The organism is Phenylobacterium sp. (genome assembly GCF_044371015.1).
GTDB lineage: Bacteria > Pseudomonadota > Alphaproteobacteria > Caulobacterales > Caulobacteraceae > Phenylobacterium.
The window spans coordinates 1-51,459 of sequence record NZ_JBILUK010000001.1 but is presented as its reverse complement, the minus strand read 5'-3'; the positions used below and the strand labels follow the sequence as shown (position 1 = coordinate 51,459).

Below are 51,459 nucleotides of genomic sequence, written 5' to 3'. Positions count from 1 at the left end.
CAGCCTTGCGCCGGGCGCTGGCGCGCAGCTTCTCACTCTCACTCTTCAGCTGGCCGCAGGCGGCGAGAATATCGCGACCGCGGGGCGTGCGGATCGGCGAGGCGTAGCCACCCCGGTTCAGGATCGCGGCGAACGCCTCGATGGTCGACCAGGAAGAGCACTCGTACTCCGTTCCGGGCCACGGATTGAACGGGATCAGGTTGATCTTGGCGGGGATGCCCTTGAGCAGCTGGACCAGCGCCTTGGCCTCGGCCGGACTGTCGTTGACGCCCTTCAGCATCACGTACTCGAAGGTCACGCGCTTGGCGTTGGACAAACCCGGATAGGCGCGGATTCCGGCCATCAGCTCGGCCAGCGGGTACTTCCTGTTCAGCGGGACCAGCTTTTCGCGGAGCTCGTCATTGGTCGCGTGCAGCGAGATCGCCAGCATGGCCTGGGTCTTCTCGCCCAGCGCCTGTAGCTGAGGAACGACGCCCGAGGTCGAGACCGTGATCCGCCGTCGCGAGATCGCGATGCCTTCGTTGTCCGCGATGATGTCGATGGCCTGGGCGACGTGATCCAGATTGTAGAGCGGCTCGCCCATGCCCATGAACACGATGTTCGAGAGCCGGCGGTCCTCCTTGGGGCTCGGCCACTCCTCCAGGTCGTCGCGGGCGACCTGCACCTGGGCCACGATCTCGGCGGCGGTCAGGTTGCGCACCAGGGCCTGGGTGCCGGTGTGACAGAAGGTGCAGTTAAGCGTGCAGCCGACCTGGCTTGAGACGCAGAGCGCGCCGGCCCGGCCCACATCGGGAATGTAGACGGTCTCCACCTCGATCCCGGGACCCATGCGGATCAGCCATTTGCGCGTGCCGTCGCGACTGACCTGGCGCTCCACCACTTCCGGACGCGCCAGCGAGAAGGCCGCGGCCAGGACGGCGCGGGTCTCCTTGGCGATATCGGTCATCCGCTCGAAGTCGGTGACCCCGTAGTGGTGGATCCAGCGCCAGACCTGGGACGCGCGCATCTTCGCCTTGGCGGGCGGGCACACCTCGGCCGCCACCAGCGCATCGGCCAGCGCCGGGCGGGAGAGCCCGGTCAGGTTGACCGGCGCCGGCGGGCGCACGGAACGGCGGGAAAGGTCGAGCGTCACGCTCACGAGATCATCGGGTCCCTAACGAGAGCGGCGAGATATAGGCCGGGCCGCGCGCATCTCAAAACGAGGCCGCTTCAAACATCCGTTCGACATCGCTAGGGTCACTCGCAACATCAGACACGGATACGGGAGCGAACCAGAGATGAAGGCGCTGTTGAGCAAGGCGGTCGGCGGGCCGGAGACCCTGGTGCTGGAAGAGGTGCCCTCGCCCGAGGCCCGGCCCGGCTGGGCCGTGGTTGAGGTCAAGGCCATCGGCGTCAACTTCCCCGACGTGCTGATCATCGAGGACAAGTACCAGTTCAAGCCGGCGCGGCCGTTCTCGCCGGGCGGCGAGATTTCCGGCGTGGTCAAGGCGGTCGGCGAGGGCGTCACCCACATCAAGCCCGGCGACCGGGTGCTGGGCAACACCGGCTGGGGCGGCATGGCCGAGGAGCTGGCCCTTGAGGCGCACCGGCTGGTCAAGATCCCGGACTCGATGCCCTTCGACGACGCCGCCGCCTTCATCATGACCTACGGCACCTCGTGGCACGCGTTGAAGGACCGCGCGAACCTCCAGCCCGGTCAGTCGATGCTGGTGCTGGGCGCCGCCGGCGGCGTCGGCCTCGCGGCGGTCGAGCTCGGCAAGGCCATGGGCGCCACGGTGATCGCAGCCGCGTCCAGCCAGGAGAAGGTCGATCTCTGCATCAGCCGTGGCGCGGCGACGGGCGTGGTCTATCCCAAGGGTCCGTTCGACCGGGAAAGCCAGAAGGCCATGGCGGGCCTCTTCAAGGAAGCCTGCGGCCCCAACGGCGCCGACGTGATCTACGACGCCATCGGCGACGCCTATGCCGAGCCCGCGCTGCGGTCCATCGCCTGGGAAGGCAAGTACCTCGTGGTCGGCTTCGCGGCCGGTGAGATCCCTAAGATCCCGCTCAATCTGGCGCTGCTGAAGGGTTGCGAGATCGTCGGCGTGTTCTGGGGCGCCTGGGTAGGCAAGAACCCCGAACGGCACCAGGAGAGCGTCGCCGAGCTCCTGGCCATGTATACGGCGGGCAAGATCAAACCCTACGTATCGGAACGCTTCAGCCTGGCCGACGCGCCCAAGGCGATCAGCCATCTGGCCAGCCGCAAGGCCATGGGCAAGGTGGTGATCATGGTCTGACGGGGCCATCCCCGTGACCGAGCCCCCGTCGCCGGCGCCCTCCCGCAACCTCGAGGGCGCGCTCTGGATGCTGGCGTCGGCCGTGACCTTCTCGGTCATGACCTCGCTGATCAAGTTCCTGGGCGACGATTATCCCGCCGCGCTGCAGACCTTCTACCGACAAGCGGCGGGACTGGTCGTGCTTCTGCCGCTGATCGCGCGGTATCGCAGCGCAGCGTTCCGGGTCACGCGACCCGGCATTGTGCTGTTCCGGTCCAGCGCCGGGACGGTGGCGATGATCCTGTCGTTCTACGCCTTCCAGACCCTGCCCCTGGCCGACGCCAATGCGCTCTCGTTCACCCGCATCCTTTGGATGGTGCCGCTCGCCGCCTTCATCATGAAGGAACAGGTCGGCTGGGTGCGGGGCGCCGCGGCGGTCGTCGGGTTCGCGGGCGTGCTGATCATGGTGCGCCCAGGCGCGGCCGGGTTCGAGGTGGGCCTTCCGGCGCTGGCGATGCTGACCTCGGCCCTGCTGTTCGCCTTCACGGTCACGGGGCTCAAGGTGATGAGCCGCGACAATGCGCCGATGGTGATCCTGGTGTGGTCGACGGTCCTCGGCGTGGTCTTCGCCATCCCCGGGGCGATCCTCACCTGGCGCGTGCCGCCCTGGCCGGATCTGGCCCTGCTGTGCGCCATGGGGGCCATCGCCACGGTCAATCAGGCCTGCTTCATCAAGGGCATGTCGCTGGGCGACGCCTCGGCCATGGCGCCCATCGATTACACGCGGCTGATCTTCGCGGCCGTGATCGGCTATGCCGTGTTCAACGAGATCCCCACGGTCTGGACCTGGGCGGGCGCCGGCGTGGTGGTGGCCTCGACCCTGTTCATCACCCTGCGCGAACAGCGGCTGGCGCGCTCAGCGAAGCTGACGGCGGAACCCGATCCTCACTGATCCAGCAGCCGCTCCAGGTCCCTCTTTGCGGCCTCGCGATGGCGGGGCTTCAGGTTGCGGCCGATCACCGCCATCAGGGCGGCGAAGACGGCGGCGTCGTCGGTGAAGCCCAGGCCCGCGACGATGTCGGGAATCGCATCCACCGGCATCACGAAATAAGCCAGGGCCGCCAGCATGATCCCCTTGGCCGCCGTCGGCGTCTCCGCGTCGCGCGCGCAGTGCCAGACCGAAAGGGCCTCCCGCGCGAAGGGGATGCGCGCCGCCACCCGGCCGATCTTGGGCCAGAAACCCCCGGCGACCCTCTGTTCGTTCAGCCGAACGATGGCGGGAACCAGCGCGCGCTCGGGCGCGATGACCTGCTCGGGATTTCCGCTGACGTGAGGTGAGACTTTCTCGCGCCCGGTCATCGGTCTAAAGCCTCCGCCCAAGTCTCGAACACTTCAACTGGGAGCAATCCGGTCATGGAACTCAATTCTTCCGTCGCGGCGGTGGTCACGGGCGGCGCCTCGGGCCTTGGCGAAGCGACGGTGCGCGCGCTGGCGGCCAAGGGCGTCAAGGTGGCGATCTTCGATATGAACGAAACCAAGGGCGAGGCGGTCGCTGCTGATGTGGGCGGCGTCTTCTGCAAGTGCAACGTCACCAGCGAGGAAGAGGTCGACGCGGCCTTCGCCAAGGCCCGCGCGGCCCACGGCCAGGAGCGGATCCTGGTCAACTGCGCCGGCACCGGCAACGCCATCAAGACCGCCGGCCGCGACAAGCAGACCGGCGAGACCAAGCACTTCCCGCTCGACGCCTTCAACTGGATCATCCAGATCAACCTCGTCGGCACCTTCCGCTGCATCGCCAAGTCGGCGAAGGGCATGCTGGATCTGGAGCCCGTCGACGGCGAGCGCGGCGCCATCGTCAACACCGCCTCGGTCGCGGCGGAGGACGGCCAGATGGGTCAGGCGGCCTATTCGGCGTCCAAGGGCGGCGTGGTCGGCATGACTTTGCCCATCGCCCGCGACCTGGCCGGCGACGGCATCCGGGTGAACACCATCCTGCCCGGCATCTTCAACACCCCGCTGATGAACGCCGCCCCGCCGCAGGTGAAGGAGGCGCTGGCCGCCTCGGTGCCGTTCCCCAAGCGCCTGGGCAACGCCGAGGACTACGCCTCCCTGGCGCTGCAGATGATCACGAACCCCTACTTCAACGGCGAAGACGTCCGCCTCGACGGCGCGATCCGGATGGCGCCGCGCTAAGGTTCAGCGCCACGGAACGCACGGAGTCAGGGGCGAGGCTCAGCGCCCAACCGTGAGTTCCGTGGTTGAATCCGCCTACCGCCGCCGTCTCGGGCGGCTGCCGCCCATGAGGCCGCCCAATACGCCGCGGATCAGTTCGCGGCCGACCTGGCTGCCGATGGTGCGCAGCATGGACTTGGCGAAAGCCTCGCCCATGCCCTGGCGGTTCGAGGCGCGCGGCGTCGGTGTGCGGGCCTCGGCCTTGGCGCTGGCGGCTTCCGCCTCGACTTCGGCGGCTTCCGCGGCGGCCGCCTTGGCGCGGGCCTGCAGCATCTCGTAGGCGCTCTCGCGGTCCTTGGCCTCGTCATAGAGCCCACGCACCGGGCTTGACCCGATCAGCGCCGTCCGCTCGGGCGGCGTGATCGGCCCCAGGCGGGAGACGGGCGGCCGGATCAGGGTCTTCTGAACCACGGTCGGGGCGCCCTTTTCATCCAGCACAGAGACCAGGGCCTCGCCCACGCCCAAACCCTGGATCGCCTCGGCGGTGTCGAAGGCCGGGTTGGGCCGGAAGCTCTCGGACGCCGCCTTCAGGCCCCGCTGGTCGGCCGGCGTATAGGCGCGCAGCGCATGCTGGATGCGGTTGCCGAGCTGGCCCAGCACAGTGTCGGGGATGTCGGCCGGGTTCTGGGTGACGAAATAGACGCCGATGCCCTTGGAGCGGATCAGGCGCACCACCTGCTCGACCTTTTCCAGCAGCGAGCTGGGCGCGTCGCGGAACAGCAGGTGCGCCTCGTCGAAGAAGAACACCAGGCGCGGCTTGTCCGGATCGCCCACCTCGGGCAGCTCCTCGAAAAGCTCGCTCATCAGCCACAGCAGGAACGTGGCGTAGAGCCTGGGGCTGGCGATCAGCTTGTTGGCGGCCAGCACGCTGACATAGCCGCGCCCGGATCCGTCAACGCGCATCAGGTCGGAGAGCGAAAGCGCCGGCTCGCCGAAGATGTTAGCGCCGCCCTGGTCCTCCAGCACCAGCAGCTTGCGCTGGATGGTGGCGATGGTGGCGGGCGAGATGTTGCCGTACTGGGCCGATAAGGCCTTTGCGTTTTCCGAGGCATAGGCCAGGGCGGCGCGCAGGTCCTTGAGGTCGAGCAGCAGCAGGCCCTCCTCGTCGGCGGCGCGGAACACCACCGAGAGCACGCCCTCCTGGACATCGTTCAGCTCGAGAATCCGCGACAGCAGGAGCGGCCCCATCTCCGAGACCGTGGCGCGGATCGGATGGCCCTGCTCGCCGAACAGGTCCCAGAACACGGTGGGCGCGGCCATCGGGTTCAGCGTCAGCCCCATGGCCTGGGCGCGGGCCTGCATCTTTTCGTTGGGCGCGCCGGGCGCGCCGATGCCGGAAAGGTCGCCCTTCACGTCGGCGGCGAAGACCGGGACGCCCGCATCCGAGAGGCCCTGAGCCAGAATCTGCAGCGTCACCGTCTTGCCGGTGCCCGTGGCCCCGGCCACCAGGCCGTGGCGGTTGGCCCGGTTCAACAGCAGCACTTCCGGGTGATCGGACTGTCCGATCAGGACCGTGCTCATCTTGGCTCTCCCGCATTGGCGTCGTGTGGTGAGGGTCTTGAAACCACAAACCCGGCGGCTTGGACAGGCGGGCCGCGCGCGGCGGCCTTTTCGATCCCCATGGCCGGCGAACGGCGCTAGAAATCGACGCCGTGACCCAGTCTAAACCTCCGCGCCCGCAGCGCTCGGCCGTCGCGCCGGCCCCTCTCCTGGGGGATCCGGTCGCGCGCAACGCCCTGGTCGTGCTGGCGACCATCGCTTCCGGCGTGGTGCTCCATGTGCTGGCCGACATCCTGACGCCGCTGGCGCTGGCGATCTTCCTGGCGGTGATGATCGACGCCTTCTCGAGGGTTCTCTTTCGACGCCTGCCCGGAGTCTCGCGACGGGCCGCCATGCCGCTGGCCATCGTGCTCTCCGTGGCCATCTTCGGCGGCGCGGCGGTGTTCGTGGCGGAGAACGCGGCCGGTTTCGCAAGCCAGTTGGTCACCTACACACCGAGGCTGAATGACCTGATCGGACAGATGGCTGCGATGATCGGCGTCGAAGCGCCGCCCTCGCTGACTCAGATGGCCCGTCAGCTGAACCCCGCAAGCTATCTGGGCCAGGTGGCCGGCGGCCTGCAGAGCTTCCTGGCGTCGGCGGCTTTCGTGCTGGTCTATCTGGGCTTCATCCTGGCCTCGCGCCGAGGCTGGGAGCGCAAGGCGGTCAACCTCTTCGGCACGCGCGAGGAGCGACACGAGGCGGTGGCCGCGCTGATCCGCATCCGCGACGGGATCGAGCAGTACCTCTGGGTGCAGACGGTCACCGGCCTGATGATCGCTGTCGCCTCCTGGGCGACCATGGCGGCGGTGGGGCTCGACAACGCCGTGTTCTGGGCCATCCTGATCTTCATCGCCTCCTACATCCCGGTGGTCGGCGGGCTCGTGGCGGTGGCCCTGCCGCCGGTCTTCGCCGTGGTGCAGTTCGGGACCCTGTGGCCGCCGCTGATCCTGTTCGGCGTGTTGCAGACCATCACCCTGGTGGTCGGCAACATCATCCAGCCGCGCATGCAGGGCCGGAGTCTGAACATGGACCCCATCGTGCTGCTCCTGGCGCTGGCCTTCTGGAGCGTGGTCTGGGGTCTGCCCGGCGCATTCCTTTCGACCCCTCTGACCACGGTCATGATGGTGGTGCTGGCCCAGTTCCCCGGCGCGCGCTGGATCGCGGTGCTGCTGTCGGCCGACGGCGATCCGGGTCCGACGCGCGGCGACTCCGCGCGCGGGGCCGCCCCTTAAATCTGCGCAGCGGAACCCCCATCTGAAGCGCGGCGGACGGCGCGTCCGGTCGCCCTACGCGTCCGTTTCTCACCCCTTCGGATGCGGCGAGCCCCAAGCGTTCCGCCGTCCCCCCGCGGCGGAGCCCCGCGCCGCCGGGCGCTCTCCCCCGGCGGCGGTCTCGCGTCCGCCCCGATTCCCCCATCGGGCGTGCGGACGCGAGCAGGGGCGGGCGCGGAGGCCTCCAAGAGCGATCAGGCGCGGCGCTCAAACAGAACGAGCTGGATTGGATTGCGCTTCAGCGCGCCAGTTCCGACACCGTCTCCCGCACCAGCTCGGGCCGCTCCATCGGCAGGAAGTGGCTTGTGCCCGGGACCATCTCCCAACGGATCATCGGATTGGCGGTGATGATATCCAGGCCCTCATCGATGCGGGCTGTGGAGCCGATCTCGGCGCGCAGCATCCGCGTCGGGGCCTGGACCGCGCGGAACGCCGACCAGGGATCGTAGCGGTGGATACGGAAGTTGGCGGCCTCCCAGGCCGGTGCGCAGGCCAGGCCGACCTGGCCGTCCGGCAGGTCCCGGAAGCCGCCCGCGACATAGTCCTCAAGCTGGCCCGGCCCCCAGGTGCGGAACGCGCCGCGACCGGTATAGGCCGCGACCACGGCGGCACGGTCGGGAAAGACGGCGCGGCGGCGGTCCGCGCCCTGGGCCAGGGGATTGTCGGGCCTCTCATCCTGGGCGGCGCGGGCGGCGTCGAAGATCACCGGGTCGAACAGGGCCAGGGCGCGGACGAGGTCGGGGCGCGCCTCGGAGGTGAGCAAACAGGTCGTGCCGCCCATGGAGTGTCCCGCCAGCACCACCGGTCCGACCGCCACCGTGTCGATCAGGGCGATCAGGTCGTCACGGAAGCCGTACCACCCCGCATGCGCCTCGGGCTCGGCCGGCAGAGTCGAGGCGCCGTGACCCCGCATGTCCACCGCAAGCACCCGCAGCTCCGACGCCAGCGGCGCCAGGATCGAGCGGTAGGTGCGGGCGTTGAAGCCGTTGGCGTGGCAGAAGACCACCTCCGGCGGCCCCTCGGCGCCGAACGCAAGGCCCGCCATCTCGCCGCCGCGCGCAGGCAGGGCGACGCGGACGGCGCGGGGCTCCAGATCAAACGTCAGGCTCACCGGAACGGCCGGATCAGCCGAGCATGTCCTTGACGGTGTCGCGCTCGCCGATCAGCTCGTCGTTGGTGATCTTGATCTTCGACTTGGCGAAGTCGTCCATCTCGTAGGCGGTGATCACCTCATAGGCGCCGGGCGCAGTGGTCTTCACCGGCATGCCGGCCCAGACGCCATCGGCGAAGCCGTAGCGGCCCTGGCTGGCCACCGCGACCGAGTGGATCGCGCCGGGCGTTGAAAGATCACGTACGTGGTCGATCAGGGCGCCGGCGGCCGAGGCCGCCGAGCTCGCGCCCCGCGCCTCGATGATCGCGGCGCCGCGCTTGCCGACCGCAGGCAGGTACTCGTTGTCGAGCCAGGCGCGGTCGGTGATCACGTCGGTCACGGCCTTGCCGCCGATCTTGGCGTGGGTGAAATCGGCGAACATGGTCGGGCTGTGGTTGCCGTAGATGAACAGGTCGGAGACCTCGGTCACCGGCACGCCCGCCTTCTTGGCCAGCTGGTTGCGGCCGCGGTTTTCGTCCAGCCGCACCATCGCGGTGAAGCGGTCAGGCGTCAGGCGCTTGGCCTGGCTCGCGGCGATCATGCAGTTGGTGTTGCAGGGGTTGCCCACCACCGCGATGCGGGCGTCGTCAGCCGCCACGCGGTCGATGGACTGGCCCTGGGCGATGAAGATCTTGCCGTTGTCCTTCAGCAGGTCGGCGCGCTCCATGCCCGGGCCGCGCGGCTTGGAGCCGACCAGCAGGCACCAGTTCGCGTCCTTGAAGGCCACGTCCGGCTCGCCGGTCAGCACCATGTCGGCCAGCAACGGAAACGCGCAGTCCTCCAGCTCCATGGCGACGCCCTTCAGCGCCTTCTGCGGGCCTTCGACCGGGATCTCCAGCAACTGCAGAATGACCGGCTGGTCCTTGCCGAGCATCTCGCCGGACGCGATCCGGAAGAGCAGCGCGTAACCGATGTTTCCGGCCGCGCCGGTGACCGCCACACGGATGGGCTTCTTCATGGCAATCGCTCCTCTGTTCGGGAATGTCGGCGGGTCGTTAGCCGGTTGACCGCGCCGCCGCAATGCCGCAGGCGCGGGGGATGGCCTTCAAGCGCGATCCCGCCTTCGACGCCGGCTCGACCTGGCTCGCCGACCTCGACCTCTGCGAGGCGCGCTGGCAGCTGGACGCCCGCTTCCCCTGGGTTGTCTTGATCCCCCGACGCGCCAACGCGGTCGAGATCGAGGACCTGTTGGCGGCGGACCGGGCGCGCCTTCTCGAAGAGATTCTGGTCGCCGGTCGCGCCGTCCGCGCGGCGGGCGCGGCGCTCGGCCGACCCGTCGAAAAACTCAACATCGGCCAGCTCGGCAACATCACCCGCCAGCTGCACGTGCATGTGGTGGGGCGAAGGGCGGATGATGCCGCCTGGCCAGGGCCGGTATGGGGCGCGGGGACGGCGCTGGCGTGGGACGATGAGACCTTGGCGGTCGCGCTGGCGGGGGCGAGGGGAGTTTTCGCCTAACCCCCAAACTCTCCCGTCGTTGCTTAGCCGGTGGGCCACGATTCAATCTCGGAGTACGTCGTGATGCAGTGTTTCTCCGCGTCGCGCTTCGATCCCCCGAATAGACAAGAGCCTGCGGGCCGACTATAAGGCCTCCAACACATCGCTGAACGCGCTGGATGGCGCATTCAAGCGGCGGGCCAAAAGCCCGGCCGCTTTTTTCTTTGCCGGAGGCCGGGAAATCCCATGCGTGGGAAGACCGCGGAAGACCTGAAACTGATCGAGCTGCTCGATCCCGTCGCCGAGGCCGGCGGCTATGAAATCGTGCGCCTGCGCCTGATGGGCGGCGCCGAGCGGCGCAGGCTTCAGGTGATGGCCGAACGCGCCGTCGACGGCGACATGAACGTGGAGGACTGCGCGCGGCTTTCGCGCCTGTTGTCCGAGGTTCTGGATCCCGCCGATCCGATCAGCGGCGAGTACGTGCTGGAGGTCTCCTCCCCCGGCGTCGACCGGCCGCTGACCCGGCCGAAGGACTTCGAGACCTTCGAGGGCCACGAGATCCGCATCGAACTGGATCGCCTGGCCGAGGGCCGCAAGCGGTTCAAGGGCATCCTCTCCGGACTTGAGGGCGATCAGATCGGCATCGATCTGGAGGGCGAGGTCGAGACCGCGATGGTCCCGCTGGCCTGGATCGTCGAGGCCAAGCTGGTGCTTTCCGACGCCCTCATGAAGCGCGGCGCCGAGATCCGCGCCGCCCGCCTCGCTGCAGAACCTGAATCCAACGACATCCCCTAGACACGACGAAGTTGAGGACCCCGCCATGAGCACCGGCATTTCCGCCAACCGCCTGGAACTTCTCCAGATCGCCGAAGCGGTCGCCCGCGAGAAGTCGATCGACAAGGAGATCGTCATCGAGGCGATCGAGGAAGCGATCCAGAAAGGCGCCCGCTCGCGCTATGGCGCCGAGCACGACATCCGCGTGCATATCGACCCAAAGACCGGCGAGACCAACATCAAGCGCGTGATCACCGTGGTGGCCGACGACGCGGTGTTCGGCGGCGGCGTCGACGAGGAGACGGGCGAGGATCTGCCCTTCGAAGAGCCGCCGGGCATTCTGAGGCTGGCCGACGCCCTGCGCCGCGACAAGGAAGCGGTGATCGGCAAGACCTACGAGGAGGAGCTCCCGCCCTTCGAGTTCGGCCGCGTGCAGACCCAGATGGCCCGCCAGGTGGTGATGGGGAAGGTCCGCGACGCGGAGCGTGAGCGCCAGTACGAGGAGTACAAGGATCGCGTGGGCGAGATCGTCAACGGCACGGTCAAGCGCGTGGAATACGGCAACGTGGTCGCCGATCTGGGCCGGGGCGAGGGCATCATGCGCCGCGACCAGTCGATCCCGCGCGAGAACTTCAATATCGGCGACCGCATCCGCTGCTACATCTACGACGTGCGGCGCGAGACCAAGGGCCCGCAGATCCTGCTGAGCCGCGCCCACGGCGGCTTCATGGCCAAGCTGTTCGCCCAGGAAGTGCCGGAAGTGTACGACGGCGTGATCGAGATCCGCGCCGTGGCGCGGGATCCCGGCAGCCGGGCCAAGATGGCGGTGATCTCCAACGAGAGCTCGATCGACCCGGTCGGCGCCTGCGTGGGCATGCGCGGCAGCCGCGTGCAGGCGGTGGTGGCCGAACTGCAGGGCGAGAAGATCGACATCATCCAGTGGAGCCACGACGAGGCGACCTTCATCGTCAACGCCCTGGCGCCGGCGGAAGTCTCCAAGGTGGTGATGGACGAGGAGGACGAGCGGGTCGAGGTGGTGGTGCCGGACGAGCAGCTCAGCCTCGCCATCGGCCGTCGCGGCCAGAACGTGCGCCTCGCCAGCCAGCTGACCGGCTGGCAGATCGACATCATGACCGAGAGCCAGGAGAGCGAGCGGCGCCAGCGCGACTTCGCCGAACGCACCGCGCTGTTCCAGGAGGCGCTCGACGTCGACGAGGTGATCGCCCAGCTGCTGGTGACCGAAGGCTTCGCGACTGTCGAGGACGTGGCCTATGTGGACGTCTCGGAGATCGCCTCCATCGAGGGCTTCGACGAGGACACCGGCGAGGAGATCCAGACCCGGGCCCGCGAATACCTCGACCGCGAGGCCGCCGAGCTCGACGCCAAGCGTCGCGAACTGGGCGTGGAAGACGGTGTTCTGGAAATCGAAGGCGTCACCCTGGCCATGGCGGTGGCGCTGGGCGCCGGCGACGTCAAGACGGTGGAAGACCTGGCCGGTCTGGTGCCCGACGATCTGCGCGGCTGGTTCGAGTCCAAGAACGGCGAGCGCGTGCGTGAGCCCGGCATTCTGGAGACCTTCGGCCTCGAGCCGCAGGACGCCGAGCTGCTGATCATGCGCGCCCGCGTGGCCATGGGCTGGATCGAGGCCCCGGAAGAGCCCGAGGTCGAAGAGGAAGCCTACGCCGAAGCCGAGGCCGAGGCCGAGGCGGTCGAAGAAACGCAGGAAGCCTAAGGGATCACGGAACGCACGGAAGAGGCTTCATCTTTTCTCCCGACCGTTCCGGTGCAAGCCGGAATCCAGGGCGACAGCACCTTGGTCGGGGGTGTTCGCCTCGCAGCCAATTCCGTGAGTTCCGTGGTTGATGATTGAGGTCACGCCGATGAAGGCCGCCAAGACCCACGCGGAAGCTTCGCGGGAGCGCAAGGATGTGGTCTCCGGCGCGGTCATGCCGGAAGCGGCGCTGGTCCGGTTCGTGTCGGGGCCGGACGGCGAGGTGGTCCCGGATCTGGCGCGCAAGCTGCCGGGGCGGGGCGTCTGGGTGGCGGCGGACCGTGCGTCGGTGGCGGCGGCCGCCAAGAAGAACCTCTTCGCCCGCTCGGCCAAGGCGCCCCTCAAGGCCGCGCCAGACCTCGCCGACGAAGTGGAACGGTTACTGCGCGCCCGGGTGCTTTCAGGCCTGGGGCTGGCCCGCCGGGCGGGTGAATTGGTGATGGGGTTCGAGAAGGTCGCCAAGACGGTCGGCGCCGGCCGCGCGGCCTGGTTGATCGAAGCGATCGATGGCGCGGGCGACGGGCGCGGCAAGCTTCTGCGGCTGGCCCGCCACGCCACGCCGCCGCCGGGCGTGCTCGGCCTGTTCAATGCGCAGGAATTGGGTTTGGCCTTGGGCGGGGAGAATGTGATACACACCGCCTTCCTTGCGGGGCGAGCCGCCGGGCGCTGGGCCGAAGATGTCCGACGCCTGGAGGGATTCAGTCCGCTCCTTCCTGAGGATTGGCGCGAGGAGCCTGTCGGGGCCAAGCGGGAGCCATGAGGCTTTCCGCCCATGGTCGTTTGAGGGGCGATACGAATTGAGATCTTGAGCCGGGGTCCGCCCGGCGGTGAGTAAAGCGAGCGCATGAGCGACGACGACAACAACGGCCGTAAGCCCCTGACCCTGAAGCCGCGCGCCGGCGGCTCGGTCAGCTCGGGAACGGTGAAGCAGAGCTTCAGCCACGGCCGCACCAAGACCGTGGTCGTGGAGACCAAGCGTGTGCGCACGCATGCGCCGGTCGGCGGCAATCTGGCCGCGCCGTCCGCCGCTGAGCGCCGCGTTTTCGAACCGCCGCGCCCCGCCGCGCCGCCGCCGGGCGCCCGGCCGGCCGCCCCGAACGATGGATTGTCCGCGGAGGAGCGCGCCGCGCGCCAGCGGGTGATCGAAGCCGCTCGCGCCCGCCAGACCCAGGAAGAGGCTGAACGCCGCGCCCGCGAGGAACGCGCCCGCGCCGAGGCCGAAGCCGCCCGCGCCGCCCAGGCCGCTGCGCAGGCCCAGGCTGCGGCCCGGGCCGCCCCGCCGCCGGTCGTCGCCGCTCCCGCTCCCGTTCCAGAAGCGCCGATCGCTCCGCCAGCACCCGCCCCCGCGCCGGTCGCCGTCCAGGCGCCCGCGCCGCCGATGCCGGCAGCGCGCCCGGCCCCGGCCCCGGCGGGTCAGACCCGCACCTACCAGCCCTCGGCCGATCGCCGCGACGATCGCCCGACCACCACCACATATCGCCCGGATCGCAGCGAGCGCCCCGGCGGCGGCCGGTTTGAGACCGCCAGTTTCGGCCAGCGCGCGCCCCGCACAGATGGTCCCCGGCCGCCGCGCGATGATCGCGGCCCGCCGCGCCGCGACGAAGGCGACCGTGGGCCGAGGCCGCCCGAAGGCGGCACGGTCCGCTATTCGGCGCTCGCTCCGCGCCCGGCCCCAGGCGCCGGCCCGCGCGGCCCGGGCGCGGGTCCGCGCGGCCCGCGCATCGGCCCCGCAGCTCCGCCGGCGGCCCCCGAGATCCAGCGCGCGACGCGCCAGGCCCCCCGCCCCGGCGGTGCGGTCATGGACCGCCGCCCCGATGACGACGACCGGCGCCGCGACGCTGGCCCCGGCAAGGCGATCAGCCGCGTCAAGGGCGCGCCGACCCGCCGCGAGGGCCGCCTGACCATCCAGACCGTGGCCGGCGACGCCGAGGGCGCGGAGCGGATGCGCAGCCTGGCCTCGGTCCGCCGGGCCCGCGAGCGTGAACGCGAAAAGCGCAAGGGCGGGAGCCAGGAACAGGTCCGCGCCGCGCGCGAAGTGGTCATCCCCGACGTCATCACGGTCAGCGAACTGGCCAACCGGATGGCGATCCGGGGCGTCGAGATCATCAAGTTCCTGATGCGTCAGGGCGTGATGCTGAAGATCAACGACGTGATCGACAACGACACCGCTGAACTGGTGGCCACCGAGTTCGGACATACCGTCCGCCGCGTCTCAGAAGCCGACGTCGAAGAAGGCTTCATCGGTGGCGAGGACGAGGACGACAACCTCGAGGGCCGGCCGCCGGTGGTCACCGTCATGGGCCACGTCGACCACGGCAAGACCTCTCTGCTGGATGCGCTTCGCTCCACCGACGTGGTGTCGGGCGAGCACGGCGGCATCACCCAGCATATCGGCGCCTATCAGGTGCGGCTGGAAAGCGGCGAGAAGGTCACCTTCCTCGACACGCCCGGCCACGCGGCCTTCTCGGCCATGCGGATGCGCGGCGCCAATGTCACCGATATCGTGATCCTTGTGGTCGCGGCTGACGACGGCGTGATGCCCCAGACGATTGAGGCCATCCAGCACGCCAAGGCGGCCGGCGCCCCGATCATCGTGGCCATCAACAAGATCGACAAACCCGACGCCGATCCGACCCGGGTGATCAACGAGCTGTTGCAGCACGAGATCGTCGTCGAGAGCCTGGGCGGCGACACTCAGGTGGTCGAGGTCTCCGCCACCCAGAAGATGGGCCTGGACGACCTGATTGAGAACATCCTGCTGCAGGCCGAGGTGCTCGACCTTAAGGCCAACCCGGACCGCACCGCCGATGGCATGGTGATCGAGGCCAAGCTCGACCGGGGCCGCGGCGCGGTCTCCACCGTGCTGGTCAAGCGCGGCACGCTGAAGCGCGGCGACATCGTTGTGGCCGGAGCGAACTTCGGCCGGGTCCGCGCGCTGCTGAATGAACGGGGCGAACAGCTGGACGCCGCCGGACCTTCGGTGCCCGTGGAAATCCTCGGTCTCGACGGCACGCCCGATCCGGGCGAACCCTTCGCCGTGGTGGAGAACGAAGCCCGCGCCCGCGAGCTGACCGCTTACCGCATCCGGGTGAAGCGCGAGAAGGCCGGCGCACCGGTCCAGGGCGCGTCCCTGGCCGAGATGATGGCCAAGATCACCGACAAGAAGGTCTCGGAACTGCCGCTGGTCATCAAGGCCGACGTGCAGGGCTCGACCGAAGCCATCGTCGGCTCGCTGGACAAGATCAGCACCGACGAGGTGCGCGCGCGGATCATCCTGTCCGGAGCCGGCGCGATCAGCGAGAGCGATGTGATGCTGGCCAAGGGCGCCGGCGCCGCGATCCTCGGCTTCAACGTCCGCGCCTCGAAGCAGGCCCAGGCCCTGGCCGAGCGCGAAGGCGTCGAGATCCGCTACTACGCGATCATTTACGACCTGCTGGACGACATCAAAGGCGTGCTCTCGGGCATGCTGGCGCCGATCCAGCGCGAGACGTTCCTCGGCAATGCCGAGGTCCTGCAGGCCTTCGACATCTCGAAGGTCGGTCGGATCGCAGGCTGCCGGGTCACCGACGGCGTGGTCCGCAAGGGGGCGCGGGTCCGGATCATCCGCCAGGACGTGGTGGTGCTCGAACTGGGCGTGTTGCAGACGCTCAAGCGCTTCAAGGACGAGGTCAACGAGGTGCCGTCAGGCCAGGAATGCGGCATGGCCTTCCAGGGCTTCCAGGACATCAAGGCCGGCGACGTCATCGAGTGCTTCAACCTCGAAGAGGTCAAGCGCAGCCTGTAGCCCTCGCCAGCATGTCATCCCGGCCGGAAGCCCGCGCTCAGCGGGCTCGAGAGCCGGGACCCGGCATCCCAGGTCTTGCGGCTGGGTCCCGGATCGGCCTGAGGCCGTCCGGGATGACGGCCTATGTCGTTCATCTCCCATGCAGCCGACCTGTGCGACCTCGCGGCCTCTGACACCGGGAGACCGCCCATGCGCCGCCTGATCGCCGCCACCCTCGCAACCCTCGCGCTCTCGAGCGCCCTGGCCGGCTGCGCCACCGTGGCGCCCCGACTGGATGCGGCGGCGGATGTGCATGCGCTGCTGATCGCCATCCGCGACAACGACCGGGCGATGTTCGACCGCCTGGTCGACCGCCCGGCGCTGAAGGCCGAGATTCAGTCCCGCCTGATGGACGAGACCCGAAGGGACGGCCGCGTGCCGGCGGTGCTGGCCGCGATCCTGGCGCCGGCCGTCGCCGACGTGGCCGGCGAGGCCCTGATCCGGCCCGAGGTGTTCCGCGGTCTGGCCGAGGCCTACGGCTATCGCCGCGACACGCCGATCCCCGGGCCGCTGATCATCTCCACCCTGGTGCGCCCGCGCGGCGATGGCCTGGTCTGCGCCGCCACATCGAGGGGCGGGCCCTGCGACCTGGTCTTCGCCCACGGCGCCGATGGCCGGTGGCGGCTGGCGGGCTATGACGGCGATCTTTCCCGGCTGCGCATCGGGCGCTGAGCATCCTATGCTCTCCCCTTCGGACAAGAGGGGACGAGATGGACCACGAGGCGGCGCTTAAGGACTACACGCGTTTCGACTTCACCCACGACGGCAAGACCTTCCCGGTCTACCGCCGCGGGACCGGCCCCGCCGTCGTCATCATGCACGAGATGCCGGGCCTGCACCCCCTGGTGATCCGCTTCGCCGACCGGGTGGCCGAGGCGGGCATGACCGTCTTCTGCCCCAGCCTGTTCGGGAAACCGGGCAAGCCGGTGGGGCGCAGATACGCCCTGGCGACGGCGCTCGGGGTCATCTGCATGCGCCGCGAGTTCCACGTTTGGCGGGGCGACCGCTCGAGCCCGGTGGTGAACTGGCTCCGCGCCCTCTCACGTCAGGCCCATGCCGAATGCGGGGGCAAGGGTGTCGGCGCGGTCGGCATGTGCTTCACCGGCGGCTTCGCGCTGGCCATGATGACCGACCCCAGCGTGGTGGCGCCGGTGCTCTCGCAGCCCTCGTTGCCGATGGGCCGCAAGGGCGGCGGCCAGATCGGCCTCTCGACCGAAGAGATCGCCTGCGCCCGTGATCGCATGTCGGCCGAGAACCTTTCGGTGATCGGCCTGCGATTCCCCAGTGACAAGCTGGTCCCCGACGCACGCTTCGAGACCTACCGGCGCGAGTTCGGCGACCGCTTCGAAGCGATTGAGATCGACGACAAGGACGCAGCGCCCAGCTTCATGGCGCCCCACTCCGTCCTGACCCTTCACCTCAAGGAGGACGGCCCCACGAAGGCCGCCGAACAGCGGGTCATCGCGTTCTTCAAGGAACGAACGGGGGCATGAATCCCCTCTCCCCCAAGATCAGAGGCTCAGGCCCTCGTCGCATCATCCCGGCCGGAAGCCCGCGCTCAACGGGCTGGAGCGCCGAGACCCAGTGGCAAGGCCGGGGTGCAGGGACTCCCCCTAATCCTCCACGATGCTGACCCGCGTGTAGTCCGGATCGAACCCCGCCACCCGCCGGACAAGGCCCCTGAGCCGAGGGTCCACGACATAGACCGAGCCGGCCTCGTAGGTCGGCACGATCGGCGCGTCCTCGATCACGATCTCCTGGATCCGGCCGAAGGCGTCCATCCGCTCGCGCGCGTCGCTTGAGGTCTGGGCGATGACCACCATCCGGTCCAGTTCCGGATTGCGGTAGCGGCCGTTGTTGTTCGGGTTCCACGAGGTCAGGAGGTCGGCGAGCGTCATGGGGTCCGGATAGACCGGGTTCCAGCCGGCGGTGACGATATCGAAGTCGCCGCTGTCCATCTTGGCCAGCCGCTGCTTGAAGATCTGCTGGTCGATGCGGATCTCCAGGCCGAGCTCACGCCGGAAAAGCTCCTGGAAGTATTCCGACTGCTTGTCGCCCAACGCCCCGTCGTCGGTCAGCAGGGTCAGCGGCGGCAACCTCTCCACCCCCAGCTCCCGTTTGGCCAGCGCCAGCAGACGGCGGGCTTCGACCGGGTCCCGGGCGACCCGGCGGACCGGATACTCCACCCGGAACTTGCCCTCGACCCCGTCCAGCCAGACCGGAAACAGCGAGCGGCCCGGCAGGTTTCCCGGCGTCCGGATCACGCGATAGACCAGCTCATCCGGGTCGATGACCAGCTGGATCGCCCGGCGCAGATTTCGGTTGGCCGTGGGGCGACCCTCGCGCTGGTTGAACTGCAAATAGAACAGCGCGCCCTGCTGGAACGGATTGATCCGCCAGCGCTGCACCATCGCGTCGTCCAGGTTTTCCTGGTTGAGGCCGGCCACCGCGATCTTGCCGTCCTTGTAGAGGTTGACCAGCGTGTTCGGGTCGCGGGTGAAATAGGCGAAGTTGAGAACCTTCACCTTCACCCGATCTTTCGCCCAGTAGTGAGGGTTCTTCTCCATCCGCAGCTCGGCGCCGTGCACCCAGCGGGTGATCATGAACGGGCCGTTGTAGAGCAGCGTGTCGGCCTCGGCGCCGTACCGGCCGCCCATGGCGTTGTAGAAGTCCTCCCGGATCGGCCGGAACGACCAGATCATCATCAGCTTGTCGAAATAGGCGACGGGCCGCACGAGCTCGACCCGCAGGACCCGATCCCCCTCGGCCCGCACGCCCAGGCTGGAAACCGGCGCCAGGCCCCGGTTGATCGCCTCGGCGTTCCGAATGGCGAAGAACATCGCCACGTTGTCGCTGGCCGTCTTCGGATCGACCGTCTTGCGCCAGGCGAACACGAAGTCATGCGCCGTGACCGCCTTGCCGTCGCTCCAGCGCGCATCCGGGCGCAGCCAGAAGGTGGCGCCGGTCTCGGTGATCTCCCACCGCTCCGCCACACCGGGCGCCGGCTTCCCATCCTCGCCGTTGCGCAGCAGGCCCTCGGTGACGTGGCCCAGCACCATGCTGCTGATGGTGTCGTTGCTGCGCGTGCTGTCGAGCTGCGGCGGCTCATCCGCCAGCGCAAGGGTCACCGTGTCCGTCGCGGCGTCGATTCCCTTGGAGACGCCCCCGCCGCCGGTCAGGTTCGACGCCCACGACAGGCCCAGCATCAGGAGCGCCAGCCCGACGACCGCGCCGGCCGCGAGGATCAGCAGCTGACGCCCAGCCGAGCGTGTGAACCGGTCCTTGCCGTCGCGGTTCGGCGGTGGATGCATGAATCTGAAAATCCGAACCAAAGCCCTGCCCATCGGCAGCCATCAGGCCCGCTGGGTCAAGGGAGGGGGCCGGTACAAGCGCTTCTCCTCCCCCAACCTCGCCGACCTTCGCTCAGGGCGCGAGAAGGCCGACACTTATGTTCACTAAATGTTCTTGACCTGGACCTTCGCCCGCGCTACCCTTCGTTCGCCGTGAATTGCGCTGTCGACGGGCAGAAACTCCGGCCCTGACGTCCTGCCCAGACGGGCCGCGCGCGTGTTCACCCCTTCGCCCGGGATCGCCCACCCATGCCTGCTGCTCGCACCGCTCGCGCGCACGCGCTCCCGCGCGCGCAGGAAGGCCCAATCGGTTCTATTCGAGGCATTGGCCCGGCGCCGTCCCGGCCCCCGGGCCTAGAAGCTGACCGCCCCGAGGTCCTTCAGGCGCGGCAGCACCTGGTCCTTGCCGGAGAGGATCGGCTCGCCCGCCAGCGGCCAGGGAATGGCCAGGTCGGGGTCGTTCCACATCACGCCGCCCTCGCTCTGCGGCGCGTAGGGACCGTCGACCTTGTAGAAGATCTCGCAGTCGTCGGTGATGGTGCAGTAGCCGTGAGCGAAGCCGCGCGGGACCCAGAGCTGCTCGCCCCCCTCGGCCGTCAGCTCGGCCGAGACCCATTTCCCGAAAGTCGGCGAGCCGGCGCGGATATCCACGGCCACGTCGAAGATCGCCCCCTTGAGCGCCCGGATCAGCTTGCCCTGAGCGTTTGGCGCGAGCTGAAAGTGGAGGCCGCGCAGCGTGCCCTTGGCCGCGCTGAAGGCCTGATTGTCCTGCACGAACGCCGTGTCGGCTACGGTGCCGGCCAGCGCCTTGACGCTCCACGTCTCGGCGAACCAGCCGCGCGCATCGCCATGGCGCTTGGGCGTGATAAGCAGCACATCGGGAATGGCCAGCGGCGTGATCGTGGTCATGGGAATCCGTTTGGACGTGGGTGTGGCCGTCGCATGGCGCAGCGGGCGAGCGATGACAAGAGCCCGGGGGGCGGAGAGCCGCCGCCGGCCCTCAGCGTCTGTGTGATCGCCTACAATTCCGGCCCGACGCTGGCCGAATGCCTGGACGGACTGGCCGCCCAGACCTTCCGCGACTTCGAGACCCTCATCATCGACAACGCCTCGCCCGATCCGGGTGACGCGGAGATCGCCGCGGCCCGGCCCTGGACGCGGCTTGTCCGCAACACCGAGAACCTGGGCTTCGCCGGCGCGGGCAATCAGGCGGCGCGGCTGGCGCGCGGGCGCTGGCTGGTGCTGCTGAACCCCGATGCGCGGCCCGAGCCCGACTGGCTGGCGGCGCTCGTCGCGGCGGCCGACCGCCACCCGACCCTCCAGGCCTTCACCTCCAAGCAACTGGCCGCTGATGCGCCCGGTATGCTGGACGGCCTGGGCGATGTGATGAGCATCACCGGCATCCCCTATCGTGGCGGTTACTTGAACCTCGATGTCGGCCAGGCGCGCGAGGGCCTGGTGTTCAGCCCCTGCGGCGCGGCGATGATGATCGACCGGGCGCTGTTTCAGGCTCTCGGCGGCTTCGACGAGGACTTCTTCTGCTACGGCGAGGATGTGGACCTCGGCTACCGCCTTCAGCTCGCCGGCCACCCGACCCTGCTGGTTCCGGACGCCGTGGTGCATCACTACGGCTCGGCGTCGACCGGCGGGCGCAAGTCGGAGTTCGCGGTGTTCCACGGAACCCGCAACCGCTTCTGGGTGCTGTTCAAGAACACGCCGGGCCTGCTGCTGCCGCTGGTCGTGCCGCTGCATCTCCTGGCGCTGATGCTGATCTACGCCCGGGCGGAGAACCGCCCCCATATCCGCCTGATCCTCAAGGCCGTGCGCGCCGCCTTCGCAGGCGCGACGAAGATGCTGGCCAAGCGCCGCGAGATCGGCCGCCACCGTCGGGCCAGCTTCTGGGACATCGCCAGGGCCATGACCTGGAACCCGAGGGACCTGTCGGGTCGTCGGCCGGTCATCCGGAAGCTTTCCCCCTCCACCGCCTTCGGCGGTCCCCCTCACCCGGCGGGGGAGGGGGCTGCGAAGCCGCCGGAGGGGGGCTCCGACGCGCCTACTCCGCCGCCCACTCGATCAGGCGCCGCATGAAGCTGGCGCCGCGCTGCATCTGGGCGATCTCGACAAACTCGTCGGGCTGGTGGGCCTGGTCGATGGCCCCTGGACCGCAGATCACCGTGGAGAAGCCCGCCTGCTGAAACTGACCGGCCTCGGCGGCGAAGGCCACCACGCGGGGCGGGCCGTTGTCGCCTGCGAGGCGCCTCGCCAGCACTTCCGCTGCGCCGTCCTTTTCGGGCGCGAAGGGCGGCACATTGGTGCGCATCCGAACCGTCACCCCGGCCTCGGGCGCCCGGGCCTTGAGCGCCCGGTCCATCGCCTCCGCTTCCGCCAGGAACGGCGCGATCACGCCCTCCGGCGTCAACGGCGCCGGGCAACGCAGGTCAAAGATGAAGCGGCATTCCCGCGCCAGGATGTTGTGCGCCGTGCCGCCGGAGACCAGGCCGATGGTCAGGGTCGGTCCCTTCGGCGTGAACGGCGAAGCCGGATCGGCTTCCGCCTCCAGCCGCGCCGAGAGGGCGTTGAGCGATCCCATCAGCCGCACCGCCTCCATGATTGCGGAGACGCCCAGATGAGTCTGGCTGGAATGGACCTCGCGACCCGTCACCACCACTTCGAAGGTGGCGATGCCCTTGTGGGCGTTCACCGCCTCCATGCGGGTGGGCTCGCCGACGATCACCACCGAAGGCAGGGGCAGTTCGCGACGGATCACCTCGATCATCGCCGGCGCGCCGAGGCAGCCGATCTCCTCGTCGTAGGAGAAGGCCAGGTGCACCGGTCGCCGGGCGGTCCGCGCCAGCTCCGGCGCCGCCGCCAGCGCCAGGGCGACAAAGCCCTTCATGTCGCAGGTCCCGCGCCCATAGAGCCGGCCGTCGCGCTCGGTCAGGGTGAAGGGTTCGGTGGTCCAGGGCTGGCCGTCCACAGGCACCACGTCGGTGTGGCCGGAGAGCACCACGCCGCCAGGAAGATCGGGCCCCAGGGTGGCGATCAGGTTGGACTTGGTCCCATCAGCGTTGGGCACCCGGCGATGCTTGGCGCCCAGGTCATCGAGATAGCCTTCGACCCAGGCGATCAGCTCCAGGTTCGAGTGGCGCGACGTGGTGTCGAAGGCGACCAGCCGGGCCAGGAGGTCGCGAGCGGCGGGATAGAGGTCTTGGGCCATGGGATAAGTCCTACGCCCGCCGAGGCCGCTAGCCCACCCCTGCATGCAGGTCCGAAAGCCGCGAGTTCGGGCCAGGCTCGCCCGCATGATCAGACCGGCAGGCCCTCGGATGGCGCAGAAACAGCGACCTCAGGGCGCCAGCCGATAGCCGCCCTGTTCGGTCAGCAGCAGCCGCGCATTGGCCGGGTCCGGCTCGATCTTCTGGCGCAGACGATAGACGTGGGTTTCCAGGGTGTGGGTGGTGACCCCGGCGTTGTAGCCCCAAACCTCCGCCAGCAGTTCCTCCCGCGACACGGCCTTTTCGCCGGCGCGGTACAGGTACTTCAGGATATTGGTTTCCTTCTCCGTCAGCCGGATCTTGCGGCCGCGGTCATCCAACAAAGCCTTCCCGGCGGGTCGGAATTCATAGGCGCCCAACCGGAACACCACGCCTTCGGAGTGCTCATAGTCGCGAAGCTGGGCCCGGATCCGCGCGAGCAGGACGGTGAACTTGTAGGGCTTGGTGACATAGTCGTTGGCCCCGGAGTCCAGGCCCCGGACGGTGTCTTCATCGGTCGCGGCGGCCGTCAGCATGATCACCGGGGCGGTGACGCCTTCGTCGCGCATGCGGCGGCACGCGTCGCGGCCGTCCATATCCGGCAGATCGACATCCAGCAGCACCAGATCCGGCTTGGCCGTACGTGCGGCGGCGACGCCCTCAGCTGCGGTGGGAGCTTCGACGGTGAGAAAGCCTTCGTCGCGGAGCTGCTCGGCGATCGCGCCGCGGAGGTCCTGGTCGTCGTCGACGATGAGGAGGGTCTTGCGTTGCGCCATGGGTCGCAACAAACACCAGTCAGGCCGCACCCGGCAAAGGATTTCGAGGCGAACGTGATCTTCGTGGCCACCTCCGACGGCTGGCTGGACCTCGGCGATCGGCGCGTGCGCTGCGCCCTCGGGCCCACCGGCGTGGTTCCAGCAGCGGACAAACGCGAGGGCGACGGCGCCTCGCCGGCCGGCGTCTGGACGCTGCGGCGGGTCCTGTACCGTCCGGATCGCGGCCCGCAGCCGTCTACGGCGCTGCCGGCGGCGGCCCTAACGCCCGAAGACGGCTGGTGCGATGCACCCGCTGACCCCGCCTACAACCAGCCCGTCCGTCTTCCCTATCCCGCCAGCGCAGAGCGACTGTGGCGTGACGACGGACTCTATGACCTGATCGTGATCCTCGGCCACAACGACCAACCGCCGGTTCCCGGAATGGGCTCCGCGATCTTCCTGCATGTCGCCCGTCCGGACTATGCGCCGACCGAGGGCTGCGTCGCGGTGGCGCGCGAGGACCTGCTGGCCCTGCTCGCCCAGGCCAGGCCCGGCGACGCGCTTGAGATCGTGGGTTAGAGTCCCTTCCCAGAGGCGGGACCGGCGCCTCGGATGACGATACGCGCTACGCTCTCGATTTTCCGGCGTGTTGACCTGGTCTCGAGGGCGCCGCCAGAACCGGACGGGCTCAAGCCCGCGCGCCGAACACCGCCGAGCCGACGCGCACGCTGGTTGCGCCGAAACGGATCGCGGTCTCGAAGTCGCCGCTCATGCCCATGGAAAGCCGGGCCAGGCCATTGCGTGCGGCGATGTCGGCCAGCAAGGCGAAGTGCGGTCCGGCGGGCTCTTCGGCGGGCGGAATGCACATCAGCCCCTCGGGCGACAGGCCGAACTCGGTCCGCACCCGGGCGATAAAGGCGTCGGCCTCTGAGGGCGCCACGCCTGCTTTCTGCGGCTCCTCGCCGGTGTTGATCTGGACATAGAGGCGAGGGCTTCGGCCCTGGCGCTGGATCTCCTCGGCCAGGGCGCGGGCCAGACGATCCCGGTCAAGGGTCTCGATGACGTCAAAGCGGGCGACCGCCTCGCGCGCCTTGTTGGTCTGCAACGGGCCGATCAGGTGCAGCGTGATTGGGACCGGCGGGTCAGCCCACCGGGTGAGCGCCTCCTGCACCCGGTTCTCGCCGAACACGCGATGGCCGGCGGCCAGCACGGGCCCCACCGCTTCCCAAGGCTGCTGCTTGGAGACCGCCACCAGCGTGACATCGCCGACGGGTCGGCCGGCGGCTTGCGCGGCGCGGGCGATCCGGGCCACCACTTCGGTATAGCCAGGCGCAGCATTGGCGGGAGACGCGGCCATCTCGACCTTCTGGACCCTCTGGCGAACCGCTCGGCTCTTACCGGCGCGAAGGCGCCTGCGAAAGGCCTTGCCGACGCTGCTGGCTTTTACCGATCCGGCGCGATCCGGAGATCTAAACTTGTTGGCGGCATCGCTGCCTCCTGGCGCAGCCCTAGTCTACCGCGCGTTCGCGGCAACGGATGCGGAGGCCGTCGCGCAAAGTCTCGCTGCGATCCTGCATGCAAGGGGAGCGTTGCTGCTGATCGGCCAGGACACGGAACTGGCCCGGAAGGTTGCGGCGGATGGCGTCCACCTGCCCCAACGGTCGGCGCACCGGGCAGGCGCAATTCGGCGGGCGAACCCGCGCTGGATCGTGACCTCGGCAGCTCATGATGTCAGAGCCGCGCGAAGCCGCGGAGGCCACGCGGTCGTGATATCGGCGGTCTTTCCAAGCCAAAGCCCATCAGCCGCCGCGCCTCTGGGACCGGTTCGGCTGGCGACCCTGGTCCGGTTGGCCGGTCAGCCGGCCTATGCGCTCGGCGGCGTGAACAGGCGCAATGCTGCGCGCCTGCGTATGACGGGCGTCATCGGCGTGGCGGCGATTGACGGTCTTAGAACTTGAAGGCGGTTTCGAGCCGGACCTTCGGCTGGTCGGCTGGCCGAGCCTGATTGGCGCGCGGCGTCAGATCCTGGGGCCCCAGAGAAACTGAGCCGCCGACCCGCACTGACGGCGTGATACGGAAGTAGGCGCCGGCCTGAACGTCATTGGGGATCGCCGGCCGGCCATCGGGTTGTTGAATACCCAGGGTGACACCGAAGCGGCCTCGCGTCGCGTCCCAGCGCATCGCGCGCCCGGCATTGGGCGCAGCCGTGGTTGGTTCAGACCGAACGGTGAAATCCACGGCCGTCGCCGGGCGATCCGACGCGTTCGCGACCCCGCCCGCGACGCTCATCAGCGTCGCAGCGGCGAACATCGCGAGGATGCGGGCCTTAGCCATCCGGTTTCGGTTCCGTCCAAACCGCTTTTGTGCTCGCTCGACCCACGCGTGCGGGACGATGCACAATGCGGATTAAGGCGCGCGTCCGAACCGGGTCAACTGGAGTCACAGGTTCACGGGCTGATTAACCTCGATCAGAGCCTCTACTGTGGCGGAGCGGCCACGCGATTCCTGTTTGGCGCTCCATCGGCCCTTGATATAGAGGCCGCCGGCGCGGGGCGGCGCCGTGACGCGCAAGCGCGTCGCGGGGATAAATGGAGACAGATGCCAATGCCGTTTGTGTGCGCTGAGCGGATTCGAAGCGGACTGATCGCGGGCGTGGCTATGGGCGCCTTGGCGCTAGGTGGGTGCGGCACCGTGCCCAATCCGTTTGGTGGCGGCGGCGATCCCCGGTCGTCGAACGAAAGCGCAGCGGCGATCGCGGTCAATGGCTATCTGTGGCGAGCCTCTCTGGACACGCTCTCGTTCATGCCTCTGTCCTCGGCCGATCCGTACGGCGGGGTCATCGTCACCGACTGGTACGTCAATCCGGAGAAGCCTGACGAACGCTTCAAGTGCACGGTCTACATCCTGGATTCGCGCCTGAGGGCCGACGGCCTGAACGTGGCCGTGTTCAAGCAGACCCGGGACGCCTCCGGGGCCTGGGTGGACCAGCCCGCAGCCGGCCAGACTGAGGTTGATATCGAGAACTCGATCCTGACCCGCGCACGCCAGCTTCGACTTTCGAACATCCGGGGCTGACCCCCGGATTGTTCGAGCGTCGGACGGCGGCCATTGAAGGCCGTTGACCGGACTAGTCCTCTCCCGTCAAAGGCCAGTCAGATGGCGACCCACACTCCTTCCAAGTACGATCCGAAAATCACCGAGCCGCGCTGGCGCTTGGCCTGGGCCGAGGCTGACGCCTTCCGCGCTGTCGAGGATCCAGCGCGGCCCAAGTACTACGTCCTGGAGATGTTTCCCTATCCGTCCGGGCGGCTGCACATGGGCCATGTGCGGAACTACTCGCTGGGCGACGTGATCGCCCGATTCAAGCGGGCGCGGGGCTTCTCGGTGCTACACCCCATGGGCTGGGACGCCTTCGGCCTGCCGGCCGAAAACGCCGCCATGGAACGCGGCGTCGATCCCAAGGCCTGGACCTACGAAAACATCGACCGCATGCGGGCCGAGCTGAAGGAGCTCGGCCTGTCCATCGACTGGAGCCGCGAGTTCGCCACGTGCGACCCGGCCTACTATGGCAAGCAACAGGCCTGGTTCCTGGATCTTCTGGCCCGCGACCTCGTCTATCGCAAGGAAAGCGTCGTCAACTGGGACCCGGTTGACCAGACCGTCCTGGCTAACGAGCAAGTAGTCGACGGCCGCGGCTGGCGTTCCGGTGCATTGGTGGAAAAACGGCGGCTGAATCAATGGGCGATGCGCATCACCCGCTATGCCGACGCCCTGACCGACGACCTGAAAACCCTGGATCGCTGGCCTGAGAAAGTGCGGGTGATGCAGGAAAACTGGATCGGGCGGTCGAAAGGTTGCCGATTCCGGTTCCACTACGCCGGCGAAGGCCCCTCCGAGGGTCTGGAGGTCTACACCACTCGGCCCGACACCCTGTTCGGTGCGAGCTTCGTGGGCGTGGCGGCAGACCACCCCGTAGCCCTGGCGATCGCCGCGCGCGACCCGGCCGCCGCCGCCTTCGTCGAAACCTGCCGCAAAGGCGCGGCGACCGAGGCCGAGATCGAGACGGCGGAAAAACTCGGCTTCGACACCGGCCTGCGCGTGAAGCATCCATTCGATCCCAGCCTGGAACTGCCAGTTTGGATCGCGAACTTCATCCTGATGGACTATGGGACCGGAGCCATCTTCGGCTGCCCGGCGCATGACCAGCGGGATCTGGACTTCTGCCGCAAGTTCGACCTGCCGGTCACCCCGGTGGTGCTTCCGCCCGGCGCGGACCCAGAGACTTTCGCCGTGGCCGACCAGGCCTATGTGGGAACGGGCGTGATCTATAACTCCCGCTTCCTGGACGGTCTGGACGTGGAAACGGCTAAGGCCGAGGCGATCGCCCGGATTGAGGCCCAGGGCGACGGCGAGGGTGCGGTGGTGTTCCGGCTGCGTGACTGGGGCGTCTCGCGCCAGCGGGCCTGGGGCTGCCCGATCCCCGTGGTGCATTGTCCGGCCTGCGGTGTCGTGCCGCTGCCGAAATCGGCCCTGCCGGTGACGCACCCGCATGACATCGAGTTCAATAAAGCGGGCAACGCGTTGGAGCGGCACCCGACCTGGAAGCACACCACCTGCCCGGCCTGCGGCGCCGACGCCACGCGCGAGACCGACACGCTGGACACCTTCGTCGACAGTTCCTGGTACTTCGCCCGCTTCACTGACGCCCAAGCCGAAGAGCCGATCAACCGGGCGGCGGCGGACTACTGGCTGCCGGTGGACCAGTACATCGGCGGCATCGAACATGCGGTGCTGCACTTGCTCTATGCCCGCTTCATCACCAAGGCCCTGGCCGACGAGGGCATGGTCGGGGTGCGCGAGCCGTTCGCCGGGTTGTTCACCCAGGGCATGGTTACGCATGAGACCTATCGTCGGCAGAACGGTGACTGGCTCGAACCGCGCGACGTTTTGATCGAAGTCGAGGGCAAGACTCGCCGCGCCCGGCTGACCGAGACCGGCGAACCGGTGGTGATCGGCGATGTCGAGAAGATGTCGAAGTCCAAGCGCAACACGGTTACGCCCGACGAGATCTTCGATGTCTATGGGGTGGACGCCGCCCGCCTGTTCGTCTTGTCGGATAGCCCGCCGGAACGTGACGCCCAGTGGTCTACCGGCGGAGTGCAGGGCGCCTGGCGGTTCGTCAACCGGGTGTGGGACGAGTTCGACAGTCAGCCCAAAGGCGCCATGTCGGTCGAGCCCGACCCCGACCTTCGCCGCGCCACCCACAAGCTGATTCGCCAGGTGACCGAGGCCATCGAGGGTTTCCGGTTCAATTCGGGCATCGCGCGGCTCTACGAGTTCCTGAACCTGCTGAAGGCCAACCCGGCCGTGGGCGCGAGCCCGGCGGTTCTGGCGGCGCGGACCGAGGCGCTGATGGCGTTCGCAAGGCTGATCGGGCCTTTTACACCGCACCTGGCCGAGAGTTGCTGGGAGCGGATCGGCGGCCCGGGCCTGCTGGTCGCGGCGCCATGGCCTGAATTCGACACAGCCCTGACCGAGGATGCGGTCAAGATCCTGCCGATTCAGGTGAACGGCAAGCGAAGGGGTGAGATCGCTGCGCCTGCAGGCGCCGAGCCCGCCGACGTGGAGGCCCTGGTCATGGCCGACCCGGAGATCGCGCGGCGGCTGGAAGGCCTGACGATCCGCAAGATCATTGTGGTCAAGGACCGGATCGTGAATATCGTGGCCGCCTGATGCGAAAGCTCCTTCCCGTCCTTGGCCTGACCCTGATGCTCGGCGGCTGCGCCGGCTTCCAGCCGCTCTATGGCCAGCCGCAGGTTGTAAGCGGACTGGCGGGGATCCAGGTGGAAGCGCCGTCCGGGCGTACCGGATACCTGATGCGTCAGCATCTGGACGACGCGTTCGCCCATGACGCCTCGGCTCCGCCCGCCTACACCATGCAGATCAGCCTGGGCGAAGCGCGTTATCCGCGCGGCGTTCGCATCGACAATGTGGCCACCCGCTACGAATACGTGCTGACGGCCAGCTACGCGCTCCTCGCGTTGCCGGGCCGCAACGTGGCCAAGCGGGGTCAGGTTCGGGTGGAGCTGACCTACGATTCCGCCGACCAGCCCTATGCCTCCATCGCCGCACAGCAGGATGCGCAGGACCGGGCAGCGGAAGAGGCTTCACGCCGCATCCAGCTTGAACTGGCCGCCTGGCTGGCCAACGGCGCCAAGGTCGCCGCCCGATAGTGCTCCTGAACCGCCGCCCCGATGCCGAGCGGTTTCTTTCCCGACCCGACCCTGCGATTCGCGCGGCGCTGATCTTCGGTCGCGACTTGGGCGTGGTGCGCGACCGGGCGCAGGGGCTCGCCTCCAAGATCGTGGCCAATCCGGATGATCCATTCGACGTGGCGGTGCTGTCCGAACGCGACATGGCCGACGACGGCGGTCGTCTGGAGGGGGAACTCGCCGCGCAGTCCCTGATAGGCGGCCGGCGGCTGGTGCGACTCCGGCTCTCCGGCGACAGCGTTCCGATCGACCGGCTGGCGGCCGAGGCGCTGGAGCGCCATTCGAAGGGGGAGCTCAATCCCGACGCGTTCCTGCTGATCGAAGCCGGAGACCTGGCCAAGGGGTCAGCGTTGCGCAAGGCGGCGGAGAAGCAGGCGGGCGCGGCGGCCATCCCCTGTTACGAGGATGAGCCGGGCGACGTGGCGCGGTTGGTCCGCGAGACCCTGGCCAAGGACAATCTGAACCTCAACGCAGACGCTCTTGCGCTGTTCGTGGCGCGCCTGCCGCGCGAACGGGGCGTGGTTCGGCAGGAGATCGAACGGCTGGTGCTGTTTCTCGGCCCCGGCAGCGGCGTCCAGGGTGCAGCCACAGACCTGGAGGCGTTCCTCGGTGTGGAGCCGGACGCCTCACTGTTCGACGCCGCCGCCGACGCCTTCGGCGGGCGGATCGCCGAGGCGCAGGCCGGCCTGCGCCGCGCCGCCCAGGAGGGCGAGGGCGGACCCGCGGCGGTGCGCGCCATGGGGATGCACCTGGCCAGGCTGCGCAAGGTGGTGACCCTGGTTCTGGCTGGAGCCGGTGCGCAAGAGGCCGCCAAGGCCTCCGGGGTGTTCTGGAAGCAGGAGCGCGAGGTTCTACGCCAGGTCCGCGCCTGGAAACTGGAAGACCTCGACCGCCTCCAGCCTGAGTTGCTGGCAGCAGACCGCGCCTGTAAGACCACCGGCTCGCCCGATCGCCTGATCGCCGAGCGCCTTGCGCTGGCCGTGGCCAGCCGGGCGAAGCGGCTGGGCCTGTAGACTTGAGCAGGTTTGACGCCCGCCCTAGCGTGCGGGCCGAGCGTTCCGGACACAGGAACCGGCGGGGGGCGACGATGCAGGGTACGGACTGGGCGGGCCTGGTGCTTGCGGCGAGCCTGTTGGTCGGAGAGGCGTCAGCCCAGCCATACCAGCCGCCGCGACTGGCGGATGGGCGGCCCGACCTCCAGGGCGACTGGACCAACGCCAGCCTCACCCGACTGGAGCGCAACCCGGCCTACGGCGACACGCTGGTGATGTCAGAGGCGCGCGCCGCAGAGATCGAGGGCAAGAATCGGGCGCTGATCGACCTGGGTAATGCCCCGACCCGCGCCGGCTCTACCGTCAAAGACCTGCCAGCGGACTGCTCGGACGGGCGTGGAACCAATTGCAACTACAACGCCGGCTGGACCGATCCAGGCACCACGGTGATGCGTGTGGGCGGGCAGCCGCGGAACGGCTTCATCACCTCGACGCCTGACGGGCGCGTGCCGATGCGGCCGGATGTCCGCGCGGGCTCGGAGGGCCGGCCGATCCTACCGCCTGGTCTGGCGATCAACGACAATCCAGAGACCCGCTCGCCAGGGGAGCGCTGCCTCGTCGGTTTCGGCGGTTCGTCGGGGCCGGTGATGCAGCCGGTGCTGTACAACAACCTCTACCAGATCATTCAGACGCCGGAGACGATCGTCATCGTGGTGGAGATGGTCCACGACGCTCGGATCGTACGGATGGATGGGCAGCATCCGCCATCGCAGGTGCGCACCTGGATGGGCGACTCCATCGGCCGCTGGGAGGGGGATGCCCTTGTAGTGGAGACCACTAACTTTCATCCTCAGCAGGTGTTTCGCGGCGCCTCGGTCAATCTGAAGATCACCGAGAGGTTCACCCGCGTTGGCCCGGACCGACTGCACTACGCCTTTCGGGTCGAAGACCCGAGTGTGTTTCGCGAGCCCTGGGGCGGCGAGTACGAGTTCTCGCGCTCTCCGACCCCGATGTACGAATATGCCTGTCACGAGGGAAACTATGGGCTGGCGGGGATCCTGGCCGGCGCACGCGAGGAAGAGCGGGCCGGACGCGCGCCGGACAAGGCGGCCGAGACGACGGAAGAGGAACCTTAACCTGGGGCCTGGATGGTAGCCCCGGCGACCAGACAACGCTAAACGGGCCGCCCGGATCGCCTCGAAAGCTTACCCATGCCCGACCTCTACGACGTCGCCGCCATCGGCAACGCTATCGTCGACGTGATTGCTCCGGCGACGGACGATTTTCTCGCCGATAACGCCCTGACTAAGGGCGCAATGATGCTGGTCGACGCCGAGCAGAGTGCGTCGCTCTACGCCAAAATGGCCAAGGGCGTGGAAACCTCTGGCGGCTCTGCGGCCAACACGATCGCCGGCGTCGCCAGCCTGGGTGGGCGTGCGGCTTTCATGGGCAAGGTGGCCGACGACGCGCTGGGTCGCGCGTTTACCACTGACATGGCCAGGATCGGCGCGCGCTTCGAGAACGCCCTGCTCAGCGGAGGCCCCGCCACGGCGGTGTCGATGATCAACGTCACGCCCGACGGCCAGCGCACCATGTGCACCTATCTGGGCGCATCGGTGCAGTTCACCGACAACGACGTCGAGCAGGCGACGGTCGAGGCTGCGAAAATCGTCTATCTGGAGGGCTATCTGTTTGACGCCGATGCGGCGCGGCGGGCCTTCGCAAAGGCGGCCGCCTTTGCGCACGGCGCCGGTCGGATGATCGCACTGACCCTGTCTGACGGCTTCGTGGTTGAGCGCCATCGGGGTGCGCTGAAGGGCTTCATCGAGGGCCAGGTGGATCTGCTGTTCGCCAATGAAGATGAAGTGACCTCGCTGTTCGAAACTACGGACTTCGACGCCGCCGTCGAGGCGCTGCGCCCGCATGTGAAGCTGGCCGCCATCACCCGCGGCGAGAAAGGTTCGGTGATCCTGGACCAAGGCCAGCGACTCTCGGTCGCGGCCGAACGGGTCGAGAAAGTCGTGGACACCACGGGCGCAGGCGACCAATACGCCGCCGGGTTCATGTTCGGCCTCGCGCGCGGCCGGCCGCTGCAGGATTGCGGCCGGTTCGGCGCCATCGCGGCGGCAGAAGTGATCTCGCACTATGGTCCGCGTCCGCAGGTTCCGCTGAAGGACCTGCTGGCCGCCCGAGGGTATTGAGATGAACCGCCGCGCCGAAATCGCCCGCGACACCAAGGAGACCAAGATCCGCGTCGCCATCGACCTGGACGGGACCGGTATCTCGAAGATCGCCACCGGCATCGGCTTCTTTGACCACATGCTGGAAAGCTTCGCCCGCCATGGCGGCATCGATCTTGAGGTCGCGGCCCAGGGCGACCTACACATCGATATGCACCACACAGTCGAGGATGTGGGCATTGTGCTGGGCCAGGCAGTGGCCAAGGCCCTGGACGGGTTCAAAGGCGTGCGCCGGTTCGGCCACGCCTATATCCCCATGGACGAGACTCTGTCGCGCTGCGCTATAGACCTGTCCAACCGGTCCTATCTGATCTGGAAGGTGGAGTTCCGCACGCCCAAGGTCGGCGAGATGGACACCGAGCTTTTCAAGGAATTCCACCACGCCTTCGCCATGAACGCCGGCGCCTGCGTGCATCTGGAATGCCTTTACGGAACCAATTCGCACCACATCGCCGAGAGTGGCTTCAAGGCGCTGGCGCGGGCGTTGCGCCAAGCGGTGGAGGTGGACCCCAAGACCGGCGGAACCGCCCCCTCCACCAAGGGCGTGCTCTAGGGCGTCTTCCGAAGGGTGAGAACGGATTATCGGATGATGATGCGCTCTAAATTATTGATTTCGAGCACTTTTTACCGCGCTCAGATGACTCTGCCGGAACGGGAAAGATTCTAGGTATCCCAACGATGCGACGAGTGGCCCTGATCGACTATGGGTCGGGCAATCTGCGCTCGGCCGAAAAAGCGCTGGTGCGTGCGGCCTCAGGTGCGGCCGAGATCCTGGTGACGCACGATCCGGAAGCGGTTGCACGCGCCGACGCCGTGGTCCTGCCAGGCGTAGGTGCGTTCGCCGCCTGCATGACGGGGCTGACGGAACGTACGGGCGTGATAGAGGCGATGACAGAGGCTGTTCGGGGACGGGGAGCGCCGTTCCTAGGCATCTGCGTCGGCATGCAGTTGCTGGCGGCCCGGGGCCATGAATTCGGCGTCACCGAGGGACTCGGCTGGATCGATGGTGATGTTCGCAAGATTGCGCCGGATGATCCCGCACTGAAGGTGCCACACATGGGCTGGAACGCGCCTGAACTCACCAGGAGCCATCCGGTTCTGGCGGGCCTTGACGGCGAGGCGGCGGTCTATTTCACGCACTCGTTCGCAATGTTTCCAAAAGACGAGACGGACGTCGCAGCCTATGTGGATCACGGCGGACGGTTTCCGGCGGCGGTGGCGCGCGACAACCTCGTGGGCGTCCAGTTTCACCCTGAAAAGTCGCAAGGCCCTGGCTTGCGGCTATTGGCTGACTTCCTGGAGTGGCGACCTTGATCCTCTATCCGGCCATTGACCTGAAGGACGGCCAGTGCGTGCGTGTCGTGCATGGCGACCTCGCCACCGCCACGGTGTTCAACGATTCGCCGGCGGACCAGGCCCGGGCCTGGGTGAAGGCCGGCTTCCACTGGATCCACGTGGTCGACCTCAACGGCGCTGTCGCCGGCCAGGCGGTCAACGCCGGGGCGGTGGAAGCGATCCTTGGGGCCGTATCCGTCCCGGTTCAACTCGGCGGCGGCATTCGCACCCTCAAGGACGTGGAACGCTGGATCGAAGCGGGCGTCAGCCGGGTGATCCTGGGCACCGTGGCGGTCAAAGATCCAGATGTGGTGATCGCCGCTGCCCTCGCCTATCCCGAGCAGATCGCGGTGAGCGTGGATGTCCGTAAGGGCCGGGTAGCGGTCAACGGCTGGACCGCCGACACCGAACTCGACGCCGTGACCGTGGCCAGGCGGTTCGAGGATGCCGGTGTGGGCGCCCTGATCGTCACCGACATCGATCGTGACGGCACGTTGGAAGGCTTCAATGTCGAGGTTTTCGGCGCCATGGCCGACGCCGTGAGTATTCCAGTGATCGCGGCCGGCGGCTTGGCCAGCGTAGACGACATCGCACGATTGAAGGCGCGGGTCGGGGCGCCAGTCGCCGGCGCCGTTCTGGGCCGGGCGCTCTACAACGGCGCCATCGATCCGGCCGAAGCCCTGAGGCTCGCGGCCTGATGCTGAAGACGCGCCTGATCCCCTGTCTGGACGTCAAGGACGGTCGAGTGGTGAAGGGCGTGCAGTTCCTCGCGTTGCGCGACGCGGGCGATCCGGTCGAACAAGCCCGAGCTTACGACGCGGCTGGCGCGGATGAACTGATGTTCCTCGACATCACCGCGAGTCACGAGAACCGGGGAACCATCCTGGACGTGGTCGCGCGAACCGCCGAGGTCTGCTTCATGCCGCTTTCGGTCGGCGGCGGCGTCCGCGCGGTGGATGATGCCCGGCGCCTGCTCCGCGCCGGAGCGGACAAGATCAGCATCAACACTGCAGCGGTCGAAAATCGCAATCTGATCAGCGCCTGCGCCGACGCCTTCGGCGCCCAGGCGACGGTCGTGGCGATTGACGCCAAACACCGCTCTTCCTCCACCGGTCCTGTTGGCCGCATAGACGGCTGGGAAGTCTTCACCCATGGCGGTCGGCGGCCGACCGGGCTTGATGTGGTCGCCTATGCAGTCGAGGCGGTGTCATGCGGCGCCGGCGAGATCCTGTTGACCTCCATGGACCGCGACGGCGCCAAGACCGGCTATGACCTGGACCTCCTGCGCGCCGTTACATCGGCGGTCAGCGTGCCGGTGATCGCCTCGGGCGGGGCCGGCAATGCGCGCCATCTGGTGGAAGGCGTGCAGGCCGGCGCATCTGCGGTTCTGGCGGCCTCCATCTTCCACTTCGGCGAAGTCGGCATCGGCGAGGCCAAGGCGGCGATGGCTGCGGCTGGGATTCCCGTTCGCCTCACAGAAAGTCTTGCCGCATGAGCCGCTTCACCGACGTTGTCGCCCGGCTCGCCGCCGTGATCGAAAGCCGGCGGGGTGGAGATGCGTCAACCTCGTACACTGCCCGTCTGCTCGCAGACATCGACTATGCGGCCAAGAAGTTGGGCGAGGAGGCGGTCGAGACGGTGATCGCCGCCGCCCAGGGCGATCGGGACGCCCTGACCGCCGAGAGCGCAGACCTCATCTATCACTGGCTGGTTCTGATCGCCGCCACAGGCGTCAGTCTCGACGAGGTGGCCGCACGCCTGGAAGCTCGAGAAGGCGCATCGGGTCTCGCCGAGAAGGCTGCGCGGCTAAAGTAGTCAGCCTTTCGGTTTGCGCTTCAACGCCACATAGAGCGCGCCCTCGCCGCCGTGTCGGCGGTGGGCCGGCGACACGCCGGCGACAATGTGGGCCAGATGCGGCGCGCCCAGCCATTCTGGGGTGCGGCGGCGCAACACCCCGTCACCCTGAACCCCCTTGCCGGTGATCACCAGGACGGCCCGCCAGCCTTCGGTCCAAGCGCGCCCGAGAAACGCTTCAAGGTCGGTCCGGGCCCGATCCTGGGTCAGACCGTGCAGATCCAGGCGCGCACCGATCTCTTCGCGCTCGCGGCTGATCCGGTGATGTCGATTGGGCTCTATGGGATCAAGGCCCTCACGCGGGCGGGCCTGACCCGAGCTCAAGCGTCGGGGTGCGACGCGGAGTGGCGCGTCGAGGCCGGTGGCCGGTGCGCTTGGGAGTGGCGCAGCGCGACCCGCCATTGGGTGAACCGTGGCTGCCACTTGGCCCCATATCCGGAGTTCGTCGGGGCGGAGCGTGCGCTTCATGGCCGGGGAACCAGGCGCCACATCATCAGCGTGTGGCGGATGCGCCCGGCTTCAACGCCGGCCACATCGCCCTGCCCAATATAGAGATCAGCGCGCACCTCGCCTTTGATCGCGCCGCCGGTGTCGAGCGCGGTCACCAGCCGCCGATAGCGTGGAAAGGCCCCAGCCAGCATTGGCGCCTCCCCATCCAGCCACAAGAGATCGCCATAGCGGTGGAAGGCCGGATCTATGGCGATGGCGCGGCCGGCCGGAAGCGGCGCCCCGGCTGCGCCGGCGGGAGGTCGGCCATCATCGGGCGCCAGGCGGAAGAACACGAAGCGGGGGTTGAGCCGCATCAATTCGTCGGCGACGGGTCCTCGATTGGCCGCCAGCCAGGCGCGGATGGAGTCGCCCGAAGTGTTGTCGCGCGCCAGCAGGCCCCGCTCCCGCATCGGGTTGGCGATCCCGACGAAGGGCAGGCCATTATGGGCGGCGTAGAGCGCCTTAATGCGCTGACCGTCCTCAAAGACCAGGACCCCAGAACCTTGAATCTGCAGAAAGAAGTGCTCCTCCGGCCGCATCCAGGCCAACGGCGCGGACTCCTGTAAGGCTTCGATGCGGGCGCGGTCTGGATAGGGGGCTCCATCGCTAGATCGACTGGCGCGACCATCAGGGGCCAGCGTTAGATCTGATGGGCGCGGTCGAACCGGTGTGCTGAACTCCGAATCTTGCGCCCGGCGGGCGGCATAGACCGGCGCGAAGTAACCTGTCAGCACGCCCTCGGCGCCGACTCGCTCCGCCTGGAATTCGCGTTCCAGAAAGATACGGCCGTCGCCTGGCATGATCTCGCCGACCGAGCGCGCGCGGAAGCAGAGATCAGCCGCCACCGGATCCCGGATGGCCGAACAGACGGCGCGCCAGGCCTCAAATGCGATGTCGTGATTTTCGTTCGCCCAGCCCGGGAGTTCGGAGAGTTCGATCCGGCTGGACACGGCCGGCGCCGGCGCGGCCTCCATGCTCCGGATCGGGTCCGGCGCGGTTGGAAGTCTCGAAGGGCCTGGCGTCTCGCGAGCGGGCGTGGCGCAGGCCGCCAACGTCGACGCCGAAAGTGCAGCGATCAGCGGCCTCCAGGCGGGTCTCACGCTTCGGCGGCGTCCACGTGGGCGAGCGTCCAGTTCGGGTCTTTGCTGGCGAGCGATCGCTCGAACGTCCAAAGCTCGGCGGTCCGGCGATCGTCCACAGCTTCACCCTCGGGACCCTTGGAGCGGGTGCGGAACTCGGCGAGGAACCGGACGGTCACCCGGGCTATCTCGCCGGACATCTCGGCGGTTTCCAGATCCGCGCGCGGCGGGTGAGTGAACTCGACGGTTTCGCTCCGCCCTTCGGCTTCACGGCTGTCGATGACCTGTTCGAAGCTGGCCAGCACCGCCGGCGCGAGCAGGTTGCCCAACGTCTTGCGATCGCCCTCGGCGAAAGCCGTGACGATCATCTGGTAGGCGCTTCGGGCGCCGCCTAGGAAGCGGCCGACGTCAAAGCCCGGGTCGCGCGCGCGAATCGCAGCCAGGCCGGTGAGTTCCACCCCGTCGTCCGCCGGCTCCGGCGGCCGCTCCGCAGGGCGCGGTCCAATCGCTGCGGTCTCAGTCGCAGGACGGTCGCCTGGCTGACGACCCACGCGCCGACCCAGCACCGAATAGAGCTGGTACAGCACGATGACCGCGAGGCCCGCAAAGATGATCAGTTCCAAAACCTGCAAGGGTGCGCCTCGATTTCCGCCTGCCTCGTTAGCCTGTTCGACGTCTCACATATAGTCTGCCCTTGCGCCAACGTCAGGGGCGGCGTTGCGCGGTCGGTGTCGCGTGTGATAGCCGCACGGCCGACCCGGCGCCGTTCGCGCCGTCCGAAAGAGATCTTCATCCTCATGACCGACACCGACGCCGGAGCCAACGCGCCGTCCAACGGCGCCCTAAACGCCGAGCCCGGCATCCGCATCCTGGCCCAGTTCATCCGCGATCTTTCATTCGAGAACCCGCGCGCGCCGGACGCTTTGCGCGCCAGCCCGGACCAGCCGCAGATCGACCTCAATGTGGAAATGAACGCCCGGGGCCGCGAGGATGGCCTGTTTGAGGTGGACCTGAAGCTCTCCGCCCAGGCCAACCGTCCTGAGGGGCCGCTGTTCATCGTCGAGCTCCTCTATGGCGGCGTCTTCCAGATCAGCGGCGTCCCGGCTGAGGAGATGGAGCCGGTGCTGCTGATCGAATGCCCGCGCTACTTGTTCCCCTTCGCCCGTCGGATCATCGCTGAGGTGACGTCAGAAGGCGGCTTCCCGCCGTTCCTGCTCGATCCGATTGACTTCGCGGGGGTCTATGCCGCCCGCAAGGCCCAGCAGGACCCGACGGTCGGCCACGCCTGATCGCCGCTAGATCCCAAACGGCGCCCATAGAGAAGCGTCCTTTACTTTATCGCGGATGAAGACCGCGTGGGCGGCGCGCTCCGCCTCGCTGGCGCGTGAGTCCAAGGGGCGGGCGCGGGGGCCATAAGCGCTCCGGGGCGCCAGTTCGGGCTTTCGACTCTCGCCCCGGGCGCCGGTCGCGAGATCAAGGCGGCGCTCGCGGCCGCCCTTGAGTTCCAGATACACCGCCGCCAGCAGCTTGGCGTCGATCAGGGCGCCATGTTTTTCGCGCTCGCTGAGCGAGATGCGGAAACGCTTACAGAGCGCGTCCAACGAGTTGTGCATTCCGGGAAAGCGCTGCTTGGCCAGCGCCAGGGTGTCGATCCAACGACGCTCCGGCAGTTCCGGTCGACCGCAATTGGCCAACTCCCAGTTCAGGAACCCTCGGTCGAAGCCGGCATTATGGGCAATGATCGGTGACTCGCCCACGAACTCGAGAAAGGCGTCGACGACCTCGGGCGCCTCAAAGCGAGGCTTACCTCGAAGAAAAGCCGCGGAAAGTCCGTGGACCCGCTCCGCGTCGGCGGGCATGTCGCGGCAAGGGTCAATGTAGACGTGGAAGCTGCGACCGGTCGGCAAGAACTGGTCGATCTCAAGAGCCGCCACTTCCACCAAACGGTCGCCGGTCTTGGGGTCGAAGCCGGTGGTTTCCGTATCAAGTACGATCTCGCGCGCCATGGCCGCACCCTGCCCCGCTTTGTCGTGAGTCTCAATCCGGCCGCGTACAGTGGCGCTGTTGGGCAGAGCGCCGCTAAACTGCGCCGTGCGAACGAGGGAGACCGTGGTGGCGGAGGTCGAGGTCTGGCGCGGGTCTGTAGAGGCCTGGGAATGCGACGAGATGGGCCATCTCAATGTCGGCTTCTATGTCGCCAGGTCGATGGAGGGCCTGGCAGGGCTGGCAGCGGAGCTGGGGATGCCCCACGCCTTCGCGCCAGGCGCCGAGGCCACGCTGCTGGTTCGGGAACAGCACATCCGCTTCCTGCGCGAGGCCCGGGCCGGCGCGCCGCTGAGCATGACCGGCGGCGTGTTGTCGCTTGATGAAACCGAGGCCCGCTTTGGCCTTGTGCTGCGCCATGCGGATGGCCAGATCGCGGCAAGTTTCCAGACCGTGGCCGCGCACGCCACCGCGCGCGAGGGGCAGGCATTTCCCTGGCCGGATCGAATTCGCCTTCGGGCCGAAGCGCTCGCCTGCGAGGCGCCCGCCAACGCCGGGCCGCGTTCGATCGGATTGGCCCCGGTCACGACCCAGGCCAGTCTGGCGCGGGCGGAAGCGCTAGGATTGACGGCCACCGGAACGGGCGTGGTCGCCGCCCATGGTTGCGACGCCTTTGGACGTATGAGGGTTGAAGGATTCATGCAGCGGCTCTCGGCAGGTGTGCCGCATCTCTTTTCCGGTCGGCGGTTGGGCAAGGTCGGAGAAAGCCGCCGGGTCGGCGGGGCTGCGGTGGAATATCGCCTGATCCATCACGCCTGGCCGCGCGCGGGAGATCGGTTCGCCCTGCGGTCTGGTTCGGCGGGCGGAGACGCGCGCATCCGCCGGCTGGTCCATTGGCTGCTCGATCCGGTGACGGGCCAGCCCTGGGGCTCGGCGGAAGCCATAGCCGTCTCCTTTGACCTCGATACTCGCAAGCTGATCGAGCTGCCCCCCGAGGAACTGGCCCGCGCCAATGCCGACGCGATCCCGGGGCTGGGGCTCTAGTGGTCTGGCCACGCGTTGGGCACGTGTCGCGGCGGATGGCGGGGAGCCAACGCAATCAAGTCCAGGCGTACGGTACAGTCCTTAAGCCCGCGCCGGCCGGCGGCCAGCGCTAGGCCCGCCCTGCGCAGGCGATCCCTCTGGTCCGGCGTGACCGCCTCCAGCGCCGCTTCGAGGGTCCCTCGCTGCTTAACTTCGACCACCGCCAGGACGGGGCCGCGCAGCGCCAGGATGTCGATCTCTGCCTGAGGTGTGCGCAGTCGAAATCCCAGTATCCGATAGCCCTTGGCCATCAGCCAGATCACCGCAAGGGCTTCGGCGCGCCGCCCCGACCGGCGTGCTGCGGCGCCTCGGTCGACGCGCGCCGTCACCCCTTTAGCTCCAGCGCCCGCCGATAGAGTTCGCGACGGGGGAGGCCCAGCGCCCGCGCCACCTCTCCGGCCGCCTCGGAGGGGCCAAGACGAGTCAGCGCTTCCGTAAGGGCCGTATCGGCGTCAGCAGCGGTGGCCTCCGCCTCGCGACCGGGCGCCAGGAGGATCACGATCTCGCCCTTGGGGGCATCCAGCGCTGGGTCGGCCGCCAAAGTCGCAAGCGGGCCACGGTAGAAGGTCTCATAGAGTTTGGTGATCTCGCGGGCGACCACCGCCTCGCGATCGCCCAGCACGGCGACCATGTCGGCCAGACTGTCAGCCAGTCGCGACCCGCCCTCGAAGAACACCAAAGTCGCTCGGACGCCGGCCAACTCAGAGAGGAACGCTCGTCGGGCGGCGGATTTGGGCGGGGGAAAGCCTGCGAACAGGAAGCGATCGGTAGGTAACCCCGCCGCCGACAGGCCGGCCAGGAGGGCCGAGGCGCCGGGGATCGGATAGACTGCATGCCCCGCTTCGGCCGCCTCGCGCACCAGCCGGAAACCAGGGTCGGATATCAGCGGCGTTCCGGCGTCGGAGACCAGGGCCACGCGCCCGCCCTCGGACAGAACCGCCATCGCTTTGGGCCTGGCCCGCTCGGCCGCGTGCTCATCATGGCGCTCCAGTTTCGCCTTCAAACCATAGGCGGCCAGCAGCTTGCCGGTGACCCGCGTATCCTCGGCCAGCACCAGATCGGCTGCGGCCAGAACATCAAGGGCGCGGAGTGTGATGTCACGCAGGTTTCCGATGGGCGTGGCGACCACATATAGGCCGGGCGCCAACGGCGCTGCATTCAGAGTGGGCGGTGGCAGGGCGTGGGCCATGGCGCTCAGGCTGCGCTCGCGGCGACCGCGGTGGCAAGGTGCGTTGTCAGCGCATTCAGCACCCGGCGGCCGGCGGGGGTGGCGCGAAGGCGGACCGGGTCATCGACCACCAGACCCGCAGCCACCAGATCGCGGACATTCGGCGGCGTCAGGCCGAGGGCCGCGACGTCGGCAAAGGCGACGCCCTCGATAATGCGCAAACCCATCAACAGGCGCTCCTCAGCGGCTTCGACGGCGCTCAAGACGTCGCGCTCCGCGAAACCAACACCCGTGGCGTCCACCCGACGGATGTAGTCAGCGGGTCTGGCCGCGGCGCGGGTCGCGACCCGCGCGCCGTCCAACGTTAGCCGACCATGGGCGCCTGGGCCTGCGCCGACATAGTCCAGGCCCCGCCAGCCGGCGAGATTGTGTCGCGCGCGGGCGGCCTCGGTCCGGGCGTGGTTGGACACCTCGTAGGCCGCAAAGCCTTCGGCCTCCAGTACGGCCTGTGTGGCCTCGTAGAGATCGGCGGCCGGATCCTCCGCCGGGGTCGAGAAGACGCCGCGCGCCACCGCCCGGTCAAACGCCGTGCCCGGCTCGATGGTGAGTTGATAGGGAGAGATGTGCTCAGCCCCCAAGCGCGCGGCGGCGCGCAACTCCAGCGCCCAATCCTCGGGAGTCTGACCGGGCCGCGCATAGATCAGATCGAGCGAAACGCGGGGAAAGGCTTCGAGGGCGACGTTCGCCGCACGCAAACCCTCGGCGGTGTCGTGATCCCGACCCAGAAACTTCAGCGCCGCATCGTCCAACGCCTGCAGCCCCAACGAGAGACGGTTGACGCCCGCCCCGGCGAAATCGACATAGCGTTGCGCCTCCGCGTCGGTGGGATTGGCCTCAAGCGTCACCTCCAGGTCCGCCGCCGGGCGCCAAAGCCGCCGCGCGGCCGCTAGGATCATCGCCGTCTGGTCTGGTCGCATCAGCGAGGGCGTGCCACCGCCGAAGAAAACCGACACCAGCTCTCGTGGTCCGGTCAGAGCGGCCTGGCCCTCCATGTCCGCCACGATCGCGAGGGCCAGGGCATCAGCCTCCACATCGCGACCCCGCGCCCGAAGGACGTTAAAGTCGCAGTATGGGCAGATGCGCGCACAGTAGGGCCAGTGAACGTAGACGCCTAGAGCGCGATCTGGCGAAGCGGGAACGGATTCGCCGGCGGAATCACGCCCTGAATCAAACGGGCGGAGCCCCTGCGGCGTCAAAGCAGCGCGGCCTTCAGTTTCTCGAACGCCCGCGTGCGATGGCTCAGAGCGTCCTTTGCCTTGGGTGCCATCTCGCCGAAGGTTTGCGCGCTACCCTGGGGGACGAAGATAGGATCGTACCCGAACCCCAGTGTTCCCCGCCGCGGAAACTGCAGCGATCCGTCGACCCTGCCCTCAACCACCACCGCAGGTCCAAACGGCCAAGCCACAGCGAGCGCACAGGTGAACCACGCCGACCTATCCTTGGCGCCCCTCTCCTCGAGGCGCTGCTCGACCTCGGCTATGGCGATCGCGAAGTCCTTGCCGGGTCCGGCCCATCGGGCCGAGTAGATCCCGGGCGCGCCGTCGAGCGCCTTCACCGACAATCCCGAGTCGTCCGCCAGCGCAACCAGTCCGGACGCGTCGGCCGCGGCCCTGGCCTTCAAGAGCGCGTTGCCGGTGAAGGTGGCCTCGGTTTCCTCGGGCTCAGGAAGGCCGAGCGCGCCGGCGGCGACCAGCTCGAATCGGCCATCCAGGATTTCTGCCAACTCGCGCGCCTTGCCGGGATTGTGGGTCGCCACCACCAGCCGGGTTCCAGGCTCCAGCTTAAGGGCCATCTCGCGCTCCCTCGTTCAGGCGACAAACCATAGCGCCAGCGAGCTCTGCTGCATTGCGAAAGTTTAATATCGTTACTCGATATTCACGTGATTGGGAAACGATATGGACATATCGATAATCGCATCAGGTCAGCCCGATCTGACAAAACCACGCCGCACTGCGGCAAACCTAGGAGCTAGATATGTTCACCCAAGTCATGAACCAGATCGACCGGGTCGCCATGGTCTTGGTCGTGGTGCTGGCGGCATCGCCGATCCTGAGCATCGCCGCCCAGGCCGCCTTCGCTTAAGTTCGGCCCCGAAAGATGAGCATCGTCCGATCCGCCCCGGCGACCGGCGCCAAGCCGCACCGGCGCGGATCCTGACGGTTCCTTTGGGGGAGGCTAGCTAACACTATGCGCGCACTTGGCCCTGGCTCGGTTTCCAGCTTCCTCAAGATCATTCTCGATGTCGTTTTCGCCGCCCTGTGGATCGGCGTCGGCGCCCTGGCTCTGATCGCGCTCGCTGCGCTGCTTTTGGGCTCCAATCCTGAAATGCTCGCCAATGTGCGCTTCAACGGCGAAGCCGCCACGGTCGCCGAGCGCGGCCCTGTGCTGGCCGCCGGACTCGCCGCCGCGGCGTTCTATCTTACCGGCGTTCTGGTGATCGTGGGCGTCTTGCGCCGCATCTTCGCCACCCTGACCGCGGGCGACCCCTTCCATCCGGAGAATGTGGCGCGTCTGCGCCTGATCGGACTGATGCTGGCGGGCCTTGAGCTTGGCCGCTACGCGGTCTGGGCGCTGGGCGCGTGGCTTCCGGGCGCCAGCCAGCGGGAGCCCGGCGTCGGCGTGACCGCTTGGTTCTCGGTGCTGGTGGTGTTTGTGCTCGCCGAGGTCTTCCGTGAAGGCGCCCGCCTGCGCCGTGAAGCGGAGCTGACGATCTGAGCCATGCCCATCCGCGTAAGCCTAGACCGCATGCTGCTCGAACGACGGATGTCGCTGACCGAGCTCGCCGACCGGGTCGGCGTAACCATCGCCAACCTGTCGATTCTCAAGACCGGCAAGGCCCGCGCTGTGCGCTTCTCGACACTGGCCGCGCTGTGCCGTGAGCTCGACTGCCAACCCGGCGATCTGATTGTCTACGAGCCGGGTCCCGACATCCCGCCGGATGACGACGAAGGCTAAGGCTATGCTGCGACGCGATATCGCGTCGCCGATGTAGACGCCTAAGGACCTTGTAATTCACGGACCTGAAAACTAAATCCCCGATATTGCATCGCACAATAGGGGATTTTCAGATGCTCAAGCTGATCGAACGTATGCTCGACGCGATGTTCGCGCCGCTGGCCCGCGAACTGGCGCGCCTGCCACCTCAGGCTCTCCGCCTCGACGTCTACTTCTGAGAACCGGCCGCCGACCGCTGCAGGGCGCAGAGGTCGGCGATGCCCGAGCGCGCCAGGCCGAACAGCGCGTCGAACTCTGCCTGGCTGAAGCCGCGCCTCTCGCCCGTCGCCTGGATCTCGACGATCTGGCCCGATCCGGTCAGGACGAAGTTGGCGTCGGCCTCGGCGTTGCTGTCTTCCTCATAGTCGAGATCGAGCACCGGGGTGTCGGCGAAAATGCCACAACTCACCGCCGCCACCTGGTCGAGGATCGGGTCGTTGGCGATTATGCCCTCGTCCAGAAGATGCTGGGTCGCCAGGCGGAGCGCCACCCAGGCGCCGGTGATAGAGGCGGTGCGCGTGCCGCCGTCGGCCTGGAGCACGTCACAGTCGACGGTGATCTGCCGCTCGCCCAGCGCCTTCAGGTCGGTGACCGCGCGCAGCGAGCGCCCGATCAGGCGCTGGATCTCCTGGGTGCGGCCCGACTGCTTGCCCTGCGCCGCCTCGCGCCGGCCTCGCGTGTGCGTGGCACGGGGCAGCATGCCGTATTCCGCCGTCACCCAGCCTTGGCCGCGTCCGCGCAGGAAGCCCGGAACGCCCTCTTCAAGGCTCGCCGTGACCAGCACCTTGGTGTGACCGGCGGTGATCAGGCACGAGCCCTCGGCATAGCGGGTGACCCCGGTTTCGAGGTTGATGGCGCGGAGCGCGTCGGGCGTACGGTTGGACGGGCGCATGAAAGACCTTGGCTTTGGGAAGCGGTCGCGGCTTATCCTAGATCAGAACCTCGCCGTCCATGGCCCACCGTCCGCCGCCCAGGAGCCTGACTGAAACCGCCCGTGACCACGCCCTTGTTCGCCAGAGGCCCGACACTGACCGATATGGATGCGCGGGCTCGCGATATCTTTCGCCGGATTGTGGAGAGCTATCTGGAGACCGGGGAACCGGTGGGCTCACGCACCCTCTCCCGGGCTGGGATCTCGCTGTCGCCAGCCTCAATCCGCAACACCATGCAGGATCTGACTCAGCTTGGCCTTCTGGGCGCGCCGCACGTCAGCGCCGGGCGGCTGCCGACCCATGCGGGTCTACGGCTGTTCGTCGACGGTCTGATGGAGGTGGGCAATGTGGCGGAGGTCGATCGGCGGTCGATCGAGGCGCGCCTACTGGCGCACGGGCGCAACTATGAGGACGCGCTGAACGAGGCTTCCGCCATCCTTTCGGGGTTGGCCGGGGGCGCGGGCGTGGTGGTGACCCCGGTGCGCGACGCGGGCGTCAGCCACGTGGAGTTCGTTCCATTGTCCGGCGATCGCACGCTGGCGATCATGGTGTTCGACGACGGCTCGGTGGAAAATCGGCTTATGCGTCTGCCCGAGGGCGTTACACCGTCCTCCCTTCAGGCGGCTTCCAACTTCCTCAACGCCCGGCTACGGGGCCGCACCCTGCAGGAGACCAGGATCGACCTGCGCGCCGAACTCGATCAGGCCCGGCGTGAGCTCGACGATGCGGCAGCGCGCCTGGTCGAGGATGGCCTGGCCGCCTGGGGCGGCGGCGAGGCGGCGGATCGGGCGCTGATTGTGCGCGGCCGCGCCAACCTGCTGGAAGACCGCGAGACCCTTGAAGACCTCGAACGGGTGCGCTCTCTCTTCGAGGATCTGGAGCAGAAGGAGCAGCTCATTTCGCTGCTGGACGGGGTCCGAGACGGCGAGGGTGTGCGCATCTTCATCGGCGCAGAGACCCGCCTGTTCTCGCTTTCGGGTTCCGCCGTGATCGCGGCGCCCTATATGACGGGCTCGCAGCGGGTGGTGGGCGCGATCGGCGTGATCGGCCCGGCTCGCCTTAACTACGCCCGGATCATCCCGCTGGTGGACTACACCGCCCGCGTGCTGGGCCAGGTGATGAATGCCTAAGGAATTGAATAAGACGCTATGTCCGAGGAACTGACGCCCGCCGACTTTGAAGCCGGCGATGATTCTACCGATCTGGAGGCCATAGCCGCCGAGATCCAGGCGCTGAAGGACCAGGTGCTGCGCTATGCCGCCGAGGCGGAAAACACCAAGCGCCGGGCCGAGCGCGAGATGAACGACGCGCGCGCCTATGCGATCACAAAGTTCGCGCGTGATCTGCTGGGCGTGGCCGACACGTTCGAACGCGCGCTGGCCGCCGCTCCAGTGGGGGAGGGTCCGGTAAAGAACTTCGTTGTGGGCGTTGAGATGACCTCCAAGGAGCTGCAGGGCGCCTTCGACAAGAACGGGCTCAAGCGCATCGATCCGGCCAAGGGCGAGAAATTCGATCCCCACAAGCACCAGGCGATGATGGAACAGCCCGGAACCGAGGTGGAGCCGGGGGGCGTGGTCCAGGTTCTGCAACCGGGCTACGAACTGCTCGGCCGTCTGGTGCGCCCGGCCATGGTGGTGGTCGCGGCCAAGGGCGCCGCGCCACCCAACCCCTATGGAAGCGGCGGCGGCGGGGAGACCGTGGATGACGCTGGCGGATCAGTGGATACCCGCGCCTGAGACCGCTTGGCCGGGCTTCCACCGGCGCCGGTTTCCGCTAATGTCCGTGGTCCCTATCGCGCGGGTTCCCATCGACTCCGCGCGCTGACCGACCGGGATCTGGAATGAAGCTGACCATCGAACGCGCCGCGCTGCTGAAAGCGCTGGGCCATGTGCAGAGCGCGGTGGAGCGCCGCAACACGATCCCGATCCTCTCGAATGTGCTGCTCACTGCGGAACGCGACCAGCTGACCTTCGCGGCGACCGATCTCGACATGGAGATCATCGACACGGCGCTGGCCCAGGTGGACGTAGCCGGCCAGATCACTGCACCGGCGCACACTCTCTATGAGATCGTCCGAAAGCTTCCGGAAGGGGCCGATGTCTCACTGAGCTTCACCGGCGACGATCCGCGCCTGACCGTGGCGGCGGGCCGCAGCCGCTTCAACCTGCCAGTGCTGCCCGCCGGCGACTTTCCGGTGATGTCCTCGGACGGGATCTCGGGCTCGATTTCGGTCGACGCCAACGACCTCATCCGGCTGATCGACAAGACGCGCTTCGCCATTTCGGCGGAGGAGACGCGCTATTATTTGAACGGCCTTTATGTGCACACGGTGATCGTAGGCGGCCAGGCCCGTCTGCGCGCAGTGGCCACCGATGGCTCGCGGTTGGCGCTGGCGGACATGCCGGCGCCCCAGGGCGCGGCCGGCGCACCCGGCGTGATCGTCCCGCGCAAGACAATCGCCGAGATCCGCCGCCTGCTGGACGATGCAGGCGAGAGCGTCGAGCTGCAGATCAGTCCCCAAAAGGTGCGATTGGAGCTCGGCGGCGCCGCCTTGACCTCGAAGGTCATAGACGGCTCGTTCCCCGACTACAGTCGGGTGATCCCCAAGGACAATGCGCGCCGGGTCATGGCCGACGCGCGCCTGTTCGCTCAGGCCGTGGACCGCGTGGCCACCATCTCGGCCGAGAAAAGCCGCTCGGTGCGTATGGCCATCGAGGCCGGCCGCGTGGTGCTGACGGTGCGCAACATGGAGGCCGGCCAGGCGGTGGAAGAGCTGGAGATCGACTACGACGGTGACGCCTTCGAACTGTCGTTCAACGCTCGCTACCTTATGGATATCACCGACCAGATCTCCGGCGAGGTGATGGAGATGCGCTTCGGCGGCTCAAACGACCCGGCCCTGGTGCTCGATCCGGGCGACGCGGACGTGCAGTACATCCTGATGCCGCTGAGGGTTTAGAGCATCACCTCCCACCGCTCCGCGGTTGGGGGGTATGCTCAGTGCCCGCTGTCGATCTCGTAGACCCCTGGTGTGGCGGTCGTGTCGCCATGGGCGCGGACGAACCGGCGATCACAGTAGGGACACTCCACGTAGTCGCCCTCGCCCATCTCAAGCCAGACGCGCGGATGGCCCAGCGCACCGCCGACCCCGTCACAGGCGACGCGGTGGCCGTGGATGGCCACGATCTCGGGTGCGGGCATGTTGTCGGCCATCAGAAAAGTCCCTGCGCCTACGCTTGGCGACGCGCCGGCTGGGGCCTAGGTATGCCGGGCGCAGCTTCGCCGTCAACGATAGGGCTCCATGGACCTTCCCGACAACGCCATCCTGGCCCAGGGCCTGACCAAGACCTACGCCGCCACCAAGACCACCCCGGAGATGCGGGCGTTGAAGGGCATCGACCTCGCCATCCCGCGCGGCTCGATCTTCGGTCTGCTAGGGCCGAACGGGGCCGGGAAGTCGACCTTCATCAACATCCTGGCCGGACTGGTGCGGAAGAGCTCGGGCCAGGTGAGCATCTGGGACCGCGACATCGACGCCCGACCGCGCGACGCGCGGGCCGCCATCGGCGTGGTTCCCCAGGAGATCGCCGCCGACCCGTTCTTTACCCCGCGCGAGTCGCTGGAAGTGGCGGCGGGCATGTACGCGGTGCCCAAAGCGGAGCGTCGAACCGACGAGCTGCTGGCGGCGCTGGGCCTCGCCGACAAGGCCGACGCCTATGTCCGCCAGCTGTCGGGCGGCATGAAGCGCCGGCTGATGGTGGCCAAGGCCATGGTGCACAATCCGCCGATCCTGATCCTGGATGAGCCGACGGCGGGCGTGGATGTGGAGCTGCGCCGCCAGCTCTGGAGCTATGTGGTCGAGCTGAACCGGCGGGGCGTGACCATCGTGCTCACCACCCACTATCTGGAGGAAGCGCAGGAGCTCTGCGACCGCATCGCCATCGTCAGTCGGGGCGAGGTGGTGGCCTGCGAGCCGACAGAGACACTGCTTGCGAGAATGGACATCCGCAATGTGCTGGTCACACCTTCCGAACCACTCTCGGAGCCGCCAAAGCTGGCGGGTTTCGAGACCAGGCAGCTAAAGGGTGGAGCCTTCTCGGTCAGCTATCGTACCGGCCACTCCAGCGTCGAACAGGTGCTGGCGGCGATCCGCGCGGCCGGCGTCTCGATCAAGGACATCGCCACCGAGGACCCAGACCTGGAAGATGTGTTTGTCTCGCTGACATCGAAGACCGAGGCGGCAGCTTAGCGCCAGGCCCTAGTGGCGGAACACCCTGACGCCGGTGAAGACCATGGCGAGGCCGCGTTCGTCGGCGGCGGCGATTACCTTGTCGTCGCCGATGGAGCCTCCCGGCTGGATCACCGCGGTACAGCCTGCATCGGCCGCTTGGATCAGGCCATCTGGGAACGGGAAGAAGGCCTCTGAAGCACAGGCTGAGCCCTTGAGGTCCAGCCCGAAATCGGCGGCGCGCAAAGCGGCGATACGGGCGCTGTCCTTGCGGTTCATCTGGCCTGCGCCCAGGCCCAGAGTCTGGCCGGCGCGCGCATAGACGATAGCGTTCGACTTCACGTGCTTGGCGATGGTGAAGGCGAACAGCATGTCGGTGATCTCGGCCTCGGTCGGCGCACGTTTCGTCACCACCTTGAGGTCGGCCGGCGTAAGGCGGGCGGTGTCCCGGGTCTGGGTGAGGAAGCCGCCCGATACCGACTTGAAGGTGCGGCCGGGCGCAGACGGATCGGGCAGACCTCCAGTGATCAGCAGGCGCACGTTCTTCTTCTTGCGGAACAGCGCGACGGCGTCCTCATCTGCGTCCGGCGCAATCACAACCTCGGTGAAGATCTCCAGCACCTTGGCCGCCGTGGCCGCGTCCAGCCGGGTGTTGAGGGCGACGATGCCGCCGAAAGCGCTGGTTGGATCACAGGCCAGCGCCCGGTCATAGGCCTCAGCCAGGCTGGCCCCGGTGGCGACACCGCAGGGATTGGCGTGCTTGATGATCGCGCAGGCCGGCGCCTTGGCCGGATCGAACTCGGCGATCAGTTCGAAGGCCGCATCGGTGTCGTTGATATTGTTGTAGCTGAGCTCCTTGCCCTGCAGCTGGCGGGCCGTGGCCACGCCGGGCGCAGGGTTCGGATGGCGATAGAAGGCCGCCTGTTGGTGCGGGTTCTCGCCATAACGCATCGTTTGCGCCAGTTCGCCGCCAATGCTGAACCTTTGCGGCGCGAACTCGCCGAGTTCGGCGGCGAACCAGGACGAGATCGCGGAATCGTATGTCGCCGTGCGGCCATAGGCCCTGGCCGCCAGCCGTTTGCGCAGCGAGAGCGTCGTGGCGCCCCCCTCGGCGAGTTCCGCCAGCACCTCGACCA

General features: G+C 68.0%; 54 protein-coding genes and 1 pseudogene. 33 read left to right on the top strand and 22 right to left on the bottom strand.

Annotated elements, in window-relative coordinates; translation table 11 throughout:
* Positions 1-1,138: 23S rRNA (adenine(2503)-C(2))-methyltransferase RlmN (gene rlmN / locus ACIQ3R_RS00275; RefSeq protein ID WP_397413726.1), on the bottom strand; the 1,138-nt coding region annotated here is incomplete at its 3' end.
* A gap of 139 nt (positions 1,139-1,277) precedes the next feature.
* Between rlmN and ACIQ3R_RS00270 the strand changes: the two genes are divergently transcribed.
* Positions 1,278-2,276 carry an NADPH:quinone oxidoreductase family protein gene (locus ACIQ3R_RS00270; protein WP_397413724.1) on the top strand — a complete coding sequence of 333 codons (999 nt, stop codon included), beginning with the start codon at positions 1,278-1,280 and terminating at the stop codon, positions 2,274-2,276.
* 13 nt (positions 2,277-2,289) lie between these two features.
* A complete protein-coding gene (locus tag ACIQ3R_RS00265) occupies positions 2,290-3,207 on the top strand; it encodes a DMT family transporter (RefSeq protein ID WP_397413722.1) in 918 nt (305 codons plus the stop codon).
* On the opposite strand, the gene ACIQ3R_RS00260 is transcribed toward ACIQ3R_RS00265, so the two are convergent.
* Positions 3,201-3,614, bottom strand: coding sequence for a YkvA family protein (locus ACIQ3R_RS00260; RefSeq protein WP_397413720.1), 414 nt, complete (start codon positions 3,612-3,614; stop codon positions 3,201-3,203). The genes ACIQ3R_RS00265 and ACIQ3R_RS00260 overlap by 7 nt on opposite strands.
* Positions 3,615-3,668: 54 nt before the next feature.
* Between ACIQ3R_RS00260 and ACIQ3R_RS00255 the strand changes: the two genes are divergently transcribed.
* Positions 3,669-4,448, top strand: a complete 780-nt coding sequence (locus tag ACIQ3R_RS00255) for an SDR family NAD(P)-dependent oxidoreductase (RefSeq protein ID WP_397413718.1) — start codon at positions 3,669-3,671, stop codon at positions 4,446-4,448.
* 75 nt (positions 4,449-4,523) lie between these two features.
* On the opposite strand, the gene ACIQ3R_RS00250 is transcribed toward ACIQ3R_RS00255, so the two are convergent.
* Positions 4,524-6,008 (bottom strand): helicase HerA-like domain-containing protein, encoded by a 1,485-nt coding sequence (locus ACIQ3R_RS00250; RefSeq protein ID WP_397413715.1) that lies wholly within the window; start codon positions 6,006-6,008, stop codon positions 4,524-4,526.
* Between the two features lie 131 nt (positions 6,009-6,139).
* Between ACIQ3R_RS00250 and ACIQ3R_RS00245 the strand changes: the two genes are divergently transcribed.
* A complete protein-coding gene (locus ACIQ3R_RS00245; protein WP_397413713.1) occupies positions 6,140-7,261 on the top strand; it encodes an AI-2E family transporter in 1,122 nt (373 codons plus the stop codon).
* Positions 7,262-7,538: 277 nt separating this feature from the next.
* Here the strand turns inward: ACIQ3R_RS00245 and ACIQ3R_RS00240 are convergent, their stop codons facing one another.
* Positions 7,539-8,411: an alpha/beta fold hydrolase gene (locus ACIQ3R_RS00240; protein WP_397413711.1), complete on the bottom strand. Its 873-nt coding sequence runs from the start codon at positions 8,409-8,411 to the stop codon at positions 7,539-7,541.
* Between the two features lie 13 nt (positions 8,412-8,424).
* Complete coding sequence (locus tag ACIQ3R_RS00235; protein WP_397413709.1) at positions 8,425-9,408, bottom strand: malate dehydrogenase; 984 nt, start codon at positions 9,406-9,408, stop codon at positions 8,425-8,427.
* Positions 9,409-9,488: 80 nt separating this feature from the next.
* On the opposite strand from ACIQ3R_RS00235, the gene ACIQ3R_RS00230 reads away from it, so the two are divergent.
* The 7 genes from ACIQ3R_RS00230 (at position 9,489) to ACIQ3R_RS00200 (ending at position 17,748) form a co-directional block, all read left to right on the top strand.
* Complete coding sequence (locus ACIQ3R_RS00230) at positions 9,489-9,908, top strand: HIT domain-containing protein (protein WP_397413707.1); 420 nt, start codon at positions 9,489-9,491, stop codon at positions 9,906-9,908.
* A 225-nt stretch (positions 9,909-10,133) separates the two neighbouring features.
* On the top strand, positions 10,134-10,682 hold the full coding sequence (rimP, locus tag ACIQ3R_RS00225) for a ribosome maturation factor RimP (protein ID WP_397413705.1): 549 nt from the start codon (positions 10,134-10,136) through the stop codon (positions 10,680-10,682).
* Between the two features lie 25 nt (positions 10,683-10,707).
* Positions 10,708-12,393, top strand: coding sequence for a transcription termination factor NusA (gene nusA / locus ACIQ3R_RS00220; RefSeq protein ID WP_397413702.1), 1,686 nt, complete (start codon positions 10,708-10,710; stop codon positions 12,391-12,393).
* Between the two features lie 130 nt (positions 12,394-12,523).
* Complete coding sequence (locus ACIQ3R_RS00215) at positions 12,524-13,192, top strand: RNA-binding protein (RefSeq protein ID WP_397413700.1); 669 nt, start codon at positions 12,524-12,526, stop codon at positions 13,190-13,192.
* Positions 13,193-13,276: 84 nt separating this feature from the next.
* Complete coding sequence (infB, locus tag ACIQ3R_RS00210) at positions 13,277-16,216, top strand: translation initiation factor IF-2 (protein ID WP_397413698.1); 2,940 nt, start codon at positions 13,277-13,279, stop codon at positions 16,214-16,216.
* 189 nt (positions 16,217-16,405) lie between these two features.
* Positions 16,406-16,927 carry a DUF2939 domain-containing protein gene (locus tag ACIQ3R_RS00205; RefSeq protein WP_397413696.1) on the top strand — a complete coding sequence of 174 codons (522 nt, stop codon included), beginning with the start codon at positions 16,406-16,408 and terminating at the stop codon, positions 16,925-16,927.
* A 38-nt stretch (positions 16,928-16,965) separates the two neighbouring features.
* A complete protein-coding gene (locus ACIQ3R_RS00200) occupies positions 16,966-17,748 on the top strand; it encodes a dienelactone hydrolase family protein (RefSeq protein ID WP_397413693.1) in 783 nt (260 codons plus the stop codon).
* Between the two features lie 120 nt (positions 17,749-17,868).
* Here ACIQ3R_RS00200 and ACIQ3R_RS00195 read toward each other — a convergent pair whose 3' ends face one another.
* Together ACIQ3R_RS00195 and rfbC are read right to left on the bottom strand one after the other, a co-directional pair.
* Positions 17,869-19,566 (bottom strand): peptide ABC transporter substrate-binding protein, encoded by a 1,698-nt coding sequence (locus ACIQ3R_RS00195; protein ID WP_397413691.1) that lies wholly within the window; start codon positions 19,564-19,566, stop codon positions 17,869-17,871.
* Between the two features lie 393 nt (positions 19,567-19,959).
* Positions 19,960-20,514, bottom strand: coding sequence for a dTDP-4-dehydrorhamnose 3,5-epimerase (gene rfbC / locus ACIQ3R_RS00190; protein ID WP_397413689.1), 555 nt, complete (start codon positions 20,512-20,514; stop codon positions 19,960-19,962).
* Positions 20,515-20,547: 33 nt separating this feature from the next.
* Here rfbC and ACIQ3R_RS00185 point away from each other — a divergent pair, with 33 nt between their 5' ends.
* Positions 20,548-21,693, top strand: a complete 1,146-nt coding sequence (locus ACIQ3R_RS00185; protein ID WP_397413687.1) for a glycosyltransferase family 2 protein — start codon at positions 20,548-20,550, stop codon at positions 21,691-21,693.
* On the opposite strand, the gene argE is transcribed toward ACIQ3R_RS00185, so the two are convergent.
* The gene (gene argE / locus ACIQ3R_RS00180) at positions 21,659-22,822 is read right to left on the bottom strand and encodes an acetylornithine deacetylase (RefSeq protein WP_397413684.1); all 1,164 of its coding nucleotides are present in this window, start codon (positions 22,820-22,822) and stop codon (positions 21,659-21,661) included. The two genes, ACIQ3R_RS00185 and argE, sit on opposite strands and share 35 nt — an antisense overlap.
* Before the next feature lie 129 nt (positions 22,823-22,951).
* A complete protein-coding gene (locus ACIQ3R_RS00175) occupies positions 22,952-23,635 on the bottom strand; it encodes a response regulator transcription factor (RefSeq protein WP_397413682.1) in 684 nt (227 codons plus the stop codon).
* Between the two features lie 54 nt (positions 23,636-23,689).
* Between ACIQ3R_RS00175 and ACIQ3R_RS00170 the strand changes: the two genes are divergently transcribed.
* Positions 23,690-24,193 (top strand): L,D-transpeptidase, encoded by a 504-nt coding sequence (locus tag ACIQ3R_RS00170; protein ID WP_397413679.1) that lies wholly within the window; start codon positions 23,690-23,692, stop codon positions 24,191-24,193.
* 109 nt (positions 24,194-24,302) lie between these two features.
* Here the strand turns inward: ACIQ3R_RS00170 and ACIQ3R_RS00165 are convergent, their stop codons facing one another.
* A complete protein-coding gene (locus ACIQ3R_RS00165) occupies positions 24,303-24,971 on the bottom strand; it encodes a YggS family pyridoxal phosphate-dependent enzyme (protein ID WP_397413677.1) in 669 nt (222 codons plus the stop codon).
* 67 nt (positions 24,972-25,038) lie between these two features.
* Here ACIQ3R_RS00165 and ACIQ3R_RS00160 point away from each other — a divergent pair, with 67 nt between their 5' ends.
* Positions 25,039-25,572, top strand: coding sequence for a thiamine phosphate synthase (locus ACIQ3R_RS00160; RefSeq protein WP_397413675.1), 534 nt, complete (start codon positions 25,039-25,041; stop codon positions 25,570-25,572).
* On the opposite strand, the gene ACIQ3R_RS00155 is transcribed toward ACIQ3R_RS00160, so the two are convergent.
* Entirely contained in the window at positions 25,562-25,948 is a 387-nt protein-coding gene (locus tag ACIQ3R_RS00155; RefSeq protein WP_397413673.1) for an NtrZ family periplasmic regulatory protein, read from the bottom strand. The genes ACIQ3R_RS00160 and ACIQ3R_RS00155 overlap by 11 nt on opposite strands.
* Before the next feature lie 270 nt (positions 25,949-26,218).
* Between ACIQ3R_RS00155 and ACIQ3R_RS00150 the strand changes: the two genes are divergently transcribed.
* From ACIQ3R_RS00150 to ACIQ3R_RS00100, 11 genes are all read left to right on the top strand, one after another.
* Complete coding sequence (locus tag ACIQ3R_RS00150; protein WP_397413671.1) at positions 26,219-26,689, top strand: DUF3576 domain-containing protein; 471 nt, start codon at positions 26,219-26,221, stop codon at positions 26,687-26,689.
* An 81-nt stretch (positions 26,690-26,770) separates the two neighbouring features.
* Complete coding sequence (gene leuS, locus ACIQ3R_RS00145) at positions 26,771-29,347, top strand: leucine--tRNA ligase (protein ID WP_397413669.1); 2,577 nt, start codon at positions 26,771-26,773, stop codon at positions 29,345-29,347.
* Positions 29,347-29,847, top strand: a complete 501-nt coding sequence (gene lptE / locus ACIQ3R_RS00140; RefSeq protein WP_397413667.1) for an LPS assembly lipoprotein LptE — start codon at positions 29,347-29,349, stop codon at positions 29,845-29,847. Before leuS ends, lptE begins: the two co-directional genes overlap by 1 nt.
* Positions 29,847-30,899 (top strand): DNA polymerase III subunit delta, encoded by a 1,053-nt coding sequence (gene holA / locus ACIQ3R_RS00135; RefSeq protein WP_397413665.1) that lies wholly within the window; start codon positions 29,847-29,849, stop codon positions 30,897-30,899. Before lptE ends, holA begins: the two co-directional genes overlap by 1 nt.
* Before the next feature lie 74 nt (positions 30,900-30,973).
* Positions 30,974-32,014: a hypothetical protein gene (locus ACIQ3R_RS00130; protein WP_397413663.1), complete on the top strand. Its 1,041-nt coding sequence runs from the start codon at positions 30,974-30,976 to the stop codon at positions 32,012-32,014.
* Between the two features lie 75 nt (positions 32,015-32,089).
* Entirely contained in the window at positions 32,090-33,079 is a 990-nt protein-coding gene (locus tag ACIQ3R_RS00125; protein ID WP_397413661.1) for an adenosine kinase, read from the top strand.
* Position 33,080: 1 nt separating this feature from the next.
* On the top strand, positions 33,081-33,671 hold the full coding sequence (hisB, locus tag ACIQ3R_RS00120) for an imidazoleglycerol-phosphate dehydratase HisB (protein WP_397413658.1): 591 nt from the start codon (positions 33,081-33,083) through the stop codon (positions 33,669-33,671).
* A 125-nt stretch (positions 33,672-33,796) separates the two neighbouring features.
* Positions 33,797-34,432 carry an imidazole glycerol phosphate synthase subunit HisH gene (gene hisH, locus ACIQ3R_RS00115; RefSeq protein ID WP_397413656.1) on the top strand — a complete coding sequence of 212 codons (636 nt, stop codon included), beginning with the start codon at positions 33,797-33,799 and terminating at the stop codon, positions 34,430-34,432.
* Positions 34,429-35,151, top strand: coding sequence for a 1-(5-phosphoribosyl)-5-[(5-phosphoribosylamino)methylideneamino]imidazole-4-carboxamide isomerase (gene hisA / locus ACIQ3R_RS00110; RefSeq protein ID WP_397413654.1), 723 nt, complete (start codon positions 34,429-34,431; stop codon positions 35,149-35,151). Before hisH ends, hisA begins: the two co-directional genes overlap by 4 nt.
* A complete protein-coding gene (gene hisF, locus ACIQ3R_RS00105) occupies positions 35,151-35,948 on the top strand; it encodes an imidazole glycerol phosphate synthase subunit HisF (protein ID WP_397413652.1) in 798 nt (265 codons plus the stop codon). Before hisA ends, hisF begins: the two co-directional genes overlap by 1 nt.
* Complete coding sequence (locus ACIQ3R_RS00100; RefSeq protein ID WP_397413650.1) at positions 35,945-36,268, top strand: phosphoribosyl-ATP diphosphatase; 324 nt, start codon at positions 35,945-35,947, stop codon at positions 36,266-36,268. Before hisF ends, ACIQ3R_RS00100 begins: the two co-directional genes overlap by 4 nt.
* Here the strand turns inward: ACIQ3R_RS00100 and ACIQ3R_RS00095 are convergent, their stop codons facing one another.
* The 3 genes from ACIQ3R_RS00095 to timA form a co-directional block, all read right to left on the bottom strand.
* The gene (locus tag ACIQ3R_RS00095; RefSeq protein WP_397413648.1) at positions 36,269-36,631 is read right to left on the bottom strand and encodes a Smr/MutS family protein; all 363 of its coding nucleotides are present in this window, start codon (positions 36,629-36,631) and stop codon (positions 36,269-36,271) included.
* Positions 36,632-36,771: 140 nt separating this feature from the next.
* On the bottom strand, positions 36,772-37,746 hold the full coding sequence (locus ACIQ3R_RS00090) for an MltA domain-containing protein (protein WP_397413646.1): 975 nt from the start codon (positions 37,744-37,746) through the stop codon (positions 36,772-36,774).
* A 146-nt stretch (positions 37,747-37,892) separates the two neighbouring features.
* Positions 37,893-38,507: a TIM44-related membrane protein TimA gene (timA, locus tag ACIQ3R_RS00085; RefSeq protein ID WP_397413643.1), complete on the bottom strand. Its 615-nt coding sequence runs from the start codon at positions 38,505-38,507 to the stop codon at positions 37,893-37,895.
* A gap of 165 nt (positions 38,508-38,672) precedes the next feature.
* Between timA and secB the strand changes: the two genes are divergently transcribed.
* Positions 38,673-39,164, top strand: coding sequence for a protein-export chaperone SecB (gene secB / locus ACIQ3R_RS00080; RefSeq protein ID WP_397413641.1), 492 nt, complete (start codon positions 38,673-38,675; stop codon positions 39,162-39,164).
* A gap of 6 nt (positions 39,165-39,170) precedes the next feature.
* On the opposite strand, the gene dnaQ is transcribed toward secB, so the two are convergent.
* The gene (gene dnaQ / locus ACIQ3R_RS00075) at positions 39,171-39,881 is read right to left on the bottom strand and encodes a DNA polymerase III subunit epsilon (protein ID WP_397413639.1); all 711 of its coding nucleotides are present in this window, start codon (positions 39,879-39,881) and stop codon (positions 39,171-39,173) included.
* A 106-nt stretch (positions 39,882-39,987) separates the two neighbouring features.
* Between dnaQ and ACIQ3R_RS00070 the strand changes: the two genes are divergently transcribed.
* The gene (locus ACIQ3R_RS00070) at positions 39,988-40,902 is read left to right on the top strand and encodes a thioesterase family protein (RefSeq protein ID WP_397413636.1); all 915 of its coding nucleotides are present in this window, start codon (positions 39,988-39,990) and stop codon (positions 40,900-40,902) included.
* Here ACIQ3R_RS00070 and ACIQ3R_RS00065 read toward each other — a convergent pair.
* The 4 genes and pseudogenes from ACIQ3R_RS00065 to rdgB form a co-directional block, all read right to left on the bottom strand.
* Positions 40,899-41,270 carry a YraN family protein gene (locus ACIQ3R_RS00065; protein WP_397413634.1) on the bottom strand — a complete coding sequence of 124 codons (372 nt, stop codon included), beginning with the start codon at positions 41,268-41,270 and terminating at the stop codon, positions 40,899-40,901. The two genes, ACIQ3R_RS00070 and ACIQ3R_RS00065, sit on opposite strands and share 4 nt — an antisense overlap.
* Positions 41,267-42,130: a 16S rRNA (cytidine(1402)-2'-O)-methyltransferase gene (gene rsmI, locus ACIQ3R_RS00060; protein WP_397413631.1), complete on the bottom strand. Its 864-nt coding sequence runs from the start codon at positions 42,128-42,130 to the stop codon at positions 41,267-41,269. The genes ACIQ3R_RS00065 and rsmI overlap by 4 nt, the downstream gene beginning before the upstream one ends.
* Before the next feature lie 5 nt (positions 42,131-42,135).
* Positions 42,136-43,287: pseudogene (gene hemW / locus ACIQ3R_RS00055) on the bottom strand (radical SAM family heme chaperone HemW); the annotation flags it as partial.
* Positions 43,288-43,361: 74 nt separating this feature from the next.
* Positions 43,362-43,961 carry an RdgB/HAM1 family non-canonical purine NTP pyrophosphatase gene (gene rdgB / locus ACIQ3R_RS00050; protein WP_397413628.1) on the bottom strand — a complete coding sequence of 200 codons (600 nt, stop codon included), beginning with the start codon at positions 43,959-43,961 and terminating at the stop codon, positions 43,362-43,364.
* Positions 43,962-44,356: 395 nt separating this feature from the next.
* Between rdgB and ACIQ3R_RS00045 the strand changes: the two genes are divergently transcribed.
* Together ACIQ3R_RS00045 and ACIQ3R_RS00040 are read left to right on the top strand one after the other, a co-directional pair.
* Positions 44,357-44,884, top strand: coding sequence for a DUF2975 domain-containing protein (locus ACIQ3R_RS00045; protein ID WP_397413624.1), 528 nt, complete (start codon positions 44,357-44,359; stop codon positions 44,882-44,884).
* A gap of 3 nt (positions 44,885-44,887) precedes the next feature.
* Positions 44,888-45,124, top strand: a complete 237-nt coding sequence (locus ACIQ3R_RS00040) for a helix-turn-helix domain-containing protein (protein WP_397413622.1) — start codon at positions 44,888-44,890, stop codon at positions 45,122-45,124.
* Between the two features lie 208 nt (positions 45,125-45,332).
* On the opposite strand, the gene rph is transcribed toward ACIQ3R_RS00040, so the two are convergent.
* The gene (rph, locus tag ACIQ3R_RS00035) at positions 45,333-46,055 is read right to left on the bottom strand and encodes a ribonuclease PH (RefSeq protein WP_397413620.1); all 723 of its coding nucleotides are present in this window, start codon (positions 46,053-46,055) and stop codon (positions 45,333-45,335) included.
* 144 nt (positions 46,056-46,199) lie between these two features.
* Between rph and hrcA the strand changes: the two genes are divergently transcribed.
* From hrcA to dnaN, 3 genes are all read left to right on the top strand, one after another.
* Complete coding sequence (gene hrcA, locus ACIQ3R_RS00030) at positions 46,200-47,225, top strand: heat-inducible transcriptional repressor HrcA (RefSeq protein ID WP_397413729.1); 1,026 nt, start codon at positions 46,200-46,202, stop codon at positions 47,223-47,225.
* A gap of 18 nt (positions 47,226-47,243) precedes the next feature.
* On the top strand, positions 47,244-47,831 hold the full coding sequence (grpE, locus tag ACIQ3R_RS00025) for a nucleotide exchange factor GrpE (RefSeq protein ID WP_397413618.1): 588 nt from the start codon (positions 47,244-47,246) through the stop codon (positions 47,829-47,831).
* A gap of 104 nt (positions 47,832-47,935) precedes the next feature.
* A complete protein-coding gene (gene dnaN / locus ACIQ3R_RS00020) occupies positions 47,936-49,054 on the top strand; it encodes a DNA polymerase III subunit beta (RefSeq protein WP_397413615.1) in 1,119 nt (372 codons plus the stop codon).
* A gap of 38 nt (positions 49,055-49,092) precedes the next feature.
* On the opposite strand, the gene ACIQ3R_RS00015 is transcribed toward dnaN, so the two are convergent.
* Entirely contained in the window at positions 49,093-49,308 is a 216-nt protein-coding gene (locus ACIQ3R_RS00015) for a zinc-finger domain-containing protein (protein WP_397413613.1), read from the bottom strand.
* Positions 49,309-49,396: 88 nt separating this feature from the next.
* Between ACIQ3R_RS00015 and ACIQ3R_RS00010 the strand changes: the two genes are divergently transcribed.
* Positions 49,397-50,344, top strand: coding sequence for an ABC transporter ATP-binding protein (locus ACIQ3R_RS00010; protein WP_397413611.1), 948 nt, complete (start codon positions 49,397-49,399; stop codon positions 50,342-50,344).
* A 9-nt stretch (positions 50,345-50,353) separates the two neighbouring features.
* Here ACIQ3R_RS00010 and purH read toward each other — a convergent pair.
* The coding region (gene purH / locus ACIQ3R_RS00005) for a bifunctional phosphoribosylaminoimidazolecarboxamide formyltransferase/IMP cyclohydrolase (RefSeq protein ID WP_397413609.1) at positions 50,354-51,459 on the bottom strand (1,106 nt) is incomplete at its 5' end.

Excerpts from the sequence above, each read along its gene's own strand:
- ACIQ3R_RS00270 (WP_397413724.1), top strand. The coding sequence starts at position 1,278 with ATGAAGGCGCTGTTGAGCAAGGCGGTCGGCGGGCCGGAGACCCTGGTG.
- ACIQ3R_RS00260 (WP_397413720.1), bottom strand. The coding sequence starts at position 3,614 with ATGACCGGGCGCGAGAAAGTCTCACCTCACGTCAGCGGAAATCCCGAG.
- ACIQ3R_RS00255 (WP_397413718.1), top strand. The coding sequence starts at position 3,669 with ATGGAACTCAATTCTTCCGTCGCGGCGGTGGTCACGGGCGGCGCCTCG.
- ACIQ3R_RS00250 (WP_397413715.1), bottom strand. The coding sequence starts at position 6,008 with ATGAGCACGGTCCTGATCGGACAGTCCGATCACCCGGAAGTGCTGCTG.
- ACIQ3R_RS00235 (WP_397413709.1), bottom strand. The coding sequence starts at position 9,408 with ATGAAGAAGCCCATCCGTGTGGCGGTCACCGGCGCGGCCGGAAACATC.
- ACIQ3R_RS00230 (WP_397413707.1), top strand. The coding sequence starts at position 9,489 with ATGGCCTTCAAGCGCGATCCCGCCTTCGACGCCGGCTCGACCTGGCTC.
- rimP (WP_397413705.1), top strand. The coding sequence starts at position 10,134 with ATGCGTGGGAAGACCGCGGAAGACCTGAAACTGATCGAGCTGCTCGAT.
- nusA (WP_397413702.1), top strand. The coding sequence starts at position 10,708 with ATGAGCACCGGCATTTCCGCCAACCGCCTGGAACTTCTCCAGATCGCC.
- ACIQ3R_RS00215 (WP_397413700.1), top strand. The coding sequence starts at position 12,524 with ATGATTGAGGTCACGCCGATGAAGGCCGCCAAGACCCACGCGGAAGCT.
- infB (WP_397413698.1), top strand. The coding sequence starts at position 13,277 with ATGAGCGACGACGACAACAACGGCCGTAAGCCCCTGACCCTGAAGCCG.
- ACIQ3R_RS00205 (WP_397413696.1), top strand. The coding sequence starts at position 16,406 with ATGCGCCGCCTGATCGCCGCCACCCTCGCAACCCTCGCGCTCTCGAGC.
- ACIQ3R_RS00200 (WP_397413693.1), top strand. The coding sequence starts at position 16,966 with ATGGACCACGAGGCGGCGCTTAAGGACTACACGCGTTTCGACTTCACC.
- ACIQ3R_RS00195 (WP_397413691.1), bottom strand. The coding sequence starts at position 19,566 with ATGCATCCACCGCCGAACCGCGACGGCAAGGACCGGTTCACACGCTCG.
- rfbC (WP_397413689.1), bottom strand. The coding sequence starts at position 20,514 with ATGACCACGATCACGCCGCTGGCCATTCCCGATGTGCTGCTTATCACG.
- ACIQ3R_RS00185 (WP_397413687.1), top strand. The coding sequence starts at position 20,548 with ATGGCGCAGCGGGCGAGCGATGACAAGAGCCCGGGGGGCGGAGAGCCG.
- argE (WP_397413684.1), bottom strand. The coding sequence starts at position 22,822 with ATGGCCCAAGACCTCTATCCCGCCGCTCGCGACCTCCTGGCCCGGCTG.
- ACIQ3R_RS00175 (WP_397413682.1), bottom strand. The coding sequence starts at position 23,635 with ATGGCGCAACGCAAGACCCTCCTCATCGTCGACGACGACCAGGACCTC.
- ACIQ3R_RS00165 (WP_397413677.1), bottom strand. The coding sequence starts at position 24,971 with ATGGCCGCGTCTCCCGCCAATGCTGCGCCTGGCTATACCGAAGTGGTG.
- ACIQ3R_RS00155 (WP_397413673.1), bottom strand. The coding sequence starts at position 25,948 with ATGGCTAAGGCCCGCATCCTCGCGATGTTCGCCGCTGCGACGCTGATG.
- ACIQ3R_RS00150 (WP_397413671.1), top strand. The coding sequence starts at position 26,219 with ATGCCGTTTGTGTGCGCTGAGCGGATTCGAAGCGGACTGATCGCGGGC.
- leuS (WP_397413669.1), top strand. The coding sequence starts at position 26,771 with ATGGCGACCCACACTCCTTCCAAGTACGATCCGAAAATCACCGAGCCG.
- lptE (WP_397413667.1), top strand. The coding sequence starts at position 29,347 with ATGCGAAAGCTCCTTCCCGTCCTTGGCCTGACCCTGATGCTCGGCGGC.
- ACIQ3R_RS00130 (WP_397413663.1), top strand. The coding sequence starts at position 30,974 with ATGCAGGGTACGGACTGGGCGGGCCTGGTGCTTGCGGCGAGCCTGTTG.
- ACIQ3R_RS00125 (WP_397413661.1), top strand. The coding sequence starts at position 32,090 with ATGCCCGACCTCTACGACGTCGCCGCCATCGGCAACGCTATCGTCGAC.
- hisB (WP_397413658.1), top strand. The coding sequence starts at position 33,081 with ATGAACCGCCGCGCCGAAATCGCCCGCGACACCAAGGAGACCAAGATC.
- hisH (WP_397413656.1), top strand. The coding sequence starts at position 33,797 with ATGCGACGAGTGGCCCTGATCGACTATGGGTCGGGCAATCTGCGCTCG.
- hisF (WP_397413652.1), top strand. The coding sequence starts at position 35,151 with ATGCTGAAGACGCGCCTGATCCCCTGTCTGGACGTCAAGGACGGTCGA.
- ACIQ3R_RS00100 (WP_397413650.1), top strand. The coding sequence starts at position 35,945 with ATGAGCCGCTTCACCGACGTTGTCGCCCGGCTCGCCGCCGTGATCGAA.
- secB (WP_397413641.1), top strand. The coding sequence starts at position 38,673 with ATGACCGACACCGACGCCGGAGCCAACGCGCCGTCCAACGGCGCCCTA.
- dnaQ (WP_397413639.1), bottom strand. The coding sequence starts at position 39,881 with ATGGCGCGCGAGATCGTACTTGATACGGAAACCACCGGCTTCGACCCC.
- rsmI (WP_397413631.1), bottom strand. The coding sequence starts at position 42,130 with ATGGCCCACGCCCTGCCACCGCCCACTCTGAATGCAGCGCCGTTGGCG.
- rdgB (WP_397413628.1), bottom strand. The coding sequence starts at position 43,961 with ATGGCCCTTAAGCTGGAGCCTGGAACCCGGCTGGTGGTGGCGACCCAC.
- ACIQ3R_RS00045 (WP_397413624.1), top strand. The coding sequence starts at position 44,357 with ATGCGCGCACTTGGCCCTGGCTCGGTTTCCAGCTTCCTCAAGATCATT.
- ACIQ3R_RS00040 (WP_397413622.1), top strand. The coding sequence starts at position 44,888 with ATGCCCATCCGCGTAAGCCTAGACCGCATGCTGCTCGAACGACGGATG.
- rph (WP_397413620.1), bottom strand. The coding sequence starts at position 46,055 with ATGCGCCCGTCCAACCGTACGCCCGACGCGCTCCGCGCCATCAACCTC.
- hrcA (WP_397413729.1), top strand. The coding sequence starts at position 46,200 with ATGGATGCGCGGGCTCGCGATATCTTTCGCCGGATTGTGGAGAGCTAT.
- grpE (WP_397413618.1), top strand. The coding sequence starts at position 47,244 with ATGTCCGAGGAACTGACGCCCGCCGACTTTGAAGCCGGCGATGATTCT.
- dnaN (WP_397413615.1), top strand. The coding sequence starts at position 47,936 with ATGAAGCTGACCATCGAACGCGCCGCGCTGCTGAAAGCGCTGGGCCAT.
- ACIQ3R_RS00015 (WP_397413613.1), bottom strand. The coding sequence starts at position 49,308 with ATGGCCGACAACATGCCCGCACCCGAGATCGTGGCCATCCACGGCCAC.
- ACIQ3R_RS00010 (WP_397413611.1), top strand. The coding sequence starts at position 49,397 with ATGGACCTTCCCGACAACGCCATCCTGGCCCAGGGCCTGACCAAGACC.